This is a genomic window from Lentzea sp. JNUCC 0626 (assembly GCF_043632865.1).
Classification (GTDB): Bacteria; Actinomycetota; Actinomycetes; order Mycobacteriales; family Pseudonocardiaceae; genus Lentzea.
The window spans coordinates 1,185,275-1,242,521 of the sequence record NZ_CP171635.1; the positions used below are offsets into that span (position 1 = coordinate 1,185,275).

At 70.6% G+C, this 57,247-nt stretch carries 48 protein-coding genes (1 of these 48 only partly in view); 29 read left to right on the forward strand and 19 right to left on the reverse strand.

From position 1 onward, the window contains the following. From JNUCC0626_RS05425 to JNUCC0626_RS05440, 4 genes are all read left to right on the forward strand, one after another. Positions 1-932 carry the 3' portion of an ABC transporter permease gene (locus tag JNUCC0626_RS05425; protein WP_394618543.1) on the forward strand. Its footprint begins 1,453 nt before the window's first position, so 932 of the gene's 2,385 nt are visible here — the last part of the coding sequence; the start codon falls outside the window, past its left edge; its stop codon occupies positions 930-932. A gap of 62 nt (positions 933-994) precedes the next feature. Continuing rightward, positions 995-2,065, forward strand: a complete 1,071-nt coding sequence (locus JNUCC0626_RS05430) for a TetR/AcrR family transcriptional regulator (protein WP_394618544.1) — start codon at positions 995-997, stop codon at positions 2,063-2,065. Further along, complete coding sequence (locus tag JNUCC0626_RS05435; protein ID WP_394618545.1) at positions 2,062-2,646, forward strand: transcriptional regulator; 585 nt, start codon at positions 2,062-2,064, stop codon at positions 2,644-2,646. The genes JNUCC0626_RS05430 and JNUCC0626_RS05435 overlap by 4 nt, the downstream gene beginning before the upstream one ends. Then, complete coding sequence (locus JNUCC0626_RS05440; RefSeq protein ID WP_394618546.1) at positions 2,634-3,986, forward strand: PEP/pyruvate-binding domain-containing protein; 1,353 nt, start codon at positions 2,634-2,636, stop codon at positions 3,984-3,986. Before JNUCC0626_RS05435 ends, JNUCC0626_RS05440 begins: the two co-directional genes overlap by 13 nt. A 19-nt stretch (positions 3,987-4,005) precedes the next feature. Here the strand turns inward: JNUCC0626_RS05440 and JNUCC0626_RS05445 are convergent, their stop codons facing one another. Beyond that, a complete protein-coding gene (locus tag JNUCC0626_RS05445; protein WP_394618547.1) occupies positions 4,006-4,593 on the reverse strand; it encodes a histidine phosphatase family protein in 588 nt (195 codons plus the stop codon). Between the two features lie 191 nt (positions 4,594-4,784). Between JNUCC0626_RS05445 and JNUCC0626_RS05450 the strand changes: the two genes are divergently transcribed. The 7 genes from JNUCC0626_RS05450 to JNUCC0626_RS05480 all read left to right on the forward strand — a co-directional run bounded on the left by JNUCC0626_RS05450 (position 4,785) and on the right by JNUCC0626_RS05480 (position 10,824). After that, a complete protein-coding gene (locus JNUCC0626_RS05450) occupies positions 4,785-5,231 on the forward strand; it encodes a hypothetical protein (RefSeq protein WP_394618548.1) in 447 nt (148 codons plus the stop codon). Positions 5,232-5,302: 71 nt separating this feature from the next. Further along, positions 5,303-5,656, forward strand: coding sequence for a lycopene cyclase domain-containing protein (locus JNUCC0626_RS05455; protein WP_394618549.1), 354 nt, complete (start codon positions 5,303-5,305; stop codon positions 5,654-5,656). Next, positions 5,649-5,966, forward strand: coding sequence for a lycopene cyclase domain-containing protein (locus tag JNUCC0626_RS05460; RefSeq protein ID WP_285634474.1), 318 nt, complete (start codon positions 5,649-5,651; stop codon positions 5,964-5,966). Before JNUCC0626_RS05455 ends, JNUCC0626_RS05460 begins: the two co-directional genes overlap by 8 nt. Beyond that, a complete protein-coding gene (locus JNUCC0626_RS05465; RefSeq protein ID WP_394618550.1) occupies positions 5,953-6,657 on the forward strand; it encodes a class I SAM-dependent methyltransferase in 705 nt (234 codons plus the stop codon). The genes JNUCC0626_RS05460 and JNUCC0626_RS05465 overlap by 14 nt, the downstream gene beginning before the upstream one ends. Beyond that, a complete protein-coding gene (locus JNUCC0626_RS05470) occupies positions 6,654-8,177 on the forward strand; it encodes an FAD-dependent oxidoreductase (protein WP_394618551.1) in 1,524 nt (507 codons plus the stop codon). The genes JNUCC0626_RS05465 and JNUCC0626_RS05470 overlap by 4 nt, the downstream gene beginning before the upstream one ends. Then, positions 8,174-9,385, forward strand: a complete 1,212-nt coding sequence (locus JNUCC0626_RS05475; protein WP_394618552.1) for an NAD(P)/FAD-dependent oxidoreductase — start codon at positions 8,174-8,176, stop codon at positions 9,383-9,385. Before JNUCC0626_RS05470 ends, JNUCC0626_RS05475 begins: the two co-directional genes overlap by 4 nt. Beyond that, positions 9,382-10,824, forward strand: coding sequence for a cryptochrome/photolyase family protein (locus tag JNUCC0626_RS05480; protein WP_394618553.1), 1,443 nt, complete (start codon positions 9,382-9,384; stop codon positions 10,822-10,824). Before JNUCC0626_RS05475 ends, JNUCC0626_RS05480 begins: the two co-directional genes overlap by 4 nt. Here the strand turns inward: JNUCC0626_RS05480 and JNUCC0626_RS05485 are convergent. The 4 genes from JNUCC0626_RS05485 to JNUCC0626_RS05500 all read right to left on the reverse strand — a co-directional run bounded on the left by JNUCC0626_RS05485 (position 10,821) and on the right by JNUCC0626_RS05500 (position 13,930). Further along, positions 10,821-11,684: a MerR family transcriptional regulator gene (locus tag JNUCC0626_RS05485; RefSeq protein ID WP_394618554.1), complete on the reverse strand. Its 864-nt coding sequence runs from the start codon at positions 11,682-11,684 to the stop codon at positions 10,821-10,823. The two genes, JNUCC0626_RS05480 and JNUCC0626_RS05485, sit on opposite strands and share 4 nt — an antisense overlap. Then, positions 11,681-11,968: a WhiB family transcriptional regulator gene (locus JNUCC0626_RS05490; protein ID WP_394618555.1), complete on the reverse strand. Its 288-nt coding sequence runs from the start codon at positions 11,966-11,968 to the stop codon at positions 11,681-11,683. Before JNUCC0626_RS05490 ends, JNUCC0626_RS05485 begins: the two co-directional genes overlap by 4 nt. A gap of 80 nt (positions 11,969-12,048) precedes the next feature. Further along, entirely contained in the window at positions 12,049-13,014 is a 966-nt protein-coding gene (locus JNUCC0626_RS05495) for a DUF5914 domain-containing protein (RefSeq protein WP_394618556.1), read from the reverse strand. Further along, positions 13,004-13,930: a phytoene/squalene synthase family protein gene (locus tag JNUCC0626_RS05500; RefSeq protein ID WP_394618557.1), complete on the reverse strand. Its 927-nt coding sequence runs from the start codon at positions 13,928-13,930 to the stop codon at positions 13,004-13,006. The genes JNUCC0626_RS05495 and JNUCC0626_RS05500 overlap by 11 nt, the downstream gene beginning before the upstream one ends. A 142-nt stretch (positions 13,931-14,072) precedes the next feature. On the opposite strand from JNUCC0626_RS05500, the gene JNUCC0626_RS05505 reads away from it, so the two are divergent. From JNUCC0626_RS05505 to JNUCC0626_RS05515, 3 genes are read left to right on the forward strand one after another with little or no spacing between them, the layout of a single operon-like run. Continuing rightward, positions 14,073-15,143, forward strand: coding sequence for a polyprenyl synthetase family protein (locus JNUCC0626_RS05505; protein ID WP_394621974.1), 1,071 nt, complete (start codon positions 14,073-14,075; stop codon positions 15,141-15,143). Beyond that, positions 15,143-16,603, forward strand: a complete 1,461-nt coding sequence (crtI, locus tag JNUCC0626_RS05510; RefSeq protein WP_394618558.1) for a phytoene desaturase family protein — start codon at positions 15,143-15,145, stop codon at positions 16,601-16,603. The genes JNUCC0626_RS05505 and crtI overlap by 1 nt, the downstream gene beginning before the upstream one ends. A gap of 27 nt (positions 16,604-16,630) precedes the next feature. Beyond that, the gene (locus JNUCC0626_RS05515) at positions 16,631-18,004 is read left to right on the forward strand and encodes an alpha/beta hydrolase (RefSeq protein WP_394618559.1); all 1,374 of its coding nucleotides are present in this window, start codon (positions 16,631-16,633) and stop codon (positions 18,002-18,004) included. Here the strand turns inward: JNUCC0626_RS05515 and JNUCC0626_RS05520 are convergent. The 4 genes from JNUCC0626_RS05520 to JNUCC0626_RS05535 all read right to left on the reverse strand — a co-directional run bounded on the left by JNUCC0626_RS05520 (position 17,982) and on the right by JNUCC0626_RS05535 (position 22,425). Then, positions 17,982-19,328 (reverse strand): GH1 family beta-glucosidase, encoded by a 1,347-nt coding sequence (locus tag JNUCC0626_RS05520; RefSeq protein WP_394618560.1) that lies wholly within the window; start codon positions 19,326-19,328, stop codon positions 17,982-17,984. The two genes, JNUCC0626_RS05515 and JNUCC0626_RS05520, sit on opposite strands and share 23 nt — an antisense overlap. 18 nt (positions 19,329-19,346) lie before the next feature. Next, a complete protein-coding gene (locus JNUCC0626_RS05525; protein WP_394621975.1) occupies positions 19,347-19,934 on the reverse strand; it encodes a carbohydrate ABC transporter permease in 588 nt (195 codons plus the stop codon). Positions 19,935-20,238: 304 nt separating this feature from the next. Further along, entirely contained in the window at positions 20,239-21,159 is a 921-nt protein-coding gene (locus tag JNUCC0626_RS05530) for a carbohydrate ABC transporter permease (RefSeq protein WP_394618561.1), read from the reverse strand. Between the two features lie 9 nt (positions 21,160-21,168). Continuing rightward, positions 21,169-22,425 carry an extracellular solute-binding protein gene (locus tag JNUCC0626_RS05535; protein ID WP_394618562.1) on the reverse strand — a complete coding sequence of 419 codons (1,257 nt, stop codon included), beginning with the start codon at positions 22,423-22,425 and terminating at the stop codon, positions 21,169-21,171. A gap of 205 nt (positions 22,426-22,630) precedes the next feature. Between JNUCC0626_RS05535 and JNUCC0626_RS05540 the strand changes: the two genes are divergently transcribed. Beyond that, positions 22,631-23,674 carry a LacI family DNA-binding transcriptional regulator gene (locus tag JNUCC0626_RS05540; protein WP_394618563.1) on the forward strand — a complete coding sequence of 348 codons (1,044 nt, stop codon included), beginning with the start codon at positions 22,631-22,633 and terminating at the stop codon, positions 23,672-23,674. On the opposite strand, the gene JNUCC0626_RS05545 is transcribed toward JNUCC0626_RS05540, so the two are convergent. From JNUCC0626_RS05545 to JNUCC0626_RS05555, 3 genes are read right to left on the reverse strand one after another with little or no spacing between them, the layout of a single operon-like run. Next, complete coding sequence (locus tag JNUCC0626_RS05545; protein ID WP_394618564.1) at positions 23,671-24,141, reverse strand: MarR family winged helix-turn-helix transcriptional regulator; 471 nt, start codon at positions 24,139-24,141, stop codon at positions 23,671-23,673. The genes JNUCC0626_RS05540 and JNUCC0626_RS05545 overlap by 4 nt on opposite strands. Before the next feature lie 26 nt (positions 24,142-24,167). Continuing rightward, positions 24,168-26,195: a xanthine dehydrogenase family protein molybdopterin-binding subunit gene (locus tag JNUCC0626_RS05550; protein WP_394618565.1), complete on the reverse strand. Its 2,028-nt coding sequence runs from the start codon at positions 26,193-26,195 to the stop codon at positions 24,168-24,170. Beyond that, positions 26,192-26,662: a (2Fe-2S)-binding protein gene (locus JNUCC0626_RS05555; protein ID WP_285634528.1), complete on the reverse strand. Its 471-nt coding sequence runs from the start codon at positions 26,660-26,662 to the stop codon at positions 26,192-26,194. Before JNUCC0626_RS05555 ends, JNUCC0626_RS05550 begins: the two co-directional genes overlap by 4 nt. Positions 26,663-26,726: 64 nt before the next feature. Between JNUCC0626_RS05555 and JNUCC0626_RS05560 the strand changes: the two genes are divergently transcribed. Next, complete coding sequence (locus JNUCC0626_RS05560; RefSeq protein WP_394618566.1) at positions 26,727-27,713, forward strand: hypothetical protein; 987 nt, start codon at positions 26,727-26,729, stop codon at positions 27,711-27,713. On the opposite strand, the gene JNUCC0626_RS05565 is transcribed toward JNUCC0626_RS05560, so the two are convergent. Beyond that, on the reverse strand, positions 27,708-28,487 hold the full coding sequence (locus tag JNUCC0626_RS05565) for an ANTAR domain-containing protein (RefSeq protein ID WP_394618567.1): 780 nt from the start codon (positions 28,485-28,487) through the stop codon (positions 27,708-27,710). The genes JNUCC0626_RS05560 and JNUCC0626_RS05565 overlap by 6 nt on opposite strands. Before the next feature lie 385 nt (positions 28,488-28,872). Here JNUCC0626_RS05565 and JNUCC0626_RS05570 point away from each other — a divergent pair, with 385 nt between their 5' ends. The 3 genes from JNUCC0626_RS05570 (at position 28,873) to JNUCC0626_RS05580 (ending at position 35,306) form a co-directional block, all read left to right on the forward strand. Further along, on the forward strand, positions 28,873-31,965 hold the full coding sequence (locus JNUCC0626_RS05570) for a PA14 domain-containing protein (RefSeq protein ID WP_394618568.1): 3,093 nt from the start codon (positions 28,873-28,875) through the stop codon (positions 31,963-31,965). Between the two features lie 38 nt (positions 31,966-32,003). Next, positions 32,004-33,017: a LacI family DNA-binding transcriptional regulator gene (locus JNUCC0626_RS05575; protein ID WP_394618569.1), complete on the forward strand. Its 1,014-nt coding sequence runs from the start codon at positions 32,004-32,006 to the stop codon at positions 33,015-33,017. A 93-nt stretch (positions 33,018-33,110) separates the two neighbouring features. Next, on the forward strand, positions 33,111-35,306 hold the full coding sequence (locus JNUCC0626_RS05580; protein ID WP_394618570.1) for a discoidin domain-containing protein: 2,196 nt from the start codon (positions 33,111-33,113) through the stop codon (positions 35,304-35,306). Here JNUCC0626_RS05580 and JNUCC0626_RS05585 read toward each other — a convergent pair. Together JNUCC0626_RS05585 and JNUCC0626_RS05590 are read right to left on the reverse strand one after the other, a co-directional pair. Further along, positions 35,297-35,791 (reverse strand): DUF305 domain-containing protein, encoded by a 495-nt coding sequence (locus JNUCC0626_RS05585; RefSeq protein ID WP_394618571.1) that lies wholly within the window; start codon positions 35,789-35,791, stop codon positions 35,297-35,299. The two genes, JNUCC0626_RS05580 and JNUCC0626_RS05585, sit on opposite strands and share 10 nt — an antisense overlap. A 32-nt stretch (positions 35,792-35,823) precedes the next feature. Next, on the reverse strand, positions 35,824-36,726 hold the full coding sequence (locus tag JNUCC0626_RS05590) for a DUF1996 domain-containing protein (RefSeq protein ID WP_394618572.1): 903 nt from the start codon (positions 36,724-36,726) through the stop codon (positions 35,824-35,826). 179 nt (positions 36,727-36,905) lie between these two features. On the opposite strand from JNUCC0626_RS05590, the gene JNUCC0626_RS05595 reads away from it, so the two are divergent. From JNUCC0626_RS05595 to JNUCC0626_RS05605, 3 genes are all read left to right on the forward strand, one after another. Next, positions 36,906-37,475 carry a malectin domain-containing carbohydrate-binding protein gene (locus tag JNUCC0626_RS05595; RefSeq protein WP_394618573.1) on the forward strand — a complete coding sequence of 190 codons (570 nt, stop codon included), beginning with the start codon at positions 36,906-36,908 and terminating at the stop codon, positions 37,473-37,475. Positions 37,476-37,646: 171 nt separating this feature from the next. After that, positions 37,647-40,469: an AbfB domain-containing protein gene (locus tag JNUCC0626_RS05600; protein WP_394618574.1), complete on the forward strand. Its 2,823-nt coding sequence runs from the start codon at positions 37,647-37,649 to the stop codon at positions 40,467-40,469. A 58-nt stretch (positions 40,470-40,527) separates the two neighbouring features. Then, positions 40,528-41,688, forward strand: coding sequence for an AbfB domain-containing protein (locus JNUCC0626_RS05605; protein WP_394618575.1), 1,161 nt, complete (start codon positions 40,528-40,530; stop codon positions 41,686-41,688). A 159-nt stretch (positions 41,689-41,847) separates the two neighbouring features. Here JNUCC0626_RS05605 and JNUCC0626_RS05610 read toward each other — a convergent pair whose 3' ends face one another. After that, positions 41,848-44,478 (reverse strand): ricin-type beta-trefoil lectin domain protein, encoded by a 2,631-nt coding sequence (locus tag JNUCC0626_RS05610; RefSeq protein ID WP_394618576.1) that lies wholly within the window; start codon positions 44,476-44,478, stop codon positions 41,848-41,850. 229 nt (positions 44,479-44,707) lie between these two features. Here JNUCC0626_RS05610 and JNUCC0626_RS05615 point away from each other — a divergent pair, with 229 nt between their 5' ends. Further along, on the forward strand, positions 44,708-45,856 hold the full coding sequence (locus JNUCC0626_RS05615; RefSeq protein WP_394618577.1) for a GH12 family glycosyl hydrolase domain-containing protein: 1,149 nt from the start codon (positions 44,708-44,710) through the stop codon (positions 45,854-45,856). Between the two features lie 8 nt (positions 45,857-45,864). Here the strand turns inward: JNUCC0626_RS05615 and JNUCC0626_RS05620 are convergent, their stop codons facing one another. Further along, the gene (locus JNUCC0626_RS05620; RefSeq protein WP_394618578.1) at positions 45,865-46,845 is read right to left on the reverse strand and encodes an SDR family NAD(P)-dependent oxidoreductase; all 981 of its coding nucleotides are present in this window, start codon (positions 46,843-46,845) and stop codon (positions 45,865-45,867) included. 74 nt (positions 46,846-46,919) lie between these two features. Here JNUCC0626_RS05620 and JNUCC0626_RS05625 point away from each other — a divergent pair, with 74 nt between their 5' ends. Next, on the forward strand, positions 46,920-47,825 hold the full coding sequence (locus JNUCC0626_RS05625; RefSeq protein ID WP_394618579.1) for a helix-turn-helix transcriptional regulator: 906 nt from the start codon (positions 46,920-46,922) through the stop codon (positions 47,823-47,825). Here JNUCC0626_RS05625 and JNUCC0626_RS05630 read toward each other — a convergent pair. Continuing rightward, positions 47,796-48,692 (reverse strand): alpha/beta hydrolase family protein, encoded by an 897-nt coding sequence (locus JNUCC0626_RS05630; RefSeq protein WP_394618580.1) that lies wholly within the window; start codon positions 48,690-48,692, stop codon positions 47,796-47,798. The genes JNUCC0626_RS05625 and JNUCC0626_RS05630 overlap by 30 nt on opposite strands. Before the next feature lie 52 nt (positions 48,693-48,744). After that, a complete protein-coding gene (locus JNUCC0626_RS05635; RefSeq protein ID WP_394618581.1) occupies positions 48,745-49,392 on the reverse strand; it encodes an acetoacetate decarboxylase family protein in 648 nt (215 codons plus the stop codon). Between the two features lie 72 nt (positions 49,393-49,464). On the opposite strand from JNUCC0626_RS05635, the gene JNUCC0626_RS05640 reads away from it, so the two are divergent. The 5 genes from JNUCC0626_RS05640 (at position 49,465) to JNUCC0626_RS05660 (ending at position 57,157) form a co-directional block, all read left to right on the forward strand. Then, complete coding sequence (locus JNUCC0626_RS05640) at positions 49,465-50,496, forward strand: AraC family transcriptional regulator (RefSeq protein WP_394618582.1); 1,032 nt, start codon at positions 49,465-49,467, stop codon at positions 50,494-50,496. A gap of 64 nt (positions 50,497-50,560) precedes the next feature. After that, positions 50,561-51,841 (forward strand): DUF1800 domain-containing protein, encoded by a 1,281-nt coding sequence (locus JNUCC0626_RS05645; protein WP_394618583.1) that lies wholly within the window; start codon positions 50,561-50,563, stop codon positions 51,839-51,841. A gap of 4 nt (positions 51,842-51,845) precedes the next feature. Further along, complete coding sequence (locus JNUCC0626_RS05650) at positions 51,846-53,084, forward strand: DUF1501 domain-containing protein (protein WP_394618584.1); 1,239 nt, start codon at positions 51,846-51,848, stop codon at positions 53,082-53,084. A gap of 39 nt (positions 53,085-53,123) precedes the next feature. Beyond that, the gene (locus JNUCC0626_RS05655) at positions 53,124-53,948 is read left to right on the forward strand and encodes an alpha/beta hydrolase (RefSeq protein ID WP_394618585.1); all 825 of its coding nucleotides are present in this window, start codon (positions 53,124-53,126) and stop codon (positions 53,946-53,948) included. A 455-nt stretch (positions 53,949-54,403) separates the two neighbouring features. Further along, a complete protein-coding gene (locus tag JNUCC0626_RS05660; RefSeq protein ID WP_394618586.1) occupies positions 54,404-57,157 on the forward strand; it encodes a helix-turn-helix transcriptional regulator in 2,754 nt (917 codons plus the stop codon). Positions 57,158-57,247 lie beyond the last annotated feature (90 nt).

Below are 57,247 nucleotides of genomic sequence, written 5' to 3' on the forward strand. Positions count from 1 at the left end.
TGGCGACCTTCGTCGGGACCAGCGGGATGACGGCTTATCTGGACGACAAGCTGGCTTCGCGTGCACCCGCTGATCTCGTTGTGTCCGATGTGGATGGTGCTGCGGTCGCCGCGTTGCGGGCTTCTCCGGCGTTGAAGGACGTGGTGACGTTCCGGTCCGCCTCGGTGAAGGCGGGTGACCTGGACGTGCCGGTGCTCGACTTCGGTGCAGAGGTGGCGCCGGGTGAGGTGGTGCTGGCTCGGTGGGCGGCTTCGTCGTTCGGGGTCGGCGTGGGGGAGCGGGTCACGTTGGGAGCGGACGTGTCGGTCGTCGTGCGGGAGGTGCTGGCCAACGACGGGCCGTTCTCGAGCGGTGCGGTGCTGGCGCCGTCCGACCTGGAGCGGCTCGGGCCGTCCGAACCGATGGTGCTGGCGAACGCCTCGGGGTCGGGTGAGGAAGGCTTGATCGCGGCTCGCGATGCCGTTCGGCAGGTGGCGTCGGGGGCGGACATCGGGATGCTCTCCGACCTGCGCGACCAGGCACGGGCGCAGGTGTCCGGGCTGCTGGCGGTGGCGTTGGGGCTGCTCGGGCTGACGGTGCTCATCGCCGTGGTCGGGGTGGGCACGACGACGGCGTTGTCGGTGCACGAACGGACCGGTGAGATCGGGTTGCTGCGCGCGCTCGGGCTCGGCCGGGGCGGCGTCCGGACGATGATCGCCGCGGAGTCCGGTCTGTACGGCGCGATCGGCGCGCTGCTGGGGCTCGTGCTGGGCGTGCCGTTCGCGTGGCTCGCGGTGGGCGCTTTGAACATCGGCGTGCCACTGACGTTGCCGCTGCCGGAACTGCTGCTGGTCGCGGTGGTGCTGGTGGTGATCACCGTGCTGGCGGGGCTGTGGCCGGCGCGACGGGCGGCGCGGGTCAGCCCGGTGGCGGCGCTGGCGACGGTGGACTGACCCTGCCCAGATGATGATGTAATCTGGGTGTCCAGAACATCTCAGTGGCATCGGGAGCGGTGATGGTCCGGCTCACTCGGGTCGAACAGCAGGCACGCACGCGGGCGGCGGTCCTGGCGGCCGCGCGGGAGGAGTTCGCCGAGCACGGGTTCGGTCCGGCCAAGGTCGACCGGATCGCCGAGCGGGCGGACCTCACCCGCGGGGCGGTGTACTCGAACTTCCCGAGCAAGCGCGCGCTGTACCTGGCCGTGCTGATCGACCTGGTGGAGCAGGACTCCGGCACGGTGGCGGCCGTGTCGCCGTCGTCGCGGGCGGACGCTTTGGGTGTGTTCGCCCGCGGGTGGCTCGAACGGTTGCCGCTGGCCGGTGACTCGGCGCCGGGCGGGCGGTTGCAGCTGCGATCGCTCGACGGGGTGTTCGAGGACGAGCCGGGGCCGTCCGTCGCGGCGCAGGTGGCGAGGCTGGAGGCGTTGCTGCTGGCCCTCGCGCTGGAGGAGGGCGGTGTGATGCGGTGCGTGCGGCTCGCCGAGCTCGTGCTGACGCTGCTCGACGGGGCGGGGCACCGGGCCGCGACGGCGCCGGGGTCCGGGGACCCGTTCGACGTGGCGCACGCGTGCCGGCACCTGGCCGGGATCGACCTGCAGGACACCTGGGCGCCGCCGCACCTGCCGTACGTCGCGCCGGCGCAGGCGTGTTCCGATGCCTGGTCGCCGCCTGCCGGACTGGTGGACGTGATCAGCGGTTCGCCGGTCGACGTCGGGCACGGCCTGGTCGTGGTGCTGGGCGCGGGACGCCTGGGCGCGGCCGAGGAGGCCGTGCGGTCGGCGAGCCCCGGCGAGCAGGTCGTGGTGGCGGTCGTGACGGGCGACCCGGCGGAGACGGGCCGTCTCGTGCGGCTGCGGCTGACCGACACCGTCGCGTGCCTGCGCCGGGTGTTCGCCGTCTCGTCGTGGCCGCCCGTCCGGCTGGTGCTGGACGACGACGCGCGGGTGGCGTCGGCGATCGGTCTCGCGGGTGCCGGCGACGAGACCGAGTCCGCGGTCAGCGTGCGCGACGGCCTGATCGTGGCGCGGTCGCACGGCCGCGGCGCCGGTCACGCGGCGGGCGCGCACAGCCGGGAGGCGACGCCGTGAACCCCGTCCTGCACGCTCTGCGCTGCGTCGGCAGCACCAGCCCGACCCGTGTCTCCTGGTTCACCGGGCTCGCCGAGTCCGACGTGGAGTCCGACCTGATCGACCTCGCGGTGGCAGGCTTCGTGAGCTACGACCGTGCCTTCGGCGCCTGGTCTCTCACCGACGCCGGCCGGTTGCGCGACGCCGCCGACACCTCGGCCGAGCTGTCCGGCATGCGCCCGGCGCTGGCGGCGGCGTTCGAGGACTTCCTGGTGCTCAACCCGGAACTCCTCGACCTCTGCACGGCGTGGCAGATCCGTTCGGGAGGCACCGTCAACGACCACACCGACACCGCCTACGACGCCCGCGTTCTGGCGCTGTTCACCGACTTCCACGCGCGCGCCGTCGTGGTGATCGCCGCCCTGGCCGCCGCCGCACCTCGTTTCGCCCGCTACTCGCTCCGGCTCACTTCGGCTCTGGGTCTCGCGCAGGCGGGCGAGCTCGACCGCCTGGCCGACTCGATGGACTCGTACCACGCGATCTGGGCCGAACTGCACGAAGACCTGCTGGCCACCCAGGGAATCGCCCGATGGTCTGGCTGAAACACCTCTCCGCGTCGGTGACCGATCCGCCGGAGGTGGTGGGCGGCAAGGCGCACGGCCTGGTCCTGTTGCACCGCCTCGGCCTTCCGGTGCCCGCCGGTTTCGTCGTCACCACCGAGGCGTGCCGCGCGTTCCTGCGCGACGGTTCCTTGCCTGACGAGTTCTGGTCCTCGTTGGCGTCCGCCGTCAGTTCCTTGGGCGCCTCGCTGGTGTCGGTGCGTTCGGGCGCGGCCGTGTCGATGCCGGGGATGATGGACACGATCCTCAACGTGCCTCCTTCCGCCGTGCCCGAGGCCGTGCGCTCGGTCTTCGCGTCCTGGCACACCCCGCGTGCCCGCACCTACCGCACCCTGCACGACATCCCGCACGACCTGGGCACGGCCGTCATCGTGCAACGCATGGTGTTCGGCGACCGCGACGAGCGCAGCGGCTCCGGCGTCGCCTTCAGTCGCGACCCCGACACCGGTGTGCGCGCTCCGTTCGGCGAAGTCCTCTTCGGACACCAGGGTTCCGCTGTCGTCTCCGGGGCCTCGCTGACCCGGCCGTTGGCCGCGCTCGATCGCGAACCTTTTGTGTGGCAGGAACTTCTGGCTGCGCTGGACCTGGTGGAACGCCACTTCCGCGACGCCTGCTACGTCGAGTTCACGTTCGAGTCGGGTGCGTTGTGGTTGTTGCAGGTGCGGCCGGGGCGGTTCACCGGGGCTGCGGCGGTCCGGCTGGCTGTCGACCTCGTGGAGGAGGGGGTGATCAGCCGGTCCGAGGCGTTGGTGCGGGTGTCTCCTCAGGACTTGCGGCACGTCCGCACGCCGCGACTTGCCTCGGGGGCGGACGTGCTGGGACGGGGGATCGGGGTGTGTCCCGGGGTCGCGGTGGGGCGGGTCGCGGTGACGGCGGACGAGGCCGTGCGGATGGCGGTCGACGGGCCGGTCGTGCTGGTGCGGCCGGAGACTTCGCCGGACGACATCCGGGGGTTGGCGGCGGCGACCGGCATCGTGACGGCTCGGGGAGGTCCGGCCAGCCATGCCGCCGTGGTGGCGCGGTCGATGGGGAAGCCCGCGGTGGTGGGGGTGGCCGCGCTCGAGGTGGGGGCGGAGTCGGTCGCGCTGGGTGGGCGGACCGTGGGGGTGGGGTCGCTGCTCAGCATCGACGGGAGCAGCGGTGAGGTGGTGCTCGGCTCGGCCGAGGTGGTGACGGGCGGGGTGGACGGGGCGCTGCGGCGGTTGCTGGGGTGGGCGGACGAGGTGGTGGCGGAGGCGTCTGGAGACGCGCTGCCGGGAACCGGGACGGAGCGGAACGAGGCAGAGCGACTCCGCGCGGCGCAGGCCGTGCTGAGGAAGTAGGCGCCGGCCGAGTGCCGGGTCAGGGGCGGGTGCCCGGTCCGAAGCCCGTCCACCGCAACTCCTCCGGCAGGTGGCTCATGTCGTTGTACACCACCAAAGTCGGCGGTGTTCCCTCCCGGAACTGCAGCGCCGTCAACGCCGCGTTCCCGCAACTCATCCCCAGCCACCGGTCCGCCGGCGCACCCAACGCGTGCCGCACCAACCAAGCCACCTGGTAGGCGTGCGTGACCAACACCTCGTGCGCCTCCACGTCGGCGGGCCGGGCGAACCGCTCCGTCAAAGCAGCAGCCAACTCCTCCCCCGCCGCGGCCTCCGCAGCCGAATACCCGTCGAAGAACCCGGCCCAGGCAGGTGGCGGCGACGCGGGCACGTGCGGCACGTGGTCGACGAGCTCGGGGGCCTCCGACACCGGCACCCCCGGCAGGTGCGAGCCGAGCAACGCGGCCGTGCGAGCAGCGCGCGCCAAAGGCGAGTGCCACACGGCGGTGATGGGGGAGCGGGAGAGGCGTTCGCCCAGGTGACGGGTCTGCTGCTCGCCGACCGAGGTCAGGTCGCCGAACGCGTCCGCGGCGCCGTGGCGGACCACGTAGAGGTGTCGTGTTGGCATCATCGGGATGTTATCAACATCCGAACACGTTTGGGGTAGCGGTGAAACTGCTGCGGACGAGTGAACTCCACACCACTCGTCATGCACGGGCGCCACGGTCGTTTGACCATGTCTGCAAGTTGTAGCAACACAGAAGTCGTGCGGGGGCGCGCATTCCAGTCGGGGCCGACTGAGTAGGAGGCAGGGAGTCGATGCACCGGCTCGACGACGTGCAGGCCAGGGAGTTGACGCTGGCAGCCGTGGGTGCGGTCAACCGGCGTGATCATCAGTGGTCCGTGGAGGCCGCTCGGTGTCTGGCGAGCGATGAACGGACGCGGGTTGTCGCGATCGACACGTGTGCGGCGGTGTTGCTGCGCGGTGTTCCTCGCGGGGCGTTGGCGCCGTCCGCCCGCATTCCGGTGATCGCGCCGGGTGAGGACGCCCAGACGACGGCGGTGGCTTCGGATCTGTTGAGCGGCCTGGCGTCCGGTGATGACCAACGGGTGTCGTTGGTGTTGGCGAGGTTGACGGAGGAGCAGCAGTTCGTCGCTGTGCTGGTGTTGGTGCGTGCGGCGGCGGCCTGGATCGACGCGTACATGGGCATCGACGGTGACACTGTGGACGCCTACTACGCGATCTCCAAAGCGGAGTTGACCTAAGACCCGAGAAATGTGCTCGCCGTTGTGCAGAGTCGACGGACCGCCCATACGGTCGTTGTGGGAGGTCCGAGATGCGAAGCCAGTACGAGTACCTGGCGGTTCTGGGTGTGTGCGTGCTCATCACCGTGCCGCTGGAGTGGATGGGACGCGGCGTGTACCGCCGTGTTCCCGAGCTCGCGCGGGCCGTCGCACCCGTGCTGGTCGTGCTCGCGGTCTGGGACTTCGTCGCGATTCTGCGCGGCCACTGGAGTTTTCACCCGGAGGCGACCACGGGCGTGCTGATCGGCGGGGTGCTGCCGATCGAGGAAGTCCTGTTCTTCGTGGCGATTCCGTTGTGCGCGGTGCTGACCTACGAGGCTGTGCGCGGGCATCAGGAACGCTGGCTGCGGCGCGGACGTCAGAAGAGCCGGTCGCGCAATGGTTGAGGAGTACTCGTTCGCCGCGGCGACGGCGGTGGTCGTGGTGTTGCTGCTGGAGTTCTGCCTGCTGCGCACCGGGTTGTTCAGGAGACCGGCGTACTGGATCACGATGGCGATAGTGCTCGGGTTCCAGGTGCCGGTGGACGGCTGGCTGACGAGGCTGGACGCCCCGATCGTGTTGTACGCGGACTGGGCGATCAGCGGGGTGCGGGTGCCGTGGGACATTCCCGTGGAGGACTTCCTCTACGGGTTCGCCATGGTCACCGCCGTGTTGCTGTTGTGGGAACGGGGAAGGCTCGCACGTGAACAAGCTTGAGGTACCGGGGAAGTTCGACCGCGCGGCGCGTGGTTACGACCTCCTCGTCGGGCTCAACCCCGGCTACCACCAGGCGTTGCGCCGCTCGGCACACGCGCTCGGGCTGCGGCCCGGCATGCGGGTGCTCGACCTGGGCTGCGGCACCGGCGCGTCCACCGCCGCGCTGCTCACAGCCGCACCCGGCGTGGAGGTCGTCGCCGTGGACGCGTCGGCGGGCATGATCGCGCGGGCGAAGGAAAAGCAGTGGCCGTCAAGGGTGCGGTTCGTCCACAGTCGCGCCGAGGACGTGGACGAGGGCGAGTTCGACGCCGTGTTCGCCGCCTACCTGGTGCGCAACCTGCCCGAACCCGACGCGACGCTCGCCAGGATCCGCGAGCTGCTCAAGCCCGGCGGAACCCTGGTGTTGCACGAGTACTCGGTGCGCGACTCGCCGATCAGCACGGCCGTGTGGACGGCGCTGTGCGGGTTCGTCGTGCCGATGGGCTGGCTGGTCACCGGTGATCGCAGCCTCTACACCTACCTGTGGCGCAGCGTGATGGACTTCGACGGTGCCACCGATCTCCGCAACCGGCTGCGGCGGAACGGGTTCACCGCCGTGCGCAGCGCACCGGTGCCGGGCATGCAACTGGGTGTCGTGCACACGTTCCGCGGCCAGGCACCGGCGGCCCGGACACCGGAGGAACAGCGGTGAGGGATCGCAGGGCCGTGCGGATTCCGGCACCACCCGGACGCGCGCAGTTCGACGGCGACGCGCCGGTGGTCGTGGTGGTCGGCGGCGGCATCGCCGGACTCGCCGCCGCGACGCTGCTCGCCGAACGCGGCGCGAAGGTCGTGCTGTGCGAACGGGAGAACCACCTCGGCGGCCGGGCCGGTGGCTGGAGCACGAGGCTGAAAGACGGCAGCGAAGCCACGATGACACGTGGCTTCCACGCGTTCTTCCGCCAGTACTACAACCTCCGGTCCCTCCTCAGGCGCGTGGACCCGGCCGGACGAGCCCTCACGCCCCTGCCCGACTACCCGCTCCAGCACGCCTCCGGGCACCGCGACACGTTCGCGAAGCTGCCCACAGCCGTGCCGTGGAACGCGCTGGCGTTCCTCAGGAACAGCCCCACGTTCCGCTGGGGCGACCTGCCGGACGTGAACGCGCGCGCGGCCCTGAGCCTGCTCGACGTGTCGGTGCCCCGGGTCTACGAGGAGCTCGACGGCATCGACGCCGCCACCTACCTGGAACGCATCAGGTTCCCCGAGGCCGCGCACGCGCTGGCGTTCGAGGTTTTCTCCCGCAGCTTCTTCGCGCACCCCACCCAGATGTCGGCGGCGGAACTGGCCGTCATGTTCCACATCTACTTCCTGGGCTCCAGCGAGGGACTGCTGTTCGACGTCGCCGCCGACCCGTTCCCGCACGGCCTGTGGGAACCGTTGCGCCGCCACCTCGCCCTGCTCGGCGCGACGGTGTGCACGGGCACCGAGGTCAACGCCGTCCGTCCCGGTGAACGGAAGCGCTTCGAGGTCGGCATCGGCGAGGGCGCCTTCGAGGCGGACGCGGTCGTGCTCGCCGCCGACGTCCCCGGCCTACGAGCCCTCGTCGACGGCTCGCCGGCGCTCGCGGACCAGGCCTGGCGGGAGAAGGTGAGCGCACTCCGCACCGCACCGAGGTTCCTGGTGTCGCGGTACTGGCTCGACACCCCGGTCGACGCGGACCGGCCGGGCTTCCTCGGCACCGGCGGCCACGACCTGCTCGACAACATCAGCGTTCTCGACCACTACGAGCACGAGGCACGGGCCTGGGCGGCGCGCACCGGCGGGGCCGTCGTGGAACTGCACGGCTATGCGCTGCCGTCCGATGTGGACGAACAGGACGCGAAGTCCAGGCTGTGGCAGCAACTCACCGAGGTCTACCCGGAGACCAAACGCGCGGCGGTCGTCGACGAACGGCACGAGCTGCGCGCCGACTGCCCGTTGTTCCCCGCCGGTGGCCATGCCGGCAGGCCGACCGTCACGACCCCCGACGAGTTCCTGGTGGTCGCGGGCGACCTGGTGCGGATCGACCTGCCCGTCGCGTTGATGGAACGGGCCGCCACCACGGGATTCGCCGCCGCCAACCACCTGCTGAGCCGATGGGGTGTCGTCGGGACCGACCTGTGGACCGTGCCGACCGAGGGCCGGGTGCCGCTGCTGCGCTCGGTCGCCCGACGCTGGAGGACGCTGTGATCATCGTCGTGGGAGCCGGACTGGCCGGGCTGAGCGCCGCGCTGGAACTGAGCGCGGCGGGCCGTGAGGTCACCGTGCTGGAGGCGGCGGACGAGGTCGGCGGCCGGGTGCGGACCGACGTCGAGGACGGCGTGCGGTTCGACCGGGGCTTCCAGATCCTGCTGCCCGCCTACCCCGACCTGGCCCGGCTGAACCTGGACCCGTTGCCGCTGCGGCACTTCCGGCCCGGCGTGTTCGTGCACGACGACGGCAGGCACGACCTGCTCGCCGACCCCCGCAGTGGGCCGTCGGCGTGGGACGGGTTCCTGCGCCAGCACGTGCTGAGCGCGCGGGACGTGACTGCCGTCGCCCGGTTCTCCGGCCCCGACGCGTTCGGCCCGGCCCGGCCGTTGCTCACCGCGCCGGACCACCCGACCAGGGTTGCGCTCCGGGCCCTCGGCCTGTCGGACCGCGCGGTCGAGGCGGTGTTCCAGCCGTTCCTGTCGGGAGTCTTCCTGGAACGGGAGCTGACCACGTCGTCGCGGTTCTTCCACCTGGTGTGGCGCAGCTTCGCCCGGGGTGGCGCCGCCGTGCCCGCGCTGGGCATGGGGGAGCTGCCGAAGGCGATGGCGGAACGGTTGCCCGCCAACAGCGTCCAGCTCGACACCGCCGTGCGCGCGGTGCACGACAACGGCGTCGACCTGGAGGAAGGTGGCCGGATCGCCGCCGACGCCGTCGTGGTCGCCACTGACGGAACGACCGCCGCCCGCCTGCTCCCGGGCCTCGCCGAACCGCGCTGGAACGGCGTGACCACCTGGTACTTCCGCCCGCCGAGGTCCCCGCTGCGGGACGGCTGCCTGGTCGTCGACGCCAACGGCGGCCCGGTCGCGAACACCGCCGTGATGTCCGAGGTCTCGCGCCCGTACTCGCCGCACGCCCCGCTCGTGCAGGCCTCGGTGCTCGACGACGCCGACGAGCAGTCGGTCCGCAAGCACCTGGAACGCCTGTACGGCACCGACACCAGCCGGTGGGAGATGCTGCGGCGCTACGAGATCCCGCGCGCCCTGCCCGCGATGACGGCCCCGCACCGGCTCAAGCAGTCGGTCCGCGCGGGCGAGCGCCGGTACGTGTGCGGTGACCACCGCGACACCAGTTCGATCCAGGGCGCGCTGCACTCCGGGCGGAGGGCCGCGCACGCCGTGCTGACCGACCTGAACGGTGCTCGATGACCCTGGTGTTGTTCGGAGACCAGCTCGGCCCGCACTTCCTCACCGGCACCGAGGACGTCGTGCTGATCGAGTCCGCCGCCGCGCTGCGCCGCAGGCCGTACCACCGGCAGAAGCTGCACCTCGTGCTGTCCGGCATGCGGCACCTCGCCGCCGAGTTCCCCGACCGCGTCACCCTCGTGCGTGCCGAGACCTACGGCGAGGCGATCCGCAGACTCAAGGGACCGGTCTCCGCGTACCAACCGGGGTCGGCCGCCGCGGTGAAGATGCTCGAAGACCTGGGTGTGAGGATCCTGCCTACCAACGCGTTCGCGTTGTCCCGCAGCGAGTTCGCGGCCCGGGCGGGCACCCGCGAGAAGTTCCTGATGGAGGACTTCTACCACTTCCAACGAGCCCGGTTCGACGTCCTGATGGAGGGCAGCGACCCGGTCGGCGGCCGGTGGAACTTCGACGCCGAGAACCGCGAACCCGCACCGAAACGGGCCCGTCTGAACGTTCCGGCGCCGTGGTGGCCCGAGGAAGACGACATCGACGCCGAGGTCCGGGCCGATCTCGACGCGATGAACTTGCCCGCTGTCGGCAAGGACGGCCCACGCAGGTTCGCCATCACGCGGGCGGAAGCGTTGCAGGCGCTGGAAGTCTTCGTGCGCGACCGGCTGCCGCACTTCGGCCCGCACGAGGACGCCGTGCTGACCAAGGACTGGACGATGGCGCACTCGCTGCTGTCCGTCCCCCTCAACCACGGCCTGCTCCACCCGTTGGAGGTCGTCTACGCGGCCGAGGACGCCTACCGCAGCGGCGACGCGCCCCTGGCGAGCGTCGAGGGGTTCGCCCGGCAGGTGCTGGGCTGGCGCGAGTACGTCTGGCAGCTCTACTGGCACCTCGGCGACGACTACCGCGACCGCAACGGCTTCCGCGCCACCACCGAACTGCCGCAGTGGTGGACGGACCTGAAACCCGGCAACGTCCGCGCCGCCTGCCTGCGAACCGCGCTCGAAGGCGTCCGCGACCACGGCTGGGTGCACCACATCCAACGCCTGATGGTGCTGGGAAACCACGCCCTGCAACGGGGTTACGACCCGGCCGCGCTCAACGACTGGTTCGTCACGTCGTTCGTCGACGGCTTCCCGTGGGTGATGCCGGTCAACGTGATCGGCATGAGCCAGCACGCGGACGGCGGCGTGATCGCCACCAAGCCGTACCTGAGCGGCGGCGCCTACCTCAACCGCATGACCGACCACTGCAAGACCTGCTGGTTCAACCCGAAGAAGCGCACCGGGGAACGCGCGTGCCCGTTCACCGCGGGCTACTGGGCGTGGCTCGACCGGTACGAGCGGCAGGTGAGCGGCAACCACCGGATGGTCCGCGCGGTGCAGGGACTGCGTCGGCTCGACGACCTCGACCAGGTGCGGCAGCAGGAGAAGGAGCGGCAGATCTTCTAGCGCACGCGTCCAAGCACGAGTTCCACCGCGTCGTTCAGCGACGCGGGACGATGCACGAACGACGGCAACTGCATGCCCTGCCACCCGGCTCCGGCGACCGCGATCACCGCGTCCGAGCGCGACCCCAGTTCGGCGAGCGGCACCCGCAGAGCGAGGTCGGAGCGGTGCGCCCAGACCAGGACCACGCTGGGGCGCAACCGTTCGGTGGCGTCGCACAACGCCGGGGCGGGCACCCGCGCGCCGAGGTTGCCCCACATGCAGCCCTCTTCGGACAACGCCGCGCCGAGCGCCTCCAGCGGCAGCCAGTGCTGTTCGTCCGGCGCGCACGACAACAACGCGGCGAGCACGCCCGGCCGGGTGGCGCGGGGGATGCCGCGCAACGCGTGCAGCACGCTCGCGCTGGCCAGGTGCTCGACCTCCACGCCCTGGCCGGTGTCGGCGACCAGCTCACCGAGCGCGATCATCGCCGGCACGAACACCGACTCCCACGCCGACACGACGCCGTGTCCGATGAGGAGTTTCGAGGCGATGTCGGACATCGCCGGTTCGTCGAGTCGTTTCGCCGCGTCGAGGAAGTTGTGTTGCGCCATCACGGCTTCCTCGACGCAGATCGGCGTGCGCGTCCCGGAAGGAGGCGCCACCGGGCGTTGCCGGGCCAGCACCGCCGCCGCCGAGGCCGCGACACCCTGGGACGTCAGCACGACCATCCGGCGCAGGACGTCGACGTCCGCGTCCTCGTACCGGCGGTGACCGCCTTCCGTGCGCACCGAAGGACCCAGGCCGTAACGCTGGTCCCAGGTTCTCAGGGTGGTGGGGGCGATGCCGAGCATGCCCGCCACCGCGCGAGGCGTGTACGTCACGTCCTGCGCGCGCGTTTCGCCAGAATCGCCCTCAACTCGCTTTCCCCGAGTCCGCCCCAGATGCCGAAGGTCTCGTGGACCTCCAGTGCGTGCGAACGACATTTTTCCATGACCGGGCAGCGCTGGCAGACGGCCTTGGCCGCGGCCTCGCGCCGGTCGCGCGAGGAGCCGCGTTCGTTGGGCGTGTGGAAGAAGTAGGTGCTGTCCATGCCCCGGCACAGGCCTTGGAGCTGCCAGTCCCACGACTCCGCGACCGGTTGAGGCAGGCGGGACAGTTCGGGCATGACGCACGTCCTCAGGTGAGTCGACTCAGGTGTGGAGCATCATCCTAAAATCGACTCAGAAACGACGCAACTCGACTCGCTCAGTCCGGAAATCGACCCTTCCGGCGCAGTGCGTACCGACGTTCGGCGTACGCGAGGTCGTCGCGCCACAACCGGGCGGCGGCCCAGCGCATGACCGGCCGCAACGCGCCCGCGGCAGGCCTCGCGAGCGCGAACCCGCGCCGTTCCGAATGCGCGATGGTCGCCTCCACGACGGCCGTGCGGCCCGGACCGATCGGCGTCGCGTGCGTCTCGACGACGCTGCCCTCGCCCTCTCCCTCCACGATGTGCATCACGACCGTGCGCGGCTCCGGGCAGGTGAACGCGGCGAGCACCGGCACGCCGACCCGTCCGGCCAGGCGGAACGTCACCTCCACCAGGAACCTGTCGTCGGTCTCGGTCGGGGTCTCCAGCACGTCGAGGTTCGCGAACGAGTACGGGTGGAACCACGCGCCGTGCCACGGGTCGAGCCGGTTCGCGACGACGTCCTCGGGGTCGCAGCGGCCGATCAGCGTGGCCACCGCGTCGATCGACCCGGCCGGCGGCCGCTGCGGAAGCACCGGGGCGGGCAGGGGTTGTTCGCCCCCTGCCTCGTCGAGTCGCACCCAGATCAGCACGCCGTCGTCGTGCGCGGGGAACGGCGTCCAGGACCCGAACCGCTTGCCGTTGAGCGCGAGTCCGTGCCAGCGGCAGATCAGCTTGCCCTCGGCCACGGCGCCGTCGCACAGGGGAGCGCCGAGGTGCGGGCAGGAACCGGAGCCCGCCAGCAGCGTGTCGTGCGGTCCGCGCCAGAGCACGAGTTCCTGGCCCGCGATGACACGTCCGGTCGGCTTGCCCTTCACCACGTCCCGGCTCGCACCCACGACGAACCAGTTGCCGGACGGCCGGGCGGTCGCGCGTTTGAGGGCTGCCTCGATCAGCGCCGGTTTGGCGTCCTGCCAGGTCGGACGCTGGTCGCGCCACGGCGGGCTGGAGTAGATCCGCAGCGGGAACCTGTCAGGCCGCACGGGCGAACACCGCCCTCGCGAGTGCGGGCAGAGCGACGGCGAGCCGTCTGCCGTTCGACACGACGACGCGGCGGGACAGGACGTCGCAGTCCGCGTCCTCGACCAGGTCCAGGATGCGGCCGTACAGGCGGTAGGCGGTGAGCACGCACGGCCGGGAGCGCGGCGCGAGCATGCCGATGCCCGGCCACGCCTGGTCGTACACCTGCCGGGCCCGGCGGACCTGATCGCGCAGGGCGGCGCGGACCTGCTGGTCGGCATGCCCCTGGGCGCGGGCGTGCAGGAGGCGCTCGCGGTCGACGCCGAACGCCGCGAGTTCGTCGGCGGGCAGGTAGACCCGGCCGCGGTCGAGGTCCTCGCCGACGTCGCGGATGAAGTTCGTGAGCTGGAACGCGATCCCGAGCGCGGCCGCGGCGGGTTCGGCCTCCTCCCGCGAGGTGCTGGTGCCGAGCACCGGCAGCACCTGCAGGCCGATCACGGCGGCGGAGCCGTGCACGTACCGTTCGAGGTCGGGATAGGTGGCGTAGTTCGTGACGGTGAGGTCCATCCGCATCGACGCCATGAAGTCCTGGAAGTGCTGGAGCGGAATGTCGTAGCGCTGCACGGTGTCGACGAGCGCCGCCAGCACCGGGTCGTCCGGGGCGCCACCGGAGAGCGCGGCCTGCAGGCGCGCGTCGATCGCGGCGAGCGCCGCCGTCTTCTCGTCGAGTCCACTGTGGACGTCGTCGACCACGTCGTCCACCCAGCGCGCGAAGCCGTACAGCGCGTGCACGGCGGGCCGTTGCTCCGCGCTGAGCAACCTCGTTGCCAGGTAATAGGTCCGGCCGTGCCGCGCGTTGAGCTCGCGGCAGCGCCGGTACGCGTCGCGCAACGCCGGCGCGGTCACGCCCGCGGCGTCCAGTTCGCGTTCAGCCGACATCAGCTGTCCTTTCGCGGAGGAGGTGTCCTCACGCTAAGTCCGCGAGTTGCCCTCCGCACAACGACGGAACTCATCATGCAGATCCGCCGAGGCGCTGCTTAGCTCGGAAAAGATGAACTCCGACTCCTCAGGGGACCCGCCGATGTCGCTGCTGACCAGCGCTTGCCCGTCGCAGGTGGACGACTTCCGCGTCCAGCTCGACGACGCACTGCACGACTTCCTGCGCGTCCGCGAGGACCGCGCGCCCGAGCTCGCGGCCGAGCTGACCGGGCTGATCATGGCCGGGGGCAAGAGGATCAGACCGACGTTCGCGTGGTGGGGCTGGCGGGCAGCCGGTGGGTCGCGGCGCGCGGACGACGTGGTGCGCGCGCTGGTGGCGTTGGAGTTGTTGCAGTGCTGCGCGCTCGTGCACGACGACGTGATGGACCGCTCGGCGACCAGGCGCGGCAAGCCGTCGGTGCACGAGACGTTCGCGGCCCGGCACCTGCGTGAGCGGTGGGCCGGGAGCAGCCGCCAGTACGGCGACTCGGCGGCGGTCCTGGTCGGCGACCTCGCGCTGGCGTGGGCGGACGACGCGCTGGTCACGGCCGGTCTGCCCGCTGACGCGCTGCACCGCGCGTGGGAACCGTGGCAGGCCATGCGGACCGAGATGATCCTGGGCCAGCACCTCGACCTGCTCGCCGTGGCCCGGCGCGAGGAGTCGATGGAGCACGCCCTGCGGGTGGCTGCTTTGAAGACCGCCGCCTACACGGTGGAACGGCCGTTGCACCTCGGGGCGGCGTTGGCGGGCGCCTCCGACGACGTTGTGGAGTGCCTGCGCGCGTACGGGCACGACATCGGGGTCGCGTTCCAGTTGCGGGACGACCTGATCGGGGTGTTCGGCGACCCGTCGGTCACCGGGAAGCCGGTGGGGGAGGACCTGCGCGAAGGCAAGCGGACGCCGTTGATGTCGATCGCTCTCTCTCGCGCGCAGGGCGACCCCGTGGCGCTGCGGACACTCCGGCAGTGCCTGGAGGGCGGAGACAAGAGCGAGCGGATGATCGACGACGTGTGCGCGTTGCTCGTCGACCTGGGCGCGGTCGCCGTGGTGGAGAAGCACATCGCGAGGCTGGCGGACTCGGGACTCGCGTCGCTGGACCGCGCGGCCATCGACGCTGACGCTCGGCACGCACTCGTGCGCCTCGCCGGTCGTGCCGTGGCGCGGACGACCTGATGGTGAACGTGGTGAAGGGCCGCACCGATCACGTGGTGGTCGTCGGTGCCGGCCTCTCCGGACTCTCGGCCGCGCTGCACCTGCGCGGCGCAGGGCACGAGGTGACGGTCCTCGAACGGCAGCCGCACCCCGGCGGGCTCGCGGGCCGTCTCGACGTGGACGGCCACCGGATCGACACCGGTCCGACCGTGCTGACCATGCCGGAACCGCTGGAGGACGCGTTCGCCGCCGTCGGGTCGAACCTCTCGGACCACCTGGAACTGCTGCCGCTGCACCCCGCCTATCGAGCGGCGTTCGCCGACGGCACGGCACTCGACGTGCACACCGACGCGGCCCGGATGGAGCAGGCGGTCCGCGACTTCGCCGGAGACCGCGAGGCGCGGGGGTACCGCGACCTGCGGGCGTGGCTGACGAAGCTGTACGAGGTGGAGCGCGACAGGTTCATCGGCGCGAGCTTCGACTCCCCGCTCGACCTGGCCGGGCCCGATCTCCTGCGGCTCACCCGGCTCGGCGGGTTCGGGTCGCTGGCCAAGGCCGTCGGCCGGTTCCTGCACGACGAACGGCTGCGGCGCGTCTTCACCTTCCAGTCGCTGTACGCGGGGGTGGCGCCGAAGGACGCGTTGGCCGCCTACGCCGTGATCGCCTACATGGACACCGTCGCGGGAGTGTGGTTTCCACGCGGCGGGATGCGGGCGGTGCCCCAGGCGCTGGCTGACGCCGCCGCCGATGCCGGGGTGCGGTTCCACTACGGCGTCGAGGTGACGGACCTGGAGCGGGTCGGTGCTCGGGTGAGCGCGGTGCGGGCGGGGGCTCGATTCCCTTGCGACGCGGTCGTTCTCGCCACCGGGCCCGCGCAGAGCAGCCAGTTGCTGCGGGGCCGTCCGCGCCGGATCCGTCCACTGCGGTGGTCGCCGTCGGCGGTGGTCGTGCACCTCAGTTCGCGTGCGGTCGCCGACGATCTCGCGCACCACACGATCTCGTTCGGTGGCAGCTGGGACGGCACGTTCGACGAGATCATCAAGCGCGGCAGGCTGATGAGCGACCCGTCGTTGCTGCTCACCACCCCGACGCTGACCGATCCCGCGCTCGCACCCGACGGGCGGCACCTGCAGTACCTGCTGGCGCCGTGCCCGAACCTCGACACCGCGCCGTTGCGCTGGGACGCGCTGGCCTCCCGCTACGCCGAGGAGTTGGTGAACGAGATGGTGGCGCGCAAGCTCATCGTGGACGCCGAACCGCTCGCGGTCGTGACGCCGGACGACTGGGCGCGCGACGGGCAGGCCGCCGGAACGCCGTTCTCCGCGGCTCACACGTTCGCGCAGACCGGGCCGTTCCGGCCGCGCAACCTGCCGTTCCGCGACGGCAACGTGGTGCTGGCGGGCAGCGGGACCACGCCGGGCGTCGGGATTCCGCCGGTGCTGATCTCGGGGAGGCTTGCCGCCGAACGGCTCCGCCGGTGAGAGCGCTTCCTCACTAGGGTGGGCGTCGTGCGGTCGGTGAAGCGAGTGCTGGCGTTGTCCGTCGCGGTGCTGATGTTCTCCGGGGGTGTGGCACACGCCGAACCAGCGGTTTCGATCGCGTGGACGGCCTGTCCGGACAATCCGGACGGTGAGTGCGCGACCCTGAGCGTCCCGCTGGACTGGGCGAAGCCCCGAGGCGCGAAGATCGATCTCGCGATCGCCCGGCACCAGGCCACCGACCCGGCCCGGCGGATCGGCGTTCTCCTCGTCGACCCCGGCGGACCCGGCGGCTCGGCGGCGGAGTTCGCGTTGTCCGGCCTGTTCAGCGCGGAGGTGCGGGCCCGCTTCGACATCGTCGGCCTCGACCAGCGCGGCACGGGCGGCAGCCAGGCGATCCGCTGCAACGACCTCGTCGTCGGCGGGCCGTCGATCCACCCCGAGGACGAGGCCGGGTTCGACGCGTTGCTGCGGCACAACAAGGACGTGCTGAAGAAGTGCCGCGAACGCAGTGGTCCGGTGTTCGACCACGCCGACGGTGCGACGGTCGCCCAGGACATGGACGCGGCGCGCAGGGCGTTGGGTGAGCGGAAGATCAGTTACTTCGGGCTGTCGTACGGCACGACGTTCGGGCAGGTGTACGCCGAACGCTTCGGTCGCACCGTGCGGGCGATGGTGCTGGACAGCGTGGTCGACCACAGCGCGGATCTCCTGCGGTTCGTGGGAGATCGGGCGGCGGCCTCGGACGACGCGTTCCGCGAGTTCGAGAAGTGGTGCGCACGCAGCGCCGAGTGCTCGGTGCACGGTCAGGACGTGCGGGCCGCGTGGGAAGCCGCGCTGGTCCGCGCCGACGCCGAACCGGGCGGCCGGCAGAGCCTGCTGGACAGCATGTACTTCGCGTTGCGCGGCCCGGACTGGTTCTACGCCGCCGACCTCATCACCGGTACACCGGCGTTGCGGACCCTGGCCTTCGAGCCCAACTACGAGTCGGTCCGGCTGGCCAGCGTGTGCCAGGACTTCTCGTTGCGCCTGAAGTACTTCCGCGACTACGAGCGAATGCGGAAGGACGAACTCCGCCGCGCACCGATCATGCGCGGCAGCTTCCTCGGCCACGACGAGGCGACCGCGTGCGTCGGGGTGGAGGGCAAACCCGCCAACCCGCCGCACCGCCTGGACATCGCGGACGCGCCGAAGATCATGGTGATCAACGCGAAGTTCGATCCGACCACCCCGCACGCGTGGGCGGTCAACATCAAGAAGCAGGCGCCGCGCAACACGGCGTTGCTCACCTACGAGGGCTGGGGCCACATCGCCTACCCGCGCAGCGCCTGCACCAGGTCGAACGTCGACGACTACCTGCTGAACCTGACGACTCCCGCCGTCAGCTGCCCTGCCGTGCCTTAGCGATGTGCGCGCGGTACCAGTGGTAGCTGGCACGCGGGGTCCGTTGCAGCGTCTCGTAGTCGACGTGCACCAGGCCGAACCGGTGTTTGTAGCCGTGCGCCCACTCGAAGTTGTCGAGCAGTGACCAGCAGAAGTAGCCGCGCAGGTCGACCCCCGCCGCCTGCGCGGCCGCGATGTGGTCGCCGAGGTACGCGATCCGTTCGGTGTCCTCGAAGTCGGCGTTGTCGGGGTAGACGCAGCCGTTCTCGGTGACGTAGACCGGCGGCAGTTCGGGATGGCGGGCTTTCAGGTCCGCCAGGGCGAAGGTCATGCCCTCGGGTTCGACGGGCCAGCCCATGCCGGTGCGCGGGACGTCCGGCAGCCGGGTCGTGTCGACGCCGATGTCGTGGGCCGTGCGCTTGGCCGGGTCGGGCTCGCGGTGCGGGGCGTCGGCGACGTGCAGCCGGTAGTAGTAGTTGAGGCCGACGTAGTCCAACGGTTGCGCGATCACCTCCCGGTCGCCGTCCTGCCGGAACGAGAAGTCCGTGATGTCGCCGAACATCGAGGTCATCTCGTCCGGGTACGCGCCGCCGAACAACGGGTCGGTGAACTGCCGGCGCAGCAGGACGTCCTGCCGGGTCGCGGCGGCCACGTCGGCGGGGGAGTCCGTGACGGGCACGGTGGGGGACTGGTTCAGCACGATGCCGAACTCACCGGGCTCGCCGTTCGCGCGCATCGCCTGCACCGCCAGGCCGTGACCGAGCAGCAGGTGGTGCGCGGCGGCCAGCGAACCGTGGCCTTCCCGCGCACCGGGGGCGTGCCGGCCCTCGCCGTAGCCGACGACCGCCGAGCAGTACGGCTCGTTCAACGTCGTCCACTTGCGGACGACGTCCCCGAGTTCGTCGTGCACGACGGCGGCGTAGTCGGCGAACCAGCCCGCCGTGTCCCGGTTGCGCCAGCCGCCCTCGTCCTCCAGCGCCTGCGGCAGGTCCCAGTGGTACAGCGTGAGGAACGGCTCGATCCCGTTGTCCAGCAACGTCTCCGCGAGCCGCCGGTAGAAGTCGAGGCCGCGCTGCTCGATCCGGCCCCGGCCCTCCGGCTGGATCCGCGACCACGACACGGAGAACCGGTAGGCGTCCACGCCCAGGTCGACGAGCAGCCGGACGTCCTCGGCCCAGCGGTGGTAGTGGTCCGCCGCCACGTCGCCGGTGTCGCCGTTCGCCACGGCCCCCGGCACCTGCGCGAAGGTGTCCCAGATGGACGGTCCGCGGCCGTCGTCCCTGGCCGCCCCTTCGATCTGGAAGGCGGAGGTGGCCACACCCCAGCGGAAAGCCGGATCGCTCACAACAGTCTCCAAAAGAGGTCAGCCCTTGACGGCGCCGGACATGATGCCGCCGACGATCTGGCGGCCGAACAACAGGAACACGGCCAGCACGGGCACCGTGCCGATCGTCGCGGCGGTCAGCACCAGCGTGTAGTCGGTGGTGTAGCCGCTGGCCAACGTGGACAGCGCGGTCTGCACGGTCGGGTTCTCCGGCGTGAGCACGACCAGCGGCCAGAAGAAGTCGTTCCACGCCTGCATGAACGTGAACAGCCCCAGCACGGCCGCCGCCGGACGCGCCGCGGGCAGTGCCACGTGCCAGAACAGCCGCAACGAGTGGCAGCCGTCCATCCGGCCCGCCTCCAGCAGTTCGTCCGGGATGGCCCGCTCGAAGTACTGGCGCATGAAGAACACGCCGAACGCGGTCACGAGCCCCGGCACGATCACCGCGTGGATCTCCCCGGCCCAGCCGAACTCGGCCATCATCATGTAGAGCGGGATGATGCCGAGCTCGGTCGGGATCGCCTGCGTGCCGATGATCAGCAGCAGCAACACGTTGCGGCCGCGGAACTTCAGCTTGGCGAACGCGAACCCCGCCAGCGTCGAGAACAGCACGACCGAGACCGTCACCGTGCCCGCGACGACGATCGAGTTCAGCAACGCCAGCCCGAAGTCGGTGGTGTCGAAGACGCGGGCGATGTTGGCGAAGAGGTGCCCGCCGGGCACCAGCACGGGCGGCACGCTGTCGATCGCGTCCGGTGTCTGCGAGGACACCACGAACGACCAGTACACGGGGAAAGCCGACCCGGCGAGCACGGCGATCAGGGCGGCGTACGTCCACGGCCCTGCCACGCGCCGAGCCAGTCTGCGCGCTTTGGTGGCGGGGCCGGTGGGCCGCGCCGGCGCGGGACGTTCCAGCACAGCGGTCATGGGGTCACTCCGTCCGGATCCGTTTGGTCACCAGGTAACCGACCCCGGCGACGACGACCGTGGCGATGGCCAGCACGACCGCGATGGACGAGCTGTAGCCGAAGTCGTACTTCGTGAAGCCCTGCTCGTAGAGGTACAGCGCGGCGGTCTGGAACTGCCGGTCGGAACCGCCCGTCGCGGCCGCGGCACCGGGGTTGAACAGCAGTGGCTCGGCGAGCAGGCGCATGTTGCCGGTGGTCGCGATGATCGTGGTGAAGATGATCTGCGGCCGCAGCAGCGGAACCGTGATGCGCCAGAACTGCTGCCGGCCGCTCGCACCGTCCAAGGTGGCCGCCTCGTACAGCGACGGCGAGATCGCCTGCATCGACGCCAGGAAGATCAGCGCGTGGTAGCCGGTCCACCGCCACACCACCATCACGGCGATCGCGATGTGCGACGACGCCGTACCGGCCTGCCAGTCGATCTGCCCGGCACCGAACACGCCCAGCACCCAGTTGACCAGGCCGAAGTCGCGGCCGAACAGCTGCGCGAAGATGATCGTCACCGCCGCCACCGAGGTGATGTTCGGCAGGATCACGCCCATCCGGAACAGCGTGCGGGTGCGGACCTTGCGGTTGAGCAGTTGCGCGATGAACAACGCGAACAGGATCTGCGGGACCGTGGTGAGCAGCCACAGGCTGAGCGTGTTGCCCATGGCGTTCCAGAAGTACGGGTCCGCCATCAGCTTCGCGTAGTTGTCGAACCAGACCAGCTTCGCGGCGGCCTCGTCGAGCAGGTTGCGCTCCTGCAACGAGACCCAGATCGTGTAGAGCAGGGGGAACAGCCCGAAGACACCGAAGATCAGGAAGTACGGTGCCACGTAACCGTAGGGCGCGAACTTCGTGTCCCAGCGGTGCCTTCGGGTCGTCTTGTCGATCACTGCCATGTCAGCGGATCACTTCTGCACGTCGCCGACGAACTGGCGCCACGAGTCCTCGCCGTTCTGCTTGCCCTGCTCGACGCGCTGCATCGCGTTGCCGATCGCGGTCTGGATGTCGCCCGCCTTCGGGCCCTGGTACTGCGGGTTCAGCTTCTTGGCCGCGTCGGTGAACAGCTTGCCGATCGGGGCGTCGTTGAAGTACGGGTTCTTGTAGTCCACGATGGACGGATCTTCGTAGAGCTTCGGGATCGACGGCAGCAGTCCGGCGCTCTTGAACACCTTGGCCTGCTGCTCGGGCGCGGTCAGCCACGCCGCCAGCTCCACGGCCTTGTCGACGTTCTTGCCGGACTTCGGCACCGTGAGGTACGAGCCGCCCCAGTTACCGCCACCGCCGGGCACGGACGTGACGTCCCACTTGCCCGCGGCCTCCGGACCGGCCTGGTCCTTGATCTTGGCCATCTGCCAGGCGGGGCACGTCACGGTCGCGAACTGGCCCTGCTTGAACCCGGTGTTCCAGACCGGCGTGGAGTACAGCAGCTTCGACGACAGCCCGCTGTTCACGCCGTCGACCACGAGGTCCCAGCCGGCCTTGATCTCCTTGTTGTCGCCGACGACGATCTTGTCGGACTTGTCGTAGTAGCCGACGCCCGCCTGGCCGACGATCGCGTTGAGGACGGTCGGGCCGCCGTCGAACCACTTCACGCCCTCGGGCGCTTTCTCCTGGAACTTCTTGCCCGCGTTCATGAACTCCTGCCAGGTGGGCCACAGCGCGGCGACCTGGTCGCGGTCGGCGGGCAGCCCGGCGTTCTGCAGCAGGTCGCGGCGGTAGCAGATGGCGAGGCCGCCGACGTCGGTGCCGTAGCCGATCTGCTTGCCGTCCTTGCTGAGCGAGCCCTCCCACTTCCACGGCAGCCAGCGGTCCTTGAGCTGGTCACCGCCCTTGGTGTTGAGGTCGACGAACTTGTCGGGCGTGGCCTTGAACTGGTTGATGTACCCCGTGTCCACGGCCTCGATGTCGGCCGCGCCGCTGCTGGTGGCGAGGTGCGCGGCGAGGTTCTTGTGGTGGTCGGAGTAGGAGGCCGTCCGGTCGCTGATCTCGACGTCGGGGTGCGCCGCGACGTACTCCTTGAGCAGCTCGGCGTACCCGAAGTTGCCGAACAACCCGATGGTCAGCTTGGTCTTGCCGCCGGACGCGGTGTCGCTGCCGCAACCGGCGAGCACCACGGCGGTCGCCAGCGCGACACAGCCGAGTGCGAGTGCTTTGGGGCGCATTTTCCAGGCCTCCGTTGGTTTCTGGGCGCGCTGAAGAAAGGTGAAGTGGTGGTGCGGGAAGGTGTGTGGCGCCTATGACAGCGGTGTTGCGCGGCGCCCGTCAAGTAACGAACTGATAAACAGATCAACTTCGGCAGGCGTTTGACTAGGAGAACTGCTGCTCGTACGGTCTATGTAACCGCTTACGATTTCAGTGGGAGGTCCGATGGCGACCGGGCGAGAGATCGCCCAGCTCTGCGGCGTGTCCGTGGCGACGGTGTCGCGCGTCTTCAACCAGCCGGAAACGGTGAACGAGGAGACGCGTGCTCGGGTGCTGCGGGTCGCGGACGAGCTGGACTACCGGCCCAACGAGTCGGCGCGGGCCTTGTCGACGAGGCAGTCGACGATGATCGGCCTGGTGTGGGACACCGACCACCGCAGGCCGGACTGGCGGCACCCGTACCTCCAGGACCTGTTGATAGGCCTCAAATCCGCGCTGTCCGCGCACGGCTACCACCTGCTGATGCTCGCCACGAGCGGCGACGCCCGTGAGGTGGGCGCGTCGCTCGCGGACCCGGTCGGGTACGTGAACATGACCCGCCGCCACCACCTCGGCGGGCTGGTGCTGATCGACAGCGGGTCGGACGCCGACGCGTTCGAGGCGTTCGCGCAGTCCGGAGTTCCGTGCGTGGCACTGGACGTCGCCGTGGACGGACCGCGCGCCACCTACGTCACGTCGGACAACGTCGGCGGTGCACAGGAGGCCGTCCGGCACCTCGTCGGGCTCGGACACACCCGGATCGCGACGATCACCGGGCCGCGCGGCAACCAGCCGTCGGACGCCCGCGTGTCGGGCTACCGCACGGCGTTGCTCGACGCGGGCATCCCGTCGCGCGAGGACTACGTGGTGGCCGGGGACTTCTACCGGGCGAGCGGAACCGCCGCCATGCACCGGCTGCTGGCGTTGGACGAGCCGCCGACGGCGGTGTTCGCGGCCAGTGACGAGATGGCGGTCGGCGCGGTGCTCGCCGCCCGTGCCGCCGGGCTGCGCGTGCCGGAGGACCTGGCGCTGGTCGGGTTCGACGACATCGAGATCGCCGCCGTGGTGGATCCCGCGCTGACGACGGTGGCGCAGGACAAGCCGGGGTTCGGTTCGGCGGCCGCGAAGGCGATCATGGCGATGATCACCGAGGGCGACCGCGCCGAGCCGATCGTGCTGCCCACGAGACTGGTCGTGCGGGACTCGTGCGGTAGCCCGAAAGCCAACTAGTCCTCTGTGGACGCCGCCGCGATGAGCGCGATCAGTTGCCGCCGGAAGTGCTCGTAGTCGTCGACGGCCCCGAGCAGCGTGTCGGACTCGCGTTCCTCCCGGCGGGCGGCGGCCAGAGCCTTGCGCCCGGCGGGCGTGATCTTCACCGACGTCCGCCTGCGGTCCTTCGTGTCCTGGCTGCGCACGACGTGGCCGCCGCGGTCGAGGTGCTCGATCGTGCGGCTCATGGTCTGGTCGGTCACCCGGCACAGCACGGCGAGTTCACGTTGTGAGCGCGGCCCGTCGGCGAGGTGGTGCAGGGTGATCATCCCGGCGTGGGTGAGGCCGCGGCTCGCCAGGAAGTCCTCGAACCGCTTCTCCACGACGCGCGCCGCGACGGACAGGAGCCTGCCCGTCGGCCAGGAGGCGACGTCCGCGCCCACCTGGTCAGGGCGGTCCTGCACCGCCAGTTCGTCTCCCTCGGCCACGGCTCCATCATCGCAGAGCGGCCCGATCACCCCACGTCGGTCCCGATCGGCATGCCGGTGACGGGCGTGTCGCCGGCCAGTGCGGCCGCGATCGCCGAGGCCGCAGGGGGATAGGCGAGCTCACCGAGGCCGCCGAGCGGGGCGTCCGACGACACGATCACGACGTCGATGTCCGGCGACTGATCGATCCGCGCCCACGTGAAGTCACCGAACGAGGACTCCGCGACGTGGCCGTCGCGGACCGTGATCTGCGCACCGAGCACTGTGGACAGTGCGTCGGACACGCAGCCCTCGACCTGGGCCCGGACGCCGGACGGGTGCAGCGCCACGCCCACGTCGACGGCCGCGTGCACCCGCAGAACCTTGCGCGCGGCGGGGTCGGCGACGGCGATCACCGCGATCGCCGACCCGTACTCCTCCAGGCACGCGACGCCCCGAAACGTGCCTGGCGCCGGTGGCCTGGTCCAGCGGGCGCGGTCGGCGGCGGTGTTGAGCACCTGGTGCAGCCGTGAGGTCGCGGGCAGCAGGGTGCGGCGGAGTGCGACCTGGTCGAAACCGCCGCGCCGGCCGATCTCGCTGAGGAAGTTCTCCTCGGCGTAGGCGAATTGTCCGGAGTAGACCGAACGCCAGAAGCCGGTGCGCAGCGGGGCCGGGCGCACCGCGACCGTGACCTCGCCGGGGACGGCGTAGGGGAAGTGGTCGCCGCTCGCCTTGATCAACGCGGGGTTGTTGAAGATCGGCAGCACGGTCAATGGCCAGGTCACGACCTCGTGCGCACGCCGGACGGGCATGCCGTCCGCGCCGATCTCGGCCGTCAGCCGGTGCACGGACATCGGCCGGTACGAGTCGTGCCGCATGTCGTCGGCCCGCGTCCAGAGCACCTGGACGGGCACGCCGGCGCGGCGTGAGCAGGCCACCGCCTCCTGCACCTGGTCGGTCTCGATGCGCCGCCCGAACGCACCGCCGGACGCCGCCGCCTCGACCCGCACGGCCGTCGCGGGCAACCCGAGCTGCTGGGCCACCAGGGTCTGGATCCGCCCGGGGTCCTGGGTCGGCACCCAGATCGTCGCGCCGTCCGGACGGACGTGCGCGGTCGCGTTCATCGGTTCCATCGGCGCGTGCGCGAGCAACGGCATCTCGAACGTCCGCTGCAGGCCGGTGATCGGACTCTGCGCGGGCAGCGCGGCGTGCAGGTCGGCGAGCCACGCCCGGCTGTCGGCCGCGGGGGTGCCGCCACGCCAGGTGATCTTGAGCGTGTCCCGGGCCTGCAACGCCTGCCAGGTCGACCGGGCGAGGACGGCGACGCCGCCCTGCCCGTCGGCCGGAGCGGCGAGCGTGATCACGTCGACCACGCCGGGGAGGGCGCGGGTCGCGGTGTCGTCGATCGTGTCCGGGACGGCGCCGATCCACGGCGGGCGCGCCACCACGGCCACCAGACCGCCGGGTGGGCGGGAGTCGATGCCGTACTTCACCCGGCCCGTCGAGATGGTGCGGGCGTCCACCCGTCCGGCGCGGGACTTGCCGAGCAGCCGCCACTGGTCCTGGGGGATGAGCGTCACGGGCACGGTGGCCGGGTCCAGCGCGGCCGCCGCGCGGACGAGCGCGCGGTACGGCAGCCGGCCTCGGCGGGGATGGCAGACGGCCCCGCCGCGAGCGGTGCACTCGCTCACCGGCACCCGCCAGCGTTGCGCGGCGGCGGTGACGAGCAGGCAGCGGGCGGTCGCGGCGGCCGTGCGGATCGGGGTGCTGAGCTGCCGCACCGACGTCGAGTTGGACACTCCCTGCGCGCCGAACCTCGCCGGGTCGCCGGGCGCCTGTTCCAGGGTGACGTCGCCGACCTCGACCGCGAGTTCCTCGGCGACCAGCAACGCGACGACCGTCCGCACGCCCTGTCCGCTGTCCGGCCTGGGTACGGTCGCGGTGATCCTGCCCGCGTCGTCGAGCCGCACGAAGACGTTCGGGACGAGGCCTTCGGCAGCGAGTACGGGTACCGGCACGGCCACCATCAGAGCGCCGGCACCGGCCCCGCGCAACAAGGTCCGCCTGCTGATCATCGTTCCTCCCGCATGATCCGGGCGGCCCGGCGCACAGCGGCGCGGATGCGGGGATAGGTGCCGCACCGGCACACGTTGTCGCGCAACGCTTCCGAGATCGCCTCGTCATCGGGGTCGGGATCACGGGCCAGCAGCGCCGCCGCGGCCATCATCTGACCCGGCTGGCAGTACCCGCACTGGGCCACGTCCAGCTCGCGCCACGCCCGTTGCACCGGATGGTCGCCGTCGCGGGAGAGCCCCTCGATGGTGGTGATCCGCGCCCGCGCGCTGTCCGCCGCCGTCCGCACGCACGGCCGGGCCGCCTGACCGTCCACATGGGACGTGCAGGCGCCGCACAGGCCGACCCCGCAGCCGTACTTGACCCCCGTGAGCCCCAGCTCGTCGCGCAGCACCCAGAGCAGGGGAGTGTCCGCCTCGACGTCGACCTCGTGCCGTTCACCGTTGACGCGCAACAGATATCGGGCCACCGCACTGCCTCCAGATTTGCTCAGGGTGCTGAACGTAGCACGCGCGGTGTGCATAATGCTCAGCATGCTGAACGATGTGCGGCGCGGCCGAGGGCTCCTGGTGTGGGCGGTGGTGGGGAGCGCGGTGCTCACCGGATTGGTGTGGTTGCTGGGGCAACGGCTGCACGGCGTCGCGCTCCTGCCCGACCAGGGAGCCTCCTGGTACTACTGGAAGCTGCCCGATCCGACCTTCTGGACCAGGGCGTCCGCCTGGGTGGGCTACGCGGCCCACCAACTCGTGTCGTGGGGCCTGATCTACTACGCCCAGACGAGGATCCGGCGGTACACGACCGGGCTGCACCGGATGAACGTCGTCGCCCTGCTGGCCAACGGCGCGTTCATCGGGTTGCACGCCCTGCAGACCCAGTTCTTCTACGACGGCCTCGCGCAGGACGTCTCGATCTTCAGCTCGCAGGGCTCCGTGGTGCTGCTGCTCGTGGTCGTGCTGCTGATGGAGAACAAGCGCCGCGGCCTGGTGCTGACCTGGTCGGCGCCGATCTCCGCGCAGGTCGTCTCGTTCGCCCGGCGCTACCACGGCTACCTGTTCAGCTGGGCCGCGATCTACACGTTCTGGTACCACCCGATGGAGTCGTCGAGCGGGCACCTCATCGGGTTCTTCTACATGTTCCTGCTGCTGGCGCAGAGCAGCCTGATGTTCACCACGTCCCACACCAACCGCTGGTGGACGATGACCCTCGAACTGCTCGTCGCCGTCCACGGCACGCTGGTCGCGGTGATGAACTCCGGGCCGAACGGCATCTGGCCGATGTTCTTCTTCGGGTTCGTGGCGATCTTCGTGCTCACCCAGATGCACGGCGTCGGGCTGAGCGCGACGACCCGGTGGTGGATCGGCGGGACGTTCGTCGTCGCCGCGCTCGCCGTGTACTCGTGGCGCGGACTCGACCGGCTGGACGAGGTCGTGCGCATCCCGGCGATCGAGTACCTGCTGGTGGGCGTGCTCGCCGTGCTGATCTGGGCGGGGGTCAGGCTGGCCGCGCTCGTGCGGTCATGACGTCGTGGCCGACTCCAGCAGCTTCGCGGCGACGTCGCGGAGCTTGATGTTCGCCCGCTGGGACTGCTCCACGAGCATCGAGAACGCCTGGTCGGCGGTGCAGCTGTGGACGGCCATCAGCACGCCCTTCGCCTGTTCGATCACGGCGCGGGACGTCAGCGCGCGTTCGAGCTGGCCCACCTGGTCCTGGGAGTGGCGCCAGCGCTGGGCGTTCATGATCGTGGCGGACGCGGCCGTGGTGAACAGGCGCATCAGGCCCTCGTCGAACGGGTCGAACGCCGTCGCGGTGTAGCTGTAGACGTTCAGCGTGCCGATGTGGCGTTCCTCGGCGTTGTCCGAGGCCGGGAGGATGACGGGCACCGACAGGTACGCGCGGACACCGGCCTTCGCGGCGGCGGCCTCGAACTCCGGCCACGCCTCCTGGTGCTCACCGATGACGGCCCTGATCGGGACGAGCTTGGTCGCCGACTCGAGGCACGGCCCGCGCCCCGACTCGTACTGCTGCTGGTCCACCTCGACGAGGTCCCGGTCGGTGGCCGCCGCGGTGTGCGGCTGGGTGTCGGTGACGACGGAGACGGTCACGGCGTCGGCGTCCGGCAGGGCCCGCGCCGCGGTCTCCGCCACCCGCTGGAGCGAGTCGTCCAGGGACTCCTCGCCGGTGAAGGCGTCGTGGAGTTCCGCCAGCGCCTCGGTGGTCTCGTCCAGGCGGTCCAACAGGTCCGGGCGCTCGTCGCCCTCTTGTCTCGCCGAACCAGTCTGCACGTAGTCGGCCATGCCGCGGCGCCCCTATCCCTCGCGCTGGAGTCCACGGCGCCGGCTGCTTGACGCTCGTCCAGCGCATCGTACGGGGACATGCCGAAGAACCGCGCCGGCGGCGGGTTGCTGCGATGTCTCAACGTCCCGTCGCCGGCGCGGCCGAACCTGCCCGAAAGCGGGTCCTCCGTTGCGAACACGCGCGTGTTCGGCGATCTGTCAGTACCCCGGCGAGGTGCCGCTCACACCGCCGTCCGGACGACGGTCGCCGTCCCGGTCGTCCCGGAAACTTGTCCGGTTTGACATGGCCGATACCTCCGTTCGGCCGTAGACCGTCGTCCAGGGCCTGTGCGTGGATGTAGGGGAGCGCTCTTACAACGTTGTAAAACGAAGGGGATCTTCACTGATGAAGAAAGCCGGCCCCGTCCTCGTCGCGCTGTTGCTGGCGCTGGGCATAGCGCCCGGAGTGCCGTCCGCGGGTGCTGCCGAGCCCGTGCACGGCCTGAAGGGCGAGTACTTCAGCATGTCGGCACCGGGAGCGCGGGACTTCGCGACGCTCGGTGGCACCGTCCTCGACTCCGACGTCAACCACGGTGACCTGACCGGCGTGTTCGGGTTCCTCAACGGCAGAACCGAGCACACCACCGCCCGCTGGACCGGCCAGATCGCCGTGCCGCAGACCGGCGACTACACCTTCTACGCCACCGGTGACAACGGGTTCCGGTTGCTGGTCGACGGCCAGCCGGTGATCGACCACTGGGTCGGTGACTGGGACCGCGAGCAGACCAGCGCGCCGGTCACGCTCACCGCCGGGCGCCAGTACGACTTCAAGCTGGAGATGTTCCAGGACGTCGGTGGCGCCAACATGTTCCTGCGCTGGTCGGGCGCCGGCACGCCGAAGCAGCTCGTGCCGTCGTCCGCGTTCACGCCGCCGTCGGACTTCAAGGTCCTGCCGCGCACGGCGGAGGTCTCCAAGGACGGCCGCACCCTCACCGCCGACTTCGGCGGCCGGGTCACCGGCGTGAACGACCTCAAGGACCACCTGCGCGTCGAGGTCGACGCCACCCCGTTCCCGATCCAGGTCATCACGGCGAGCCGCACCAAGGCGACGATCCGGCTGTCCGAGCGGGTGCTGAAGGGCCAGCGGGTCCGGCTGTACTACGACGGCGCGGGCGCGCTCGCGGTCGACGGGCAGAAGGTCGAGAAGACCGCCCGCACGACCGGCAACGTGTCCACCGAGCGGATGAAGACGCCGTGGGGCGAGAAGGTCGACCCGCGCAACCCGTTGCCGGAGTACCCGAGGCCGCAGCTCGAACGCGACAAGTGGCAGAACCTCAACGGGCCGTGGGAGTTCGCCGCGGCGAAGGCCGGCGAGCTGCCGCAGTTCGGCAAGAAGCTGCGCGAGAAGGTCGTCGTCCCGTACCCGATCGAGTCGCAGCTCTCCGGGCTCGAACGGCACGAGGACCACATGTTCTACCGCCGCACGGTGACCGTCCCGCACGACTGGAAGATCGGCAGCGGGCAGCGGCTGAAGCTCAACTTCGGCGCCGTCGACTACGAGGCCAAGGTCTGGGTGAACGGCAAGCTGGTCGCCGAGCACACCGGTGGTTACACGGCGTTCAGCGCGGACATCACGGACGTCCTCAAGCGCGGTGAGCAGGAGATCGTCGTCGGCGTCACCGACACGACCGGCCCGCACCAGCCCAAGGGCAAGCAGTCGGTCAACCCCAGCGGCATCTTCTACACCCCGTCGTCGGGCATCTGGCAGACGGTGTGGATGGAGCCCGTGGCGGACAAGGGCATCGACGAGATCAAGACGACCCCGGACCTCGCCACGAGCACGCTCGCGGTCAACGTGAAGTCCGCGGGCACCGGCACCGTCACGGCCGTCGCCCGCGACGCCAAGGGCAAGCAGGTCGGCACGGTCACCGGCCCGGCGAACTCCGCGTTGAAGCTGCCGGTGCCGAACGCGCACCTGTGGACGCCGGACGACCCGTACCTCTACAAGCTCGACATCACGCTCGGCAAGGACAAGGTCAAGAGCTACTTCGGCATGCGCTCCACCGGCATCGCGAACGTCGGCGGCACGCCCAAGCTCACGCTCAACGGCCAGCCGATCTTCAACCTGATGCAGCTCGACCAGGGCTTCTACCCGGACGGCCTGAACACCGCGCCGAGCGACGCGGCGTTGATCTTCGACCTGCAGGCCCAGAAGGACCTGGGCTTCAACTCCGTCCGCAAGCACATCAAGGCCGAACCCGCCCGCTGGTACTACCACGCGGACCGGCTCGGACTGCTGGTGTGGCAGGACTTCGTCGCCCTCGAGGACGGCAACGACCCGCTGGCCCAGGAGCGGTTCGTCAAGGAGGGCAAGGAGCTGATGCACCAGCTCCAGAACTACCCGTCGATCTACGCCTGGATCGTGTTCAACGAGGGCTGGGGCGAGTGGGACCGCACCGTCACCGGGCAGATCACCGACGAGGTCAAGGCGCTCGACCCGAGCCGGATCGTCAGCGCGCACAGCGGCGTGAACTGCTGCGCGTCCAAGGGCGACAGCGGCAAGGGTGACGTGATCGACCACCACGACTACAACAACACCGACCCGGCCAAGCCGGACGGCAAGCGCGTCGTGATGGACGGCGAGCACGGCGGGTTCACGCTGCGCACGCCGGGCTACCAGTGGCCGGTCCCGCCGATCGCGATCTACAGCGGTGTGGCGGACAAGGCGGCGCTGACCGCGAAGTACGTCGACAACACCCGCACGTACTACCTCGGCCAGGCCCACCAGGAGATGTCGGCGTCGGTCTACACCCAGGTCACCGACCTGGAAGGCGAGCTCAACGGCCTGTGGACCTACGACCGCAAGCGCATCAAGGTCGATCCGGGGCCGGTCCGCGAGATCAACCGGCGCGTCATCGAGGCCGGGGCGAACGCGGGCAAGCCGTACCCGTACGCGGGTAGCGGCGAGTGGAAGCTGAACGAGACCAAGGGCACCACGGCCAAGGACTCGTCCGGCAAGAACCCGCTGACTCTCACCCCGACCGGCGCCACCTGGAAGGACGGCGCGCTGGAGCTGCGCAACGGTTCGGCGGACACCTACGGCCCGGTCGTCGACACGACCAAGGACTACTCGGTGTCGGCGAAGGTCCGGCTCGACGAACTGCCCGGCAACTACGCGAGCGCGGTGAGCCAGGACGGCCGTCAGGCGGAGAACCCGTTCTACCTCCAGTACGGCCAGGGCGCGTTCGCGTTCAGCACGCCCGGCGGCAACCGCGCCCGGTACGAGATCGTGCCGGAGCTCGGGCGCTGGTACGAGCTCAAGGGTGAGCGCAAGGGCAACGAGATCAACCTCTACGTCGACGGCGCGCTGGTGGCCACGGCACCGGCCGGTCCGGCGCTCGTGAGCACCGGAGCGTTCACGGTCGGTCGCGCCAAGTACAACGGCCAGAACGTCGACTTCTGGAGGGGAGCGATCAAGGACGTGCGCGTCACCTCCTGATCTCGGGAGAACGCTCTCCGGCGTGGTACAACCGTGGCATGAGCAAGGTTGCGCCCACGCTGGAGGACGTCGCGCGCGTCGCGGGAGTGTCGCGCGCGACGGTCTCGCGTGTCGTGAACGGCACGCGGAACGTCGATCCCGACATCCAGGAGACGGTGCGCAACGCGATCGAGCAGACCGGGTACACGCCGAACCGCGTGGCCCGGTCTCTCGTCACCCGGCGCACCGGCACCGTCGCGCTGGTGATCTCCGGCGCCGGCGGGGGATCCGACGTGTTCACCGACCCGTTCTTCGGCCGCGTCACGGCCGGGGTCGTCGACTACCTGCGCGGCCACAGCGTGCACCCGGTGCTGATGCTCGCGGACACCGACAAGGCGCGCACCGAGGTCGTGGAGTTCCTCCGGCAGGGCAGCGCCGACGGGGCGTTGCTCGTCACGACGCACGCCGCCGAGCCGTTGCCCGGCCGGTTGGTCGCGGCCGGGGTGCCCGCGGTGCTCTACGCGCGGCCCGGCAGCCCGATGCCGATCAGCTACGTCGACATGGACCACCGCGCGGGCGGCAGGCTCGCCGCCGACCACCTGGTGACGTCCGGGCGGTACAACATCGCCACCATCTCCGGCCCGATGGACGTGCTCGCGAGCCAGGACCGGCACGCCGGGTTCCGCGACGCCATGGCACGGCACGGTTTCCCGTTCGTCCCGACGGTCGAGGGCGGGTTCACCGCCGAGAGCGGGGCGGCGGCGATGCACCAGCTGCTCAAGGAGAGTCCGGACCTCGACGCGGTGTTCGCCGCGAACGACCTGATGGCGCAGGCCGCCGTGGACGTGTTGCTGGAACACGGGCTGAGGGTGCCCGAGGACGTGGCGGTGGTCGGGTTCGACGACAGCGCGCCCGCGCTGAACTGCCGGCCGCAGCTGACGACGATCCGGCAACCGGTCGAGCGGATGGCGGCGCAGATGGCCGAACTTCTCCTGGGAGATCTGGAAAAACCGGGACAACGGCCGAAATCCGTCATCTTCGAACCGGAACTCGTCGTGAGGGCCTCTGCCTGATTGACCTGCCCGACACCCGGCGTTAACGTCCCTTGGGAGAGCGCTCTCACGCCCCTGTCCAAGGCTTTTCGCCCTTCCCCGTCAGGCAGGATCATGGGATCGACCCTGTCCAGGGCCGCCGCGTTCGCCGCTGCCGCCCTGTGTTTGGTGACCACAGTCAGCGTGACATCGCAGGCGGGTGCCGCCGCCTGCGGCACCTCCAACGTCGCTCTCAACAAGACCGCCACCGCGTCCTCGACCGAGAACGGCGGCACCCTCGCGCCGGCCGCCGTCGACGGCAACGCGGGCACCCGCTGGTCGTCGCAGTTCTCCGACCCGCAGTGGCTCCAGGTGGACCTCGGCGGAACGCAGCAGGTCTGCCGCGTCTCCCTGGCCTGGGAGGGCGCGTACGGCAAGGCGTTCCAGGTCCAGCTGTCCGACACCGCGGCCGCGAACTCCTGGCGTGACGTCTACTCGACGACGACCGGCACCGGTGGCACGCAGTCGGTCGACGTCAACGGTTCCGGCCGTTATCTCAGGGTGCTCGGCACCCAGCGCGGGACCGGCTACGGCTACTCGTTGTGGGAGCTGGGAGTTTTCGCCACCGTGCCGGACACTCCGGGAGTGACGCCGACCGACCCGCGCAACCCCGACTTCGGCCCGAACGTGTACGTCTACGGCCCGGGTTCGTCGCAGTCGGAGATGCAGTCGCGGCTCGACACCATCGCCGCGCAGATGAAGACCAACCAGTTCGGCCCGCAGCGGCACGCCGTGCTGTTCAAGCCGGGCAGCTACAACGCCGACGTGAACCTGCGGTTCTACACGCAGATCGTCGGGCTCGGGCTGATGCCGGACGACGTGAACATCAACGGCCACATCCGGGTCGAGGCCGACTGGCTCCAGCAGGGCGAGGACCCGAACAACCTCGGCAACGCCACGCAGAACTTCTGGCGCGGCACCGAGAACCTCTCGGTCACGTTGCCGCCCAACCAGATCGAGCGCTGGGCGGTCTCGCAGGCCACCGCGTACCGGCGGATGCACCTGCGCGGTCAGGCGCACCTGTGGAACGGCTACGACGGCTGGGCCAGCGGTGGTCTGATCGTGGACAGCAAGATCGACGGCGTGACCGTCTCGGGTTCGCAGCAGCAGTTCCTCACCCGCAACAGCAACCTGGCCGGTGGCTGGTCGGGCTCGGTCTGGAACATGGTGTTCGCGGGCACGCAGGGCGCGCCGCCCAACAACTTCCCGAACCCGTCGCACACCACGGTCGACACCTCGCCGGTGACTCGCGAGAAGCCGTACCTGTACTTCACCAGCGGTGGTGAGTACCGCGTGTTCCTGCCCGCGCTGCGGCAGAACTCGCGCGGCACGAGCTGGGAGAACGGCAACCCGGGCACCTCGGTGTCGCTGGCCGACTTCTTCATCGTCAAGCCCGGCACCCCGGCCGCGACCATCAACGCGGCGTTGCAGCAGGGCAAGCACCTCCTGCTCACGCCGGGCATCCACCAGCTCGACGACACCATCCGGATCACCCGGCCGAACACCGTCGTGCTGGGTCTCGGTCTCGCCACCCTGACGCCGACCACCGGCAAGGCGGCGCTGACGACGTCCGATGTGGACGGTGTGCGGCTCGCCGGGTTCCTGGTCGACGCGGGCGTGCAGAACTCCCCGGTGCTCCTGGAGGTCGGCGACTCCAGCGCGAACTCGCACGCGGCCAACCCGACCTCGCTGCACGACGTGTACCTGCGCGTCGGCGGGTCGCAGGCCGGCAAGGCCACCGTCAGCATGCGGGTGAACAGCCGCAACACGATCATCGACCACACCTGGGTGTGGCGCGCCGACCACGGCGAGGGCGTCAGCTGGACGGCGAACCCCGGCCAGAACGGCGTGATCGTCAACGGTGACGACGTGATCGCCTACGGGTTGTTCGTCGAGCACTACCAGCAGCACAACCTGATCTGGAACGGCAACGGCGGCCGCGTCTACCTGTACCAGAACGAACTCCCGTACGACCCGCCGAACCAGGCCGCCTGGATGAACGGCTCGAAGCGCGGCTGGGCCGGGTACAAGGTGTCCGACAACGTGACGACGCACCAGGCGTTCGGCGTCGGCGTGTACTGCTTCAACCAGGCGAACCCGAGCGTGGTCACCGACAACGCCTTCGAGGCGCCGAACCGGCCGGGAGTCCGGTTCACGCACCTCGTGGCGGTGTCGCTCGGTGGCGTGGGCACGATCGCCAACGTCATCAACGGCACGGGCGGTCAGGCGGACCTGGCGAACCAGGTCCGGTACGTCGTGAACTACCCCTGACCGAGCCTGCCGAGCTGGTCCCTGCGTGACGACTCGATGGACGCCGCGAACTCCTTGGTCGCGGCGTCCGTCCCGTTCTCCTGCTCGCTGCGGGCGAGCTTCTCCGTCTGCTCCAGGTGTTCGTGCAGCTTCTTGGACAGCGCGGACGGATCCGTGCGGATGACCAGCAGGTCGGCCTCGGAGATCAGGCCCGGCATCTGGTGGCCCGCGTGCACGTTGGTGTCCGGCAACCCGGCCCGGTCCCGCAACTGTCGCAAGTGGACCAGTTCCTGCGCGTGCGACGCCTTGAGATCGGCGGCGAACTGGGCCAGCGACGCGGGTGCGACGTCGAGGGCGGGCAGCAACTGCTCGTTCATCGGGATCATCAGCTGCACCCACGCCGTGTCGGTCGCGTTGAACGGCGAGACCTCGGCGGGCGGCGGGGGAGCGGGCGTGGCGGCACACCCCGCGAACAGCAGCACCAGTGCGGAAACACCCCAGGGCACGCGCCGCCCTGGGGTGCATGAGGCGAGGAACCTCACCGCGGCAACCGGTAGTCCGGTCCGAGGGCCGCTCCTCGATTCGGCTTGTACAGGTCGAACCCGCGCGGATCGCACTGCAGCCCGCCGTTGATGCAGTGCCGGACCAGCGCGGCCTGGGTCGGCGCGTCCCAGGCGTTCATGAAGTCGTAGTGCCAGGTGTAGCCGCGACCGCTGGCCAGTCTCACCCGCGACATGTCCCCGGACACCGGGAACGCCATCTTGAACTCGATCATCGGCACCGCGACCGGGTGCGACGGCGGACAGGTCAGCGTCGCGCGGTCCGGATAGGCCATGTGGGACTGGTGGTTCGCCGAGTCGAGGTCACGGCCGTTCCAGCAGCTCGGCGCCTGGTAGCGGACGTTGAGCTGGGTGCCGGGCGGGCACCACGCAGGGAAGTCGTAGTTGTGGAAGCTGTCGCCGCACTCCCAGCCCTCGACCGCGCCGGGGGCCGTGCGGAACTGCTCCTGCGTCGCCGTGGGACTGCCGACCACGAACCGCATGCCCGGCGGGAACGGCACCACGTCCTGGTACCGCAGGATGCCGGACTTGTAGTAGATGACCTGCGGGAAGTCCGGCGGCACGAGCTGGTCGCCGTTGTAGACCGACGGGAACCAGTACGCGGACTTGTCGTCCGGCGTCCGGCAGTTGGTCTGCGCTCCCTTCAACGAGTCGTTGGTGCTGCGGGCGTTGGTGGAGGGGTTGCCGAGGAATGTGTGCATGTGCGAGGCGCCCGGCAGTCCCGGAAAGACGATCGGGTCGTCCGGGAGATGGGTCGTGACCGAGCAGTTCGCCTGGAACTCGTGGTGCGTGACCAGGTCGTCGGCCTTCGCCGACTGGGTCACCACCACCGCTGCCACCAGGGCAGCCGTCATCGTCAACGCGCTGAGTTTCCGGGACACCAATGTCCTCCTGCCGACGTGGGGAAACCGGCTTGGAGAGCGCTCTCCCAAACAGCGTCCCGCCCTGTCGTGCGACGTGTCAAGACCGGTTCTTTGACACGCCCGGCGCCTGGTCGTACCGTCCGTCGGCAGGGTTGTGAGAGCGCTCTCCCTCGCGACCTTCACCTCAGGAGCTGCACATGCGTGGATTCATCAGGTTCATCACGGCGGGCGCGGCGTCGGCCGCCCTGCTCCTCGGCGCCGCGCCCGCGGTGCTGGCCGGCGGACCGGTCCAGGTGGACGTGGGAGGCGCGGGGGACGCGACCTTCCTGCCGGACAGCGGGGTCGGCGGGCTGACCGACGCGAAACCGGCCGACAAGCGCGCCCACACCTTCTTCAGCCGCACGGTGACCAACCCGATCCCCAACGAGATCTGGTACACGGCAAGGCACCTGGAGTCGTCCTACGAGCTGACCGGGCTCACCGCCGGCGGTGCCTACGAGCTCAGGCTCTACTTCCTCGACTGGTACTTCACCCGGCCCGGCCAGCGGGTCTTCGACGTCGACGTGAACGGCACCCGCGTGCTGAGCGACTTCGACATCATCGGCACGGCGGTGGCGGCGGGTGCCGACGCTCCGCTCACGGCGTTCGGCGTGGAGAAGGACCTCGCGGTGACCGCCGACGGGAACGGGACGGTCCGGATCGACTTCGTGCGCGGCAAGGTCAACCAGCCGCAGGTGAACGCGATCGCGCTCGTGCCGGCGTCCTGAGCGCCCGGAGGGACGGAGCAGACAAACAGGGCATCAAACAATCCAACACAATCAAACACGACTTTCGGTCGAGTTTTCGTTGTTTAGGGTTGTTCTTTGGTGGATTTTGACGCAATCTTTTCGATGCGTTAGCCCGTGTGTCACCCCTCCAGTCCCTGCCTGAGGAGTTCGATGCGCCCCGCCCTCTCGTGGGCGGCTGCCGTGTTGGTCTTCGCCGGTGGCATCGTCGCCACCGGCTCCAGCACCGCGTCCGCCGCCGTCGTGCCCAAGACCCCGCCGCTGTCCACGCCGTGGACGAGCCAGGTGTCGACCACCAACCCGCTGCCGGAGTACCCGCGCCCGCAGATGACGAGACCCGAGTGGCAGTCGCTCAACGGGGAGTGGGAGTTCCTGAACCCCGCCACCGACGGCGCGGGGAACGTCAACCGGTACGCCGCGCCGCCGCTCGGCCAGACGTTGCCGGAACGCGTGCTGGTGCCGTACCCGATCGAGTCCGCGCTCTCGGGCATCATGCGCAACGACAACCGCGACCTGATGTTCTACCGGCGCACGTTCACCGTGCCGCCGAACTGGAACGGCAGGCGGGTGCAACTGCACTTCGGCGCGGTCGACTACGAGGCGACGGTGTGGGTCAACGGAACCCAGGTCACCACGCACAAGGGCGGCTACGACCGGTTCGAGGTCGACGTCACGCCGCAACTCAACGGCGGCACCAACGAAATCGTCGTGCGCGTGTACGACCCGACCGACGGCCGCGGTGAGAAGCAGCCGGTCGGCAAGCAGGTCAACGACACCAGCCGGATCTTCTACACGCCGTCGTCGGGGATCTGGCAGACGGTGTGGCTCGAACCCACGGCGCCCACGTCGGTGTTCTCCGTCGACGTCTACCCGAACCTCTCGAACAACACCGCCAGAGTCCGAGTCTTCACGCGCGGCAACGCTTCCGGGCACACGGTGCTGGCCGAGGCGATGGCCGGGACCACCGTCGTGGGCAGCGCGACCGGTGGCTTCACCGAGTTCTCGGTGCCGGTGCCGAACGCGCGCCGCTGGTCGCCCGACGACCCGTACCTCTACAACCTGCGGGTCTCGCTGCGCAACGCCTCCGGCGCGACCGTCGACCAGGTCGTGAACTACTTCGGCATGCGCGAGGTCGGCACGAAACTCGTCAACGGGGTGCTGAGGCCGACGCTCAACGGCGAGTTCGTGTTCCAGATCGGCACGCTGGACCAGGGTTTCTGGCCCGACGGCCTCTACACGGCGCCGACCGACGCGGCGCTGGCGTCGGATCTGCAGAAGCACAAGGACCTCGGCTTCAACATGGTCCGCAAGCACATCAAGGTCGAACCGGCCCGCTGGTACTACCACGCCGACCGCCTCGGACTGCTGGTGTGGCAGGACGTTCCGTCCACACCGGCGTTCGACCAGAACCGCACGGCCGCGCAGATCGCGCAGTTCGAGACCGAGGCGCGCGAGATCGTCGACGAGCACCGGTTCTCACCCGCCGTCGTCGCCTACGTGCCGTTCAACGAGGGCTGGGGCGAGTGGAACCTCGCCGACACCCGGAGAGTGAGCACCGACCTCGAGAACTACGACCCGACCCGGTTGATGAACGCTCACAGCGGCTACAACTGCTGTGTCTCCAAGGGAGATCCGGGCAACGGCGACATCCTCGACTGGCACGTCTACACCGGACCTGACGCGCCCCGGCCGTCGGCGACCCGCGTGTCGGTGCTGGGCGAGTTCGGCGGCATCGGGCTGCGCACGCCCGGCCACGAGTACAGCCCGAAGAACGACTTCTTCGCCTACGAGCAGGTGTTCAGCGCGGGCCAGCTCAACGACCGCTACACCGGCATGGTCCGCGACGTGAAGCAGCTGATGACCACCAAGGGGCTCTCCGCGTACGTGTACACGGAGATCACCGACGTCGAGGGCGAGTACAACGGCCTGTACACCTACGACCGTCGTGTGCAGAAGGTCGACACGAACCAGTTGCGGGCCGCGCACGCCGACCTGATCGCGTCCTCGCGCAACCTCAACTCACCGGCCGTGTTCACGCTCGGACACGTCCGGTCGTTGCGGGTGACCACACCGGGCTTCACCGACCGGTACCTCCGTCACTCGAACTCGGTGGCGCGCACGGACGTCATCTCCGGCGCGAGTGCCGATGGCGCACGCCAGGACGCGTCGTTCCGCACGGTGGCGGGCCTCGCCGATCCGCGCTGCTACTCCTTCGAGTCGGTGAACTTCCCCGGCCGGTTCCTCAGGCACGCGGCCAACGTCGCGCGCGTCGAGGCGTCCACGGGTGGTTCGTTCAACGCCGACGCGACGTGGTGTGCGCGGCCGGTGTCGGGCGGCACGCAGTTCGAGTCGCTGAACTTCCCGGGCTCGTTCCTGCGCCACTACGCGGACAACGTCTACCTGGCCCGCAGCGGCGGCACGAACGCCTGGGACAGCCCGACCGGGTTCGCCGCCGACTCCACCTGGGGCACGGTGGATCCGGCGCTGTGGCGGAGTTCGGTCCGGCTGGCCACGGACGTGCGGCAGTCGCTGCGGGTGGCGACGTGGGGTCACACCGACCGCTACCTCCGGCACGCCGACAGCCTGGCGTACACGGAGATCGTGAACAGCGGCAGCAGCGCGACCCTGAAGGCCGACGCCACCTACACGGTCCGCCGCGGCCTCGCCGACTCGTCCTGCTACTCGTTCGAGTCGGTGAACTTCCCCGGCCAGTTCCTGCGGCACGCCGCCAGCCGCGTGCGGAACTCGCCGAACGACGGCTCGGCGTTGTTCCGCGCCGACGCCACCTTCTGCGCGCGGCCGGGCCTGAGCGGCACGGGCGTGACGCTGGAGTCGATCAACCAGCCGGGCTCGTACCTGCGGCACTTCGAGTCCCAGGTGCACGTCGCGTCCGGCAACGCCGAAGCGGGCTTCGACCGGCCGCAGACGCTCACCGCGGACAGCACCTGGACGCTCGCCGCGCCCTGGGCGCCGTAGACCCACCGAGGCCGGGACGGCACTGCCGTCCCGGCCTTCCTACTTCGGGGAGTTCGGCATGTGGCAACGATGCACGGCGATCCTGACGGCATTCTTCCTCCTCTGCCTGGGAACCGCGGTACCGGCCTCGGCGGAGGGCAACGGCGGTACGCGAATCCTGCCGCTCGGTGACTCGATCACCGACGGTTTCAACGTTCCCGGTGGCTACCGCATCAACCTGTGGCGCTCGCTGGCCGGCGCGGGCCACCTCGTCGACTTCGTCGGCACGGGCTTCAACGGTCCGGCGGACCTGCCCGACCACGACCACGAAGGCCATTCCGGCTGGCGCATCGACCAGATAGACGCGATCGCCACCGGTGTGCTGCGCGACACCGCGCCGCGCACAGTCCTGCTGCACATCGGCACCAACGACATCGTGCAGAACTACAACCTGCCCGGCGCTCCGGCCCGCCTGAGCGCGCTGGTCGACCGCATCCGTGCGGCGGCACCGAACGCCGACGTGTTCGTCGCCTCCGTCGTCCCGCTGTCCGACCCCGTGCTGGAGGCGAGGGCCAACGCCTACAACGCCACCATCCCGGACATGGTGCGGAGCAAGGGTTCCCGCGTGCACTTCGTCGACATGCACGCCGCCCTCACCACCGCGGACCTGGCCGACGGCGTGCATCCGTCCCGCGCGGGCTACGACAAGATGGCCGCCCGCTGGGCGTCCGCGCTCGCCGCCGTACCCGGTTCGGCCGGGGACGACGGCGCTCCGGTCGCGCTGCCCAGCGGCCTGCGTTCGTTGCGCGTCACCACACCGGGGTTCACCGACCGGTACGCGCGGCACCAGAACGCGTTGGGCTACACCGAACACGTCGACGCCGGCAGTTCCGCGTTGCTCAAGGCCGACGCGACCTGGCGGATCGTGCCGGGGCTCGCGGGTGGTTGCCACAGCCTGGAATCCCGCAACTTCCCCGGCTACTACCTGCGGCACCAGGCCAGTCGCGTGAAGATCAGCGCCAACGACGGCTCGGCGCTCTTCCGGGCCGACGCCACGTGGTGCGGGCGTTCCGCGCCGACCGGGGTTCGGTTGAGCGCCTGGAACTTCCCGGGTTCCTACCTGCGGCACGTCAACAGCGAACTGTGGCTCGCGACCCCCGGAGGCTCGGGCCCCCAGGACACGGCCGCGAGCCTCGTCCCGGACATCGCCTGGTCCGTCGACGGCCCCTGGGCGCCTTAGGTCCTGTCCGGCAAGTCCGTCGGGCGGCAGTGGCGGCCGAGGGACCCGGAGGCGGCACCGCCACGACGCCCGAATACCTCCGGTATGAGGGCATCGCGGCGGCACCGCCTCCGGCTCGCTCACCCGCGCCTGCCACCTGACAGACTTGCCGGACAGGACCTAGAGACCGGTGGTCCAGCGCTGGTTCGGCGCCCCGTTGCAGTCGTGGATCCGCAACCGGGTGCCGTTCCCGCCCTGCCCGCCCGGCACGTCGAGGCACCGGCCGGAGTTCGGGTTGAGCACCGAGCCGTCCGCCCGGAGCACCCACTGCTGGAACACCGAGCCGTTGCAGTCGTAGACCCAGAGCGGGGTGCCGTTGCCGGTCTGCCCGCCGGGGACGTCCAGGCACCGGCCCATCGCGCGGATCGTGCCGTCGGTCTCCACCGCCCACTGCTGCACCGGCGCGGTGTTGCAGTCCCACAGCTGCACGGCGGCGGCGTTGAGCTGCCCGCCCGCGGCCACGTCGAGGCAACGTCCTAACGCGTTGCGCACGCCGCCCAGCGCACGCGGGACCGTGGCACCGGCGGGGAGGCGCAGGACGTTCTCGCGGCGGTTGCCCCGCGCCCAGGCCGGGTCGCCGAGCCCGATGCCGCCGTTCGCGATGCGGCCCGTGAAGTAGTCGCGGTACCAGCCGAGCCAGTACGGCAGCCCGCCGGAGTTCTGGTTGTAGCCGTAGGCCGCGGCGCAATGCACGCCGTCGGTGCGGCTGGGATCGTCGGCGCACTGCGGGGCGCGGCCGATGCCGAGCTGGCGGAAGTAGAACTGCGCCAAGCCGTGCAACGCCTCGTGCGTCCAGCCGGCCAGCGCGTCCTGGTTGTAACCGAGATCGTCGCGCGCGTTGACGCTGCTCCAGCCGGTGTTGTGCGGGCCCGTACCGCCGAGCGTCCAGTAGGAGTGGCCGCGGAACGGCCCGTACATCAGCACGCCGTCCCATTCTCCCGGCCGGACCCAGCGCGCGGTGTCGCCGCCGACGTCCTCGGGCCGGATGATGCCTTCGGCGCTCGTGCTCGTGAGCGGGTCCGGTGAGACCTGGACGGAGGTCTGGAGGAACACGCTGCCGCCGGTGAGGTCGCGCACCATGCGCGGCCAGGTGGTGAGGAAGGCGTTGCGGGCCGCGTCGACCTGGGTGGTGGACAGCTGCCCGCTCCAGCCCGGTGCGGTGGAGTTCGGCTTGACGATCATCAGGAACCGCAGTGCCACGGCGGGACGCGCGGCCGCCGTGGTGGCGGCGGTCAGGTGCTCGACTCGTTGGGCGGCCGAGCCGTTGCAGTCCCACAGGCGCAGCCGGGTGCCGTTCGCCGTCGCGCCGTTGGGGGAGTCGAGGCAGCGGCCGGACAACGGGTTGAGCAGCGTGCCGTCCGGGCGGTGCAGCCACTGCTGGGGTGAAAGTCCGTTGCAGTCCCAGATCTGCAACGGGGTTCCGGCGGCGGTCGCGCCACCGGGCACGTCCAGGCAGCGGCCGTTGACCGTCAGCGAGCCGTCCGGCCGCCACGTCCAGCGTTGCACCGGTGCCGTGTTGCAGGTCCAGAGCTGTACCGCGTCGCCGTTGCGGCCGCCTCCTGCCGCGGCGTCCACGCACGTGCCGCCCACCGCGCGCAACGACCCGGTGCGGTCGGCCGCCGGTGGCAGCGCGGCGGCACCGGCGTAGGCGCGGCACACGCCGTCCGGTCCGGTGTCGGTGGTCACCTGTGCCACGCGGTCGTTGTCCAACGGCACGAGGGTGGGGCTGTAGTTCGGGCAGACGCCCGGACGTGCGCCGGGCACGCCGACCGGCACCGGCGCCGGGGTCCACGAGTCCAGTGCGGAGGTTCCGGTGAACATGGCCAGGCCGTTGAGCGCGGCCGTCGAGCCGTTGGCGTTCAAGATGCGTTGGCCGATCAGCAGGACGCGACCCGACGACGTGACCGCGAGCGTCGGGGTGGCCACGAGGTAGCGGCCGTCCTGGGTGCGGGCGAGTGGGCCGAGGTCGGCCGGATCGCCCCAGTCCCAGCCGTTCGATGACGTGCGGTGCCGCACCGCGCAGTCGAACTGGCCGCCGAAGCCGCACACCTCGTACGCCATCAGGTACGTGCCGTTCGGGAGGCGCCGGACCGACGCCATGCCCGGCCGGTGACCTGACGCGGTGCCGGCGACCGTGGTCGTGCGCTGGGTCCACTGCAGACCGTCGGTGCTGACCACCCTCGCGAGCACCTGGCTGCGGCCGGGCTGGCCCTCGTCGGCGAAGTGCAGCACCAGCCTGCCGGAGACGTCGACGGAGAACTCGGGCTCCCACAGGCCACCCGTGTTCGTCGCGCGCACGGCCGTGGCCAGCAGGCTCCACGTGCGGCCGACGTCGGTGCTCCGCCACACCCGCAACGACATCCGCCGGTCTGGCGCGTCCTGACCGGCGCTGCCCGCCCACAGCAGTGTGCCCGCTGGGAGCGAGCCGATCTGGCGCGGCAGTTCGAAGAGCGTGGTGCAGCACAGACCTGTGCGCGCCTCGGGGTCGGCGACGGTGCCGACGCGGCGGTAGGTGACGCCGCCGTCGGTGCTCTCGCTGATCGCGCCCACCGGCCCGCCGCCGGGAAAGCCGGTGGTCGTCAGCAGAATTCGTCCGTTGGCGGTGCCGTTGTGCGCCAGCCGCACCGCTCTCGGGTACATGGCGGCGTCCTGGCTCACGGGGTTGCCGACGGCCGCCACCGCCGGGATGGCCGTCACCGTGCCGATGATCATCAGGAGTGCGAGGAAGAGTGCTGAACTTCGGCGTTTCACCGTTGAACCTCCCGAGTTCGCCCGGTCGGAGAATCCCGGCGTTCTTCCTGGCGTGTCAACGAATTCGGCTCGGCAACAGCGAAACACCGCGACTTTCGGCCCCGAAGCCCCGCTGTTCGACGAATTCGACACACCTTTCGAAACTTTCCTTGCCATCTCCGAGCGCTCGCTTCACCGTGAGTGGCCTGGGAGCGCTCCCAGTTCCCCGCTGACGTGGAAGGAAGACCGAATGCGAACGTGGACCCTGCTGGCCACCCTCGCCCTGGCCCTCACCGGCGTGACAGCACCCGCCTCGGCGGCCGTCGAGATCTGCGAGGAGTTCGGCACGACGCGGCTCGACGGCGGCCGGATCATCGCGCAGAACAACCGGTGGGGCGCCTCGACGACCCAGTGCATCAACGCCGACGGCACCGGGTTCCGCATCACGCGGTCGGATCACAACAACGCCACCAACGGCGTGCCCGCCGGGTACCCGTCCGTCTACAAAGGATGTCACTACGGCAACTGCACGACCGAGAGCGGGCTTCCGTTGCGCGTCAGCGACTTCCGCAACCCCCGCGCCACCTACGACATCAGCACCCCGGACGCGGGGGAGTGGAACGCCTCGTTCGACATCTGGTTCGACGCGAACCCCAACCCGTCCGGCCAGAACTACGGCGCCGAGGTGATGATCTGGGCCAACCACCGCGGCCGCCCGCAGCCCATCGGTTCCAAGCAGGCGACCGTGACCCTGGAGGGCGGCACCTGGGACGTGTGGATCGGCAACATCGGCTGGAACGTCATCTCCTACGTCCGCCAGCAGCCGACGAACCTGATGTCCGACTTCAGCGTTAAGGCGTTCACCCAGGACGCGGTGAACCGCGGTCAGATCAACCCCGCCTGGTACATGACCAGCGTGCAGGCGGGCTTCGAACCGTGGGTCGGCGGCGCGGGCCTCGCGGTCAACCGGTTCGGCTTCACCACCGACGGTGGCGGTGGTGGCGGCGCCCAGAAGATCGTCGGTGTCGGCAGCAACCGATGTGTCGACCTCGACGCCTGGGGCACCGCCGATGGCACCACCGCGCTGCTGTGGGACTGCCACGGCGGAGCCAACCAGCGGTGGGAGTGGCGCGGGGAGTCGCTGGTCAACCCCGTGTCCGGCAAGTGCCTCGACGTGCGCGGCAGCGGCACCGCGAACGGCACCCAGGTGTGGCTCTGGTCGTGCCTGGGCAACGGCGCGCAACGCTGGGTCCGCGACGGCAACGGCAACCTGCGCAACCCGCAGTCGGGCCGGTGCCTGGACGCCGTCGAACGCGGCACCGCCAACGGCACCCGGTTGCAGCTCTGGGACTGCGGTGGTGGCGTGCAGCCCCAGCAGCAGTGGCGGTTCGAGGCTTAGGCCCTGTCCTAGGCCCCGACCATCCGTTCGCTGAGCTCCCACAGCCGGCGCGCGGACTCCGGGTCGAGCGCGTGCGGGGCGACGTCGGTGATCGGCGCCGTCCCGATCGTGCCGTCGAACGGGGTGGCGTCCACCGGCGCGATGTCGTTGTTCTTCAGGTAGACGCCGCCGATGTCGTCGAGCAATGGGCTGGTGGCGGCGAACACGACGGTGCTCGCCGCCTGCTTCGGGGTCTTGCGTTCGGTGTCCGGGTCGATGATCGGCTCGCCCGCGTCGTCGATCAGGCCCATGGCTTTCAGGGCCTCCACCGGGAACATGCCGTCGCCGCGGGCGAGGGTGGTCGCCACCGCGATGCCGGGGTGGACGGCGTAGGCGTGCAGACCCGTTGCGGCGTAACGGCGTTCGAGCTCGACGGTGAACAGGACGTTCGCGGTCTTGGCCTGGCCGTAGGAGGCACCCGCGTCGAAGCCGGTGGCGAAGTGGAGGTCGTCCCAGCGGATGTCGGACAGCCGGTGGCCGCCCGACGTGAGGGTCACCACGCGGGCGCCGGGCAACGCGGGCAGGAGCGCGAGGGTGAGCTGGAAGTGGCCGAGGTGGTTGGTGGCGAAGACCTTCTCGTAGCCGCGTGCGTCCAGTTCTCGCGTTTCGGCGCCGATGCCCGCGTTGTTCACGAGGACGTCGACCGGCCTGCCGGTGGTGAGGTGGCGCTCGGCGAAGGCGGTGACGGAGGCGGGGTTCAGCAGGTCCAGGCGGCTGACCTCGACGCGGTCCAGCCCGGCCACGGCGGCGGCCGCGCGTTCCGGGTCGCGGGCGCCGATCGTGACGCTCGCGCCTGCTGCGCTGAGCGCTCGGGTCGTTTCGAGGCCCAGGCCCGCGTTGCCGCCCGTGACGATCGCGTGCTTGCCGGTGAGGTCGATGCCCTTCAGCACGTCGTCGGTGGTCGACGCGGCGGTGAACCCGGTGCCCAAGGGGCGTTGCTTTTCGAACATGGCTTTGACGCTAAGGCGCCGGCTTCGAACTCTGAATAATTGAAAGTCCGCAAAACTTGAGCGATAGTTCGAGGGTGCGGAACGACGCGTTGTCCGAGGTCCTGGAACTCATCGACGTCCAGGGTGTGATGACGGGCGGGTTCACCGCGAGCGGGCCGTGGGTCGCGCGCGGTGAGCTGACGAGGCCGCTGGAGTTCGTGGTGGTGGCGCGCGGGCGGGCGTTGTTCGAGACGAACAGCACGGCAGAGCCGGTCGAGGTCACGACGGGGGACGTGGTCGTCCTGAACCGGCAGACCTGGCTGCGCGGCCGCGGCGGGGCGTCGGACGAGGTGCCGCGCGAGATCGACGTGACCAGGCCGGGGGAGTTCTCGCCGCACGACTCCGACGCGGTGATCGGCGGGCACCTCCACTTCAACGCGCTCGGCCACGTGCTGCTGCACGCGCTGCCGGACGTCAGCGTGGTGCGCGGGTCGTCGTTGCCGGCGCGGATCGACCACCTCGTGGAGGAGTTCACGTCGGACCGGATCGGTGCCGCCTTCGCGGTGCGGCAGCACGCCCAGCTGCTGGTGCTGGACGTGCTGCGCGCCCACCTCGGCCGCGCCGACCTGCCGGCGGGCCTGCTCCGGCTGCTCACCGACGCACGACTGCTGCCCGCCGTGACGCTGATCCACACCCGGCCAGGACACCCGTGGCAGCTCGGCGAGCTGGCGACGGCGGCGGCCATGTCCCGGACGACGTTCGCGACCCGGTTTCGCGCGGTGGCAGGGGTACCGCCGCTGACCTACCTGTGCCGCTGGCGGATGTTGCTCGCCGAACGCGCGCTCCGCGACACCGACGCCCGCGTCGGCGAACTGGCGGCGTCACTGGGGTTCGGGTCGGAGAGCGCGTTCTGCACGGCGTTCAAACGCGAGGTGGGCGAGTCGCCGCTGCGGTTCCGCACCCGTGCCCGGCTACTCGGTGCCCTCGAACACGACGGCTGAGTCGGTGCGGGCGGGCTGGCCCCAGACGAAGTCCCGGGCAGCCGTGTCGTTGCTGAGGTAGTGGCGGAACCACGACGTCATGACCCGCTTGGCCGCGACGAGCTGAGCCGCGCGAGTGACGGACCCGTTGTCGCAGAACAGGCCTGATGAGTCCATGAATCCACAGTGGAACCCGCCGGTGATGGTGCGCAGTTGCTTCGCTCGTGGCTTCGCGGCGAACATCGGCCGCTGGTGCTCATCGACCGGCGTGATGGTGTCCTGCGACCCGGCGAGGAACTGCGCGGGCGCGGCGAGGGTCGCGGCCGCCGCCTTGGCCGACGGCGTGGTCTCGGCGGCGGCGTAGGTGGACACGGCGGTGATCTTCGGGTTGCGCGCGGCGGCGAGCACGGCCGCGCCACCGCCCATGGAGTGGCCCGCGACGCCGAGCGAGGCGGTGCTGATGTGGTCGCGGAACCGCGAGCCCGTCGTGGTGTCCTGGGCGACCAGCCAGCTCAGGCCGGTGTTGAGGTCGTCGGCGAACGTCCCGTGGTTCGGGCTGAGGCCGCCCTGCGTGGTCGGCACCACGACGACGAAACCCCACGACGCCAGGTGGTTGCTGGTGCTCGTGTACTTCGACGTGGCCTGGAAGAAGCCGTGCCCGAACGCGATCGCCGGGAACCGGCCCGCCGCCACGGGCTGGTTCGTGCCCGTCGTGGTGGCGGGGTAGTGGACGCGCGCGGGCACGGACCGGCCGCCCACGACGGCGGTGACATCGCTGTGCGCCACCGGATACGTGCCGGGCAGGCCGTAGTCCGGTGGCGCGGCGGATGCGCTCGGGGTGGCCAGGGTGGCGGCCACCAGGGCCAGTGTCGTCGCGAGAACTCGCATGAACCGCTCCTCGTGAGAAGGGTGGATCGGCGGCGCTGGTGGCGCCGCGACGTCAGGGCGATCCGAACCGCATGCGCAGGCCCGTGACCGCGAGGTGCAGGCGCGGGCGGGCTGCGGTGAGCCGGGCGAGGGGGCCGTCCGGGGTGAAGCTCCAGTGCAACCGGGTCCGGCGGACGCGGGCGGAGGTGCGCAGGGGAGTGCGGGTGGTGCGGTGGTCCAGGGACTGCCAGACGGAGGTGCCGAGGCGCGCGGGAAGGCCGGATGGTGGCTGGGAGGGTTCGTCAGCACGCGCTTCAGGGAGGGTGCGTGCTCCGGTCACCTCGTGGGCGTCGGCGATGCCGTGTGCCCGAGCGGCCAGCCGAGGCGTGGCCGAGAGCGTGAACTCCGCCATCTCCTTGGGGATTCCCCACATCGCCCGCGCCCCGCGCCGCGACGTCTCGTCGTCCACCCAGATGTCCGTGATGGACAGTCCGAACCGGACTCCCCGGCGCACCACCACGGCCGCCAGCAGTTCGCGGTAGGAGAGCAGGCCCGGCGGACCATAGTTGACGAATGCGGTCACCACGAGGACCCGGCCGGCCAGGCTGAGCGGCGCCACGCCCGCAGGTAGCAGGGGGACCGCGGAGCGCGGCGCCGTCCACACCGTGAGCCAGCCCTGGCCCCGCAGGTCCCACGGTGGGGGAGGGAAGTCAGCGGGCACGTGAGCGAACCTAGGGACAAACCACCCGTTCGCACCAGGACAACAACGGCCGTGGAATTGACAATCGCGGCCATGAGGACGTTGGCCGAACCCGCGACCCGGCACTGGGACTTCCCGCGCGGCATCGCAAGTGTCGGGCTGCTGCTGCGTTTCGGCGCGGAGCACGGGTTGGCGCGGCAGGATCTGCTGGCGGACAGCGGAATCACGCCCGTCCAGTTGGCCGATCCGGCCAGCGAGATCAGCGCGCACCAGGAACTCGCGGTCGTGCGCAACCTGGCCGCGAGGCTCCCGCACGCGGGTGTCGAGGCGGGGCGCCGGTACCACGCCACGACGTTCGGCGTGCTCGGGCACGCGTTCCTCAGCGCCGCCACCGTGCAGGACGCGATCGACCTCGCGTTGCGGTACGTGGACCTCAGCTTCGCCTTCACCGCGCCGACAGCCGCGCTGCGCGGAGACCTGCTGGTCATCGAACTCGGCCCCGGCGCGTTGCCCGCCGACGTGGCGCCGTTCCTGGTCGAACGCGATCTGGCCGCCATCCACACCGTGATCGGCGAACTCGTCGGTGGCGAGGTGCCGGTCGTGTCGGTGGAGTTCAGTCACGCGGCACCGCCCGACGTCCGCGCCCACGAAGAGGTCTTCGGCACCAGCCCGCACTTCACCGCGTCACGCGATCAGTCCGTTGTGGACGCCGCGCTGCTGACGAGAGCGCTCCCACTGGCGAGCCCGGAGGCAACGGCGTTGTGCGAGAAGCAGTGCGAGGACATCGCCGCACGTCGGCGCCGCAAACCGGAGGTGCGCGACGAGGTGCGGCGACTGCTGGAGAGATCCGCGCGGTTCGAGGAGACGATGCCGGACGTGGCTCGCGCGCTCGGTGTCAGCCCGCGCACGTTGCGGCGGCGGCTCAGCGAGTCCGGCACCGGTTATCAGGCGCTGCTGGACGAGGTGAGGGCGGCACGCGCGGTGGCGTTGCTCAGCAGCGGTGAGGTGTCGGTGGAGCGGGCGGCGGCCGCGCTCGGGTTCGCCGAGTCCGCGAGCTTCATCCACGCGTTCCGCCGCTGGTACGGCACCACGCCGGCCGGTTTCGCACGGTCGCGCGGCGCCTGAAGCGAGTCTGAAGGATCAGGCCGCACCCTGGTCACGCCGGGACGTCCGACGAACACTGTCCGCCATGGTGCAACTGGACGAACGCGCCGTGGTGCGGAGGCTGCACGATCGGCTGGGCACGGGCCCGCGGCCGGGAGACCTGGACAGAACGTTCGACGCCGCGCTCGACGCGGTGCTCGCCGAAGACCCCTCCGGGGACGTGCCCCCGCCGCAGCCGGCCAGCCCGCCCCGCCCGGCCAAGGGTGATCGCGCGGCCAAGCAGGACGCGGCCCACCAGCGCAACGAGGACGACCACGCGCTGACGACGTGGTGGCTCGACCGCATGGTCACGACGACCAGACCCGCGCTGGAACGCATGACCTGGTTCTGGCACGGGCACTTCGCGACGAGCGAGCAGAAGGTGCGGTCACCGCGCGCGATGCTGGCGCAGAACGAGACGTTCCGCGCGCTCGGGCTCGGGCCGTTCGCGGACCTGGCGCAGGCGCTGGTGGTCGACCCGGCGCTGCTGGTGTGGCTCGACGGCAACGACAACCGGGCGGGCGCGCCCAACGAGAACCTCGCCCGCGAGTTCATGGAGCTCTTCACCCTGGGCGTCGGGCACTACGGGGAGCCGGACGTCCGCGAGGCCGCCCGCGCGCTGACCGGGTGGACGGTGCGCGCGGACACGGGCAAGGCCGAACTGGTGGCGAAGCGGCACGACGACAGCCAGAAGACCGTGTTCGGGCAGGCGGCGAAGTTCACCGCGAAGTCGTTGGTGGAGCTGCTGCTGAACCGCGCCGAGAGCCCCGAGTTCGTGGTGGGCAGGGTGTGGTTCCGGTTGGTGTCGGCACAACCGCCGCCCGCGGACGTCGTCGCACGGCTGGTGCCCGCGTTCCGCCGTGACACGCGCTCCTTGTTGCGCGCCATGGCATCCGAGGCGGCGTTCCGCGACCCGGCGAACGCACTGGTCAAGCAACCCGTCGAGTGGGCGGCCGGGCTGATGCGCGCGGTGGGGGTGCGGCCGCGCGACCTGGAACGCAAGCAGGCCGACGCACTGCTGAAGGCGTTGCGCGGCCTCGGCCAGACGCCGTTCCGCCCGCCGAGCGTCGGCGGCTGGCCCGCCGGAGGCGCGTGGCTGACGACCGCCACCTGGCCGTCGCGGCTCGACCTGGCCAAGCTCGTGGCCGACCGCGCCGCCCTCAAGACGGCGCTGGGCACCGCCGACCGGATCGAGGGCGTGCGGCGCCTGCTCGGCGTCGACTCCTGGTCCGACCGCACCAGAACCGCGCTCGGCAAGGTCTCCGGCAATCCGGCGCAGCTCGTCGTCGTGGCGGCGAACTCCCCTGAATACGTGGTGAGCAGGTGAACTCGTGGACTCCTTGACCCGACGCCGTTTCCTGACCCTCTCCGGTGTCACGGCAGCCGGTGCCCTCGCGATCGGTGCCACCCAGGTGAACTGGGACGACCTCATGAAGGCGGCGGCCGACGACCCGCTCGACGCGAGCCAGGGCGTGCTGGTCGTCGTGACCCTCTACGGCGGCAACGACGGCCTCAACACCGTGGTGCCCGCCGAGGACCCCGCCTACCAGGACGCCCGCCCGGACCTCGCCTACGAACCGGGCGAGGTGCTCGGCCTGGGTGAAGGCCTGGGCCTCAACCCCGGACTCAAGGGCCTGAAAGGGCTCTGGGACGAGCAGGGGCTGGCCGTCGTGCGCGGTGTCGGCTACGCGCAGCCCGACCACAGCCACTTCCGCTCCATGGCCATTTGGCAGACGGCCTCGCCGCGCACGTCCGTCCCGTCCGGCTGGCTCGGCAGGTGGCTGGACGAGACCGCGGGCGACGACCCGTTGCGCGCGTTGTCCGTCGAACCCCTGCTGCCACCGATGCTCGCCGGGGAACGCACGGCCGCGGCCTCGTTCCCGCTGAACGGCCTGAAGCTCCCGTCCGGCCCGCTGGGTGAGGCGTTCACCGCGCTGGGCCAACCGTCCGGTGGCGAGGAACCCTGGCAGGCGAGGGTGTCCCGGTCCATCGCCGACCTGCGCCGCACCGCCACCACCCTCACCGGCTCGCCCGACGGCGGCAAGCTGCCGGAGGACGACCCGGACGAGCAACGCGACAAGGGCGCCTCGGCGGGCGGCGGTGGTGCGCTAGGAGCCCAACTCGACGTGGTGGCCCGCCTGATCGAGGCGAACGCGCCCTGCCGCGTCTACTCGGCGTCGCTCGGCGGGTTCGACACGCACTCCGACGAACGCGCCACCCAGCAACGCCTGCTGACCGAACTCGACGCGGCGCTCACGCCGTTCGTCCGCAGGGTCGGGAAACGGGCGGTCGTGCTGGTCTACTCCGAGTTCGGCCGGCGCGTGCGGGCCAACGCGAGCGACGGCACCGATCACGGCACGGCGGGTCCCGTGTTCCTGCTGGGCGCGGGTGTGCGGGGCGGCTTCTACGGCGCGCAGCCGAGCCTGACCGACCTCGACGACGGTGACCTGTTGCAGACCACGGACTTCCGCGACGTGTACGCGACGGTCCTCGACCGCGTGCTGGGCACCGAACCGGCCAGGGTGCTGAAGGACCACACCGGACAGCTGGAGGGCGTCTTCGCCACCTGACCTCTGGCGTGCCGCAAGCGGTTCCGCATAATGCTCAGCGTGCTGAACAATGTGGTGCGGTCCGCGGTGGCGGGTCTGTGCGTCGGGGTGCCGCTGGTCCTGCTCGCGCTGGCGTGGCGGCCGCTGACGCTCGGCCACCCCGCGCAGCTGGTCCTGCTGGGCGCGGTGGCGGTGATCGGCGTCGCGCTGGCGTGGTGGGCACCGCCGTGGCTCGCGGCGGTGCTGGCGGTCGTGCTGCTGGCACCGGCGGTGTACCTCCAGCCGTTCGCCGCGACCCAGGACTCCGGCGACGAGACCGTGCTGCGTCCGGACGGGCCGGTCCGCGCGGGCCTGGTGTTCCACCCCGGCGCCCGCGTCGACCACCGGGCCTACCTGCCGTTGCTCCGGCGCGTCTCGGAGCGGGGATTCCTCGTGGTCGTGGTGAAGGAACCGCTGAACATCGCCCTGCTGAGCGGCGACACGGCGCCCCTGCGCGCGGGTCACCCGGAGGTGCCGGTCTGGGCTGTCGGCGGGCATTCGCTGGGTGGTGTGGCCGCGTCCCGGGACGCGCTCGCGGACCCGTCGGTGCGCGGCCTGGTGCTGTGGGCGTCCTACCCGACCGACGACCTGTCGGGCCGCGACGGGCTCACCGCCTGGTCGATCCACGGCGGGCGCGACGGCTTCACCACGCCGCAGGACATCGCCGAGTCGCGCTCGCGGCTGCCCGCGGACACCCGGTTCGCGGAGATCCCCGGCGGGGTGCACGCGTTCTTCGGCGACTACGGCGACCAACCGGGCGACGGGGTGCCGACGGTGTCCCGCGCGGACGCCCAGGACGTGATCGTCGAGCAGACCGTCGCGGCGTTGACAGCTGTTGCCCAGTAATCCCTATTGCTTCAGTGTAGACCGAAGTCGGGCACTCCGAGTGTTGCTGGTAGGTGGTAACGCGCGCATTACACCGAGCAGAGGTGGCTGTGAAGGTTCGAGGAACCACGTGCGTCGTGAATACGTTTTCATGTTTTTGCCGTCGGTGACCGATTGAGTTCCTTCGCCTGGACACTTTGGGGTTCTTCCTAAAGATGCGCGGACTGGTGTCCGTTCGTTGACACCGTTCTGGCGGCTCCGCCATCATGGGAAACGCCTAGAAGATCAATGTGAAAGGTTGTTTCAAATTCTGCCTGGTGAGAGCGCCGGCCAATTGAGATAAAAGTGGCCAATCCCGCAATCACATTATGTTCGGGCGTCGTGAGCAGAGGTGTCGGCGGCGGTTTCGCGACTTCTGCGACAACGATGACATGTGGCGTCACCCGGGCCGGACAACACGCATTGGAGAGTTTGGCGTGTCCCAAGGGAATCTGGAAAAGGGCTTCGATCCCTCGTTCGCACCCAGCGTGGCGGTGGTCGCACCGCCGCACGGTCGTGAGGCCGAGTTGCGCGCGGTCGAGGACCTGATCGCCACGATCGAGGTGGGCGCGCACGTCGTCGTGGTGCAGTCCGAGTCGGGTTCCGGGAAGACGTGGTTGCTGGAACGGGCCGCGGCGCTCGCGGCGCGGCGGGGGTTCGCCGTCGTGGACGGCGTGGCGCCGGGCGCGGCCAGGCACGTCTCGTTGGTCGGGCGGCCGCTGAGGAGTGAGGACGACCGCATCGCGGTGCTCGCGGCCGGGTGCGAGGCGCAGGTCGCCGGGCATCTGCGCACCGATCCCGTGCTGGTCCTGGTGGACGACGTGCACCGGGTGGAGTCCGCGCTGGTGCACGCGCTCGGGATCGTGATGGCGAAGTTCGCGAACGCGCCGGTCTTGTGGATGTTCGCGCTGGACGCGGCGCACGCGGAATCCCCCAACGGTCAGCTGCTGCACTCGTTGGTCCGGCAACAGCGGGTGAAGAGGCTGGGGCCGCTGGAGCCGTTGGCCGGGGCGGCGGTGGTGAGCCTGGTCGAGGGGCTGACTAAGGCGACGCCCGATCCGGATGTGATCGCGTTGTGCGAGAGCGTCGGCGGCGAACCCCAGGCCGTGGTGGATCTCGTGCTGGCGTTGCGGCAGGAGCAGTGCCTGACCGTCGAGGGCGGCGTGGTCGCGCTGGCCGGCGGGGCGACGTCGGCGGTCGAGGCCGAACCCGGTGCGCGGCTGCCGGAGGCGTTCGTGCGGGCGGTCCGGGCGCGGCTCGGGCGGTTGTCGCTGCGGTCGCGGGAGGTGTTGCAGGTCGCGGCGGTGCTGGGCAACAGGTTCCCGCCGCAGGACCTGGCCGAGATGCTCGGTGAACGGACGTCGCAGCTGCTCGGGCCGTTGCAGGAGGCCATCCGGGCCGGGGTGATCGACAGCGACGGCGACGAGTTCGCGTTCCACCGCGAACCGGTGTGGCTGGTCGTGCTCGGCACGGTGCCCGCGTTGCTGCGGTCGATGCTGCACCAGCAGGCGGCGACGATGCTGATCGAACGCGACCGCCTCGAGGCCGCCGCCGTGCACCTGGTGCACTGCGCGAAGCCCGGCGACGCGGAGTCGGTGCGGATCATCCGGGACGCCGTGGCCGGGCTGCTGCCCACGGCGCCGAAGACCGCCGCGGCGCTGGCCGCACGAGGCCTGGAGATCGCGGACGGCGAGGACCGGGTGGTGCTCGCGACGAGCGCGGTCGCCGCTCTGGTGCGGTTGGGAGATCTCGGTGCCGCTGTCGAGCTGGCCACCGAACAGCTCCGCACGTGTGCGGAGGAGGCGGCCGGGCCGTTGCGCAACTGGCTCGCGACGGCGTTGATGCTGCGCGGTGACGAGACGGCGGCGAAGGACGTGGTCTCCGGCCGGGAGGAGCCGTGGCCGGACCTGTTGCTGCTCAACACCTTCTCCGGTGAGGAACGGCGCGAGGTCGTCGACGTGGCGGAACGGGTGCTGGCGGAACCGGGTGCGCACGACTGCGCGGTCCGGGCGGCCGCGCTGACCGTCCGCGCACGGGTGCGGTGGCGTGAGGGCGAGCTGGACGAGGCGCTGGCGAGCATCGACGAGGCGATCGCGGTGCGGCCGGGCCTGCCCGAGATCAGCCAGGCGGACCCGCTGTGGATGCGGGCGTGGATGCTCACGCGGGTGCGCCGGCTCGACGAGGCCCTGGCCGCGACCGAGCTGGCGAGACGCGCGATCGACGAGGAGAACCTGGGGGTGCTCAGCGCGCTGCCGCTGGCGTTGCGGGCGGAGGTCCTGCTGGTCAGGGGTGATCTCGCGGCGGCGGAGGCCGACGCGACGGCGGGGTTGCTGGCGTCCGAACGCGCCGGAACGCCCGTCTACGAACCGCAGTTGCGGGCCGTGCTGGTGATGGCGGCGCTGCGGCAGGGTGACCTGGCGGCGGCGACGCGGCACCTGCGCAGTCTGGAGAGCCGGGTGCCCGGTGGTCCGCCGGTGTTGTTGCGGTGCCTGCTGTCGGCGTTGCTCACCTCGGCCGGGCGGGGCGCGCGGGAGGCGATGGAGGAGTTGCGCGAGGCGATCGAGGACCCTGCCTCTCGCCGGCGGCTGGTGCTGGAGGACCCGTCGTCGACGTCGTGGGCGGTGCGCACGGCGTTGAGCGCGGGGGAGACCGACCACGCCAAGCTGATCGTCGTCACGGCCGAGGAGATCGCCAGGGCCAACCCGGAGCACAACGCGTTCGTCGCGGCGGCACGGCACGGCCGGGCGTTGCTGGACGACGACGTCGCGGGGCTCGAAGGGCTGGAGGACCTGTACGGCGCCGACGTGTGGGCGGTGGCATCGCTGGTCGAGGACGTCGGCTCGATGCTGCGCGAGTCGGACCGGGACCGGGCCGTGATGGCGCTCAACCGGGCAATGGAACGCTACGACGAGTTCGGTGCGGCCTGGGACGCGGCACGGGTGCGGCGCAAGCTCCGCCGCCTCGGGGTGCGGCGGCGGCACTGGAACCACGAGACCCGGCCCGACTCCGGCTGGGGCAGTCTCACCACCGCCGAGGCGAAGGTCGCGGCGCTCGTCGCGCACGGCCTGACCAACCGGCAGGTGGCCACCGAGCTGTTCGTGTCCCCGCACACGGTCGGGTTCCACCTCCGGCAGGTCTACCGCAAGCTCGACATCCGTTCCCGCGTCGACCTGGCGCGCATCGCTCCCTAGGGCCTGTGTCGAAGTCCGAGCCGCGATAGCCGGGCCTGAGGCGCCCGCTGGCGGCACGGCCGGACGACCCACGTACGACACCGGTACGCG

Excerpts from the sequence above, each read along its gene's own strand:
- JNUCC0626_RS05430 (WP_394618544.1), top strand. The coding sequence starts at position 995 with ATGGTCCGGCTCACTCGGGTCGAACAGCAGGCACGCACGCGGGCGGCG.
- JNUCC0626_RS05440 (WP_394618546.1), top strand. The coding sequence starts at position 2,634 with ATGGTCTGGCTGAAACACCTCTCCGCGTCGGTGACCGATCCGCCGGAG.
- JNUCC0626_RS05445 (WP_394618547.1), bottom strand. The coding sequence starts at position 4,593 with ATGCCAACACGACACCTCTACGTGGTCCGCCACGGCGCCGCGGACGCG.
- JNUCC0626_RS05450 (WP_394618548.1), top strand. The coding sequence starts at position 4,785 with ATGCACCGGCTCGACGACGTGCAGGCCAGGGAGTTGACGCTGGCAGCC.
- JNUCC0626_RS05455 (WP_394618549.1), top strand. The coding sequence starts at position 5,303 with ATGCGAAGCCAGTACGAGTACCTGGCGGTTCTGGGTGTGTGCGTGCTC.
- JNUCC0626_RS05460 (WP_285634474.1), top strand. The coding sequence starts at position 5,649 with ATGGTTGAGGAGTACTCGTTCGCCGCGGCGACGGCGGTGGTCGTGGTG.
- JNUCC0626_RS05480 (WP_394618553.1), top strand. The coding sequence starts at position 9,382 with ATGACCCTGGTGTTGTTCGGAGACCAGCTCGGCCCGCACTTCCTCACC.
- JNUCC0626_RS05490 (WP_394618555.1), bottom strand. The coding sequence starts at position 11,968 with ATGCCCGAACTGTCCCGCCTGCCTCAACCGGTCGCGGAGTCGTGGGAC.
- JNUCC0626_RS05500 (WP_394618557.1), bottom strand. The coding sequence starts at position 13,930 with ATGTCGGCTGAACGCGAACTGGACGCCGCGGGCGTGACCGCGCCGGCG.
- JNUCC0626_RS05505 (WP_394621974.1), top strand. The coding sequence starts at position 14,073 with ATGTCGCTGCTGACCAGCGCTTGCCCGTCGCAGGTGGACGACTTCCGC.
- crtI (WP_394618558.1), top strand. The coding sequence starts at position 15,143 with ATGGTGAACGTGGTGAAGGGCCGCACCGATCACGTGGTGGTCGTCGGT.
- JNUCC0626_RS05530 (WP_394618561.1), bottom strand. The coding sequence starts at position 21,159 with ATGGCAGTGATCGACAAGACGACCCGAAGGCACCGCTGGGACACGAAG.
- JNUCC0626_RS05535 (WP_394618562.1), bottom strand. The coding sequence starts at position 22,425 with ATGCGCCCCAAAGCACTCGCACTCGGCTGTGTCGCGCTGGCGACCGCC.
- JNUCC0626_RS05540 (WP_394618563.1), top strand. The coding sequence starts at position 22,631 with ATGGCGACCGGGCGAGAGATCGCCCAGCTCTGCGGCGTGTCCGTGGCG.
- JNUCC0626_RS05550 (WP_394618565.1), bottom strand. The coding sequence starts at position 26,195 with ATGATCAGCAGGCGGACCTTGTTGCGCGGGGCCGGTGCCGGCGCTCTG.
- JNUCC0626_RS05560 (WP_394618566.1), top strand. The coding sequence starts at position 26,727 with ATGCTGAACGATGTGCGGCGCGGCCGAGGGCTCCTGGTGTGGGCGGTG.
- JNUCC0626_RS05565 (WP_394618567.1), bottom strand. The coding sequence starts at position 28,487 with ATGGCCGACTACGTGCAGACTGGTTCGGCGAGACAAGAGGGCGACGAG.
- JNUCC0626_RS05570 (WP_394618568.1), top strand. The coding sequence starts at position 28,873 with ATGAAGAAAGCCGGCCCCGTCCTCGTCGCGCTGTTGCTGGCGCTGGGC.
- JNUCC0626_RS05575 (WP_394618569.1), top strand. The coding sequence starts at position 32,004 with ATGAGCAAGGTTGCGCCCACGCTGGAGGACGTCGCGCGCGTCGCGGGA.
- JNUCC0626_RS05580 (WP_394618570.1), top strand. The coding sequence starts at position 33,111 with ATGGGATCGACCCTGTCCAGGGCCGCCGCGTTCGCCGCTGCCGCCCTG.
- JNUCC0626_RS05595 (WP_394618573.1), top strand. The coding sequence starts at position 36,906 with ATGCGTGGATTCATCAGGTTCATCACGGCGGGCGCGGCGTCGGCCGCC.
- JNUCC0626_RS05600 (WP_394618574.1), top strand. The coding sequence starts at position 37,647 with ATGCGCCCCGCCCTCTCGTGGGCGGCTGCCGTGTTGGTCTTCGCCGGT.
- JNUCC0626_RS05605 (WP_394618575.1), top strand. The coding sequence starts at position 40,528 with ATGTGGCAACGATGCACGGCGATCCTGACGGCATTCTTCCTCCTCTGC.
- JNUCC0626_RS05615 (WP_394618577.1), top strand. The coding sequence starts at position 44,708 with ATGCGAACGTGGACCCTGCTGGCCACCCTCGCCCTGGCCCTCACCGGC.
- JNUCC0626_RS05620 (WP_394618578.1), bottom strand. The coding sequence starts at position 46,845 with ATGTTCGAAAAGCAACGCCCCTTGGGCACCGGGTTCACCGCCGCGTCG.
- JNUCC0626_RS05630 (WP_394618580.1), bottom strand. The coding sequence starts at position 48,692 with ATGCGAGTTCTCGCGACGACACTGGCCCTGGTGGCCGCCACCCTGGCC.
- JNUCC0626_RS05640 (WP_394618582.1), top strand. The coding sequence starts at position 49,465 with ATGAGGACGTTGGCCGAACCCGCGACCCGGCACTGGGACTTCCCGCGC.
- JNUCC0626_RS05645 (WP_394618583.1), top strand. The coding sequence starts at position 50,561 with ATGGTGCAACTGGACGAACGCGCCGTGGTGCGGAGGCTGCACGATCGG.